The following is a 53,431-nucleotide window of genomic DNA, read 5'->3' on the forward strand; positions in this document are numbered from 1 at the left end:
AGACTATGGTGCTAAAGGGGCTTTAAGTGCTTCTTCATTGTCCTTGCCTCAAATGTTAACTTATGCCCTTCAGGACGAATATTTAGCCCAAGCACGGTATAATAATATTATTGGAAAATTTGGTAATGTACGAACGTTTGTACAAATCAGAGAAGCAGAAAAGAGACATATAAGTGCATTATTACCACTTTTCGAACGATATCAAGTACAATTCCCTAATGATATTTCTCAATCTTTTGTTTCAACTCCAGAAAATCTAAAGGCTGCATATGCAGCGGGTGTTCAAGGGGAAATAGATAATATATCTATGTACGAAAGATTTTTATCACTGAACATCCCTAATGATGTAAGAATTGTCTTTTCGCAACTACGTATTGCCTCTTTAAATCATTTAGCAGCATTTGAAAGAGGCCTCGCTAGAAATTAATTTTTATACTCACTTTATTGGGACGATTCATCGTCCCAATTTCCATTTACTATCGAGTAGTAAGGTGCCTGTGATATTATCCCCACATAGTAGACACGATTCGTCCGAGGGTGTTACCGTCAAATTTAGGAGTGATGAATCGTGAAAAAACAAAATCGTTATTCAAAAGAGTTTAAAGAAGAAATCGTCCAGTATTATGAAGAACATCCAGAGTTGGGTTACTTAAGTATAGCTCGAATTTTTGATCTCCCATCAGATGAAAGTGTGCGTCGTTGGGTGAAGCAGAAACAGGCACATGGAGATGAAGCGTTTAAACTCAAGCCAAGAAAGAAGGCAGCTACTTCACCAAGAAAGAAAATAAAGAAAAAGTCTTAACCAATTTCCGAGGAGTACTGGGAACATCCAAAGGAAGCGAATGAACGTATTGCTTTTTTAGAGGCAGAGAATGCATATTTAAAAAAGCTAATGGCCTTGCGGAAGTGGGAATCCAATTAACATCAAGCGATCACTATCAAATTATCGAAGATTTGTCTAATCATTTTCCTACCTGGGATTTATGTTATGTCTCACCAGTATCCCGCAGTGGTTTCTATAAGTGGCGACAACGTCAATATCAACCTTTAACAAAAAAACAACGTGAAGATGAAGAGCTTAAAACGCTTATTCTTGAGCTTCATCAGTACTTTCATCATACGTATGGCTATCCGCGTTTAACGCAGGAGATTAACACCCTTTATCATAAGCCAGTTAACCATAAACGTGTTTATCGTCTTCAGAAAGAGCTTGTATTCAAGCCCAAATTTATAAGCGTAAGAAAGCTCAGAAGCATGAAGGAAATAGTGCCGAGAATGTCTTAAATCGCGACTTTACAGCTGAAAAACCGTTTGAAAAATGGGTAACCGATATTACTTATTTACCAACAGGATTAACGCGTATGTATCTGTCTGTCATTTTGGATTTGTGTACGAATGAAGTCATCAGCTACCATATTAGTAATCAAAATGACAATGATCTTGTTATCCAAACACTGAATAAAGCCGTTGGAAAAGGTGATGTTAAAGGCACACTTCTTCATAGCGACCAGGGACATCAATATACGTCTAGGGATTATACTGCTTATTTAGAAAATGAAGAAATGATAAAGAGTATGTCTCGTCAGGCAAATTGTTGGGATAACGCACCCATTGAAAGTTTTTTTGGACATGTAAAAGAAGAAGCAGGAAGTTCGTGAGGTCATGGAAAACTATATCGAATTCTATAACTATGAACGAAGACAGAAAAAATTAAAAGGTCAAGCTTCTATGACTTATAAAGCCCAACTAGCAGCTTGACCCTTAGTTAATCTGTGTCTACTTGACAGGGGTACGCTCAGTACTGGGAGACAGTGCACCAATAATGAAAAATCCCCTTCCAAAAAGGCAGGGGATTAAACTGCTAATAAAGTTCCTTTTCTATTTTCACTAACCCTCGTTACAAATGGCAATTGCTTTACCTTTTCAATGTTTTCATCATTTAAAGTTATGAAGACAAGATTAACCATCTCATCAACATATGAAATCCTACCGTATTTTTCTAACAAATAAACTTTACCCAGTTCATTAACTTTTACCTTCATTTTCTTATTCATGTTATCTCCTCCAAGAATTTTTCTAGGTCGATTTTTCCATAACCTTGTTTTGTTCTTGGTACATTAATGAGTGGTTCGCAACTGCTTATTAAGTATTGTTTCACTTCTTTATTCTCTTTAAACATATTATATGTAGCACCTAAAAGTCCAGTTACAATTGGAGCTGCAAACGATGTGCCCTGAAAGTCGTGATTTACACCTAAGAAGGTTTCAACTCCATGACCTTGCGCAACTAAATCCGGCTTATTAGAATTAATATGTCCTTGTGAACTATAACATGCCACTGTCTTTCCCGTTTTATCCAGTGCACCAACAGAAATTGCATTCTCTGCACAAGCTGGACAATGTGTGTAACTTCCATTGTTACCCATTGCAGCAACTATAATATAACCCATTTTTTCCATAGCATTAATTTTGTCAGCTAGGTCACAATCTCCTTGGCATTTAGCATCCATGCCAAGTGATAAATTGATAACCTTTACATCAGATAATGTTGTGACCCAATCCAGTGCTCTAAATACATCCTCCTCATCAATATCATTATCTCTAATACAAACCTTTGCCGAATAAATTTTTGCCTTAGAAATTATATTTAGTATTTGTCCTATAACTATTGAACCATGTCCACATGTATCATAAGAATTGGGGTGATTTGTAAAATTCATCGCACATTCAACTTCACCCACACGTTCAATATCATATCCTGAATCAATTACTGCTATTTTAGTTCCTAACCCATAAAGCCCTTTATCTCTTAATGGTTTTAAGTTGAGTTCGGGCGTAGGTTTAACTTTGAGATGAACAGTTTTTTGATTTTTTGGTAAATCCAATAATCTTCCTATTCTTGTCTCCTTTATTGATTTAATAAAATCAAATTCATATAACTCATCTTTATCATTGGTTTCCACAATAATAAAGTCATTTAAAATAGCATCAAAATGTTTCACTTTTATATTATTACTTTGTAATATTTGTTGAATCCCCTTATTATATTCCTGATTCAAGCGAACATTAAATTTAGTCATATTTTTTCTCTCCTAATCGGTAGTTTGACTAGAAGCTGGCTTCTCGTTGTAAATTCAGTATTCTACACTTTAATTAAAAATCCTGCAATACTTAATTTTACTTAAGCACATATTGATTTGATTAATGAGTGAATTTCATAATTCTGAGCCTTTGCGGCTCAAAGGTTTCAAGGCATAAAAAATGGAGCACCTCCCCAAGTCTTGTATAATGGTAAGTAACCACACAAACCAAAAGACTGGAGGGACTCCCTATGTCTATTATACGACAAGAGAGCTTATTTAGCATTCAAGAATTATTTGAGGTGGAACCTACCCAAAAATATGAAGCCATCATTTCAACTATTGATTTGGATGCAATCTATCAAGATGTAGCGAAAAAATCTCGACTTGGTGCGCCTGAGGATCTTAATTACGCTGCTATGATTATCTCTATTTTTATTCGTTACATTGAACGAATCCCCACAATTAAAAATCTAGTAAAACACTTGGATGATAATCTCAATTTCAAATTAAATTACGGGTTTCTTGTTTCAGACAATCCCCCGTCTGAAGCTTCTTACTCTCGACTCATCACGAAATTAAGTGAATCAAATAGTTTAGAGAAATCCAAAGAAAAAGTTGTCATTCAAGCAATTGAAGAAGGATTCATCTTTGATGATACGATTGCCATTGATGCCACTCACTTTGAGGCTCGTGGCTCAAAGGCTTGGAAAGACATTTTCAAACGCCGTACAGCTGTCGGGGTAATTGGGGACAGTCCCCCACCATGGTAAAGTATTAAAGTAGAGAGCATATATTAAATGCTTTCTGCTTTTTTATAGCCCCCTTAACCATAGGTTCAGAATATCCTAAATGGTATTCTTCATCATCATACAAACATTAACCATCTACCGTTAATCACTTTTCCTATGCCATTAAGAAACTTTTAAGAGGTGCATATTAAACCCTTCTTCATACCGACTATTTACAAAATCACTATCAAGGGTTGCAAGGTATTTACATTAATTCGTTCTGATAAAGGTGCCTGTCCCCCCACTATAGTAAAGTTTTACCGCACTGAGGAACAGGCACCAATACAGGACGACTAGAGTAAATAGCAAAAAGCGTCAAGAAACATGTAAGTGTTCTTGACGCTTCTTTTATTTATGATAAGGCTCCCCCCGATTTATCCGAAATGCCCGATAAATCTGCTCCACCAAAATCAGCCGCATCATCTGGTGGGGAAAGGTCATTTTCGAGAAAGACAGCGCCAGGTCTGCACGCTGCATGACTTCATCACTTAATCCTAACGATCCCCCAATAATAAAGGCAATTTTGCTTTTGCCGTAGGTTGCGAGCTGGTCGAGTTGTTTGGCGAGCTGCTCTGAGGTGAGCATTTTTCCTTCGATTGCAAGGGCGATGACATATGTGTCTGGTGAGATTTTGTTTAGGATGCGTTCGCCTTCTTTTTGCTTCACTTGCTGCATTTCGGTTTCGCTTAATTGCTCTGGAGCTTTTTCGTCTGGTAGTTCGATTATGTCGACTTTAGCGTAGGGCTGAAGTCGCTTTGTAAATTCGTTAATTCCGTTTTTAAGATATTTTTCTTTTAGTTTACCCACAGTTAACAATGTGATGTTCAACTTTATCCCCCATTCATAAACAGGTTTTCCACAGATTTTATCCACATATCCACATATAAATGGAATTCTTCTGACTATTCACTCGATTCGACCATGTATTTTGCTTCATTTTCACAATACGCACATCGTTTGTCATCATTCTCTTCGAACTTGGCTTCTTCCAGCTGTGGCGCTGTTCCACTCTCATCTACGATATCATCTAGTGCTAAATCAACATGCTCTTTACAACAAAAAATCATACTATTCCTCCTATTTATTCACACCTGTGGATAAGTTGTGAATAAGCTGTTTTTGTTTTTTATCCCTTATGTAAATTGCCTTTTTCCACAGAAAAGAAACAGGGCTCTTTCACCCTGTTTCCATTCTCTTAATATGTTCCTTCTGATGCAAGCTTAATTTCTGCTGAATTCTTCTGGCCGTTACGATAATACGTGATTGTCATTGTATCACCAATTTCTTTGTTGTTGTAGAGATATTTCCGCAGCTGAATGACATTCTTTACTTCTTGTCCATCCAACTGTGTAATGACATCTAGTTCCTGTAAGCCTGCTTTTCCTGCTGGAGAGCCAGGTACGACGCCAACGACAAATACTCCGTGATTCACGTCTTTCGGTAATTTTAATGATTCTTGCCAGTGGTAGCTTGGAATTTCAGAAAGTGAACGCATGCTGATTCCCATAAATGGACGTTTCACTTCACCAAACTTCTCAAGATCCTCGATAATTGGTTGTACCGTACTCATCGGAATGGCAAAGCCAATTCCTTCAACTGATTGCTGAGCAATTTTCATTGAATTAATCCCAACAACCTGTCCATCCAGATTGACTAATGCCCCGCCACTGTTCCCGGGGTTAATGGCTGCATCTGTTTGTAACACTTCTGCTTGCCAGTCAATTTGACCATCTTTATTAATATCAATATCAATGGAACGTTCTGTGCCGCTGACGATCCCGCTTGTCACAGAGCCTGCAAATTGAAGACCAAGTGGATTTCCAATCGCAAGTACGCGTTCACCAGCTTGTAAGTTTTCAGAAGTACCAAATTCAGCAACCTTCTTCACATGCTTCGCATCGATTCGAAGAACAGCTAAATCAGTAAACATATCGCTACCGAGTAATTCAGCAGGAACACGCGAGCCATCACTTAAGCTAACCTCAAGCTTAGAAGCCCCTTCTACAACATGGTGATTCGTCACGACAAAGGCACTGCCATCTGTTTTCTTGTAAATAACCCCTGAGCCTGTGCCCGCTTCCGTTGCTCCTTGTTGCTGCCAGAATGTTGTTTCTTGAATATTTACGACGCCAACAACCGCATCGGAGGCCTTATCTACAGCTTGAGTTACTGCTGTTTCAACATCCACATTAATTGTTTTCGTTTCTCCTGGTTGTTGAACACCCGCTTCATCTTGCTCTTCTTGATTTTCACCAATTCCTGAGATGTCATAAGGGAGGATGTCCCATTGACTTAGAAAAGGCAGGGAAAAAACAATAATAAGCGCACCTATCACAGCTCCGATAATACCTGCAATAAACCCTTCTGATCTGTTACCTTTTTGTCTGCGAGGAGGTTCCTTGTAATCTTGATCGTAATAACCCATCGCTTCACCAATCCTTTCCATGACCGATAGCACTTGTTACTAAAGTACATAAAAAGCCTCTCTACCATGACTTTCCTCATGAAAATTGAGGGTAAACATGCCAATGTTCTTTTTATACAAACAACATTTCTGTTGGTTTTGTCGGGTCTGTATCGTACAACTCAAACTGTTCACCAGGACCAAAACCTCGTTGTTCTAATACTTGTGCTACTGACATACGGGCTAGATCTTTCATGTTATTATCTTTGCTTAAATGCGCTAAATAAATACGCTTTGTTTGATCGCCAATAATATCAGTTAAAGCAAGGGCTGCATCCTCATTCGAGACATGGCCAACATCGCTTAGAATTCGACGCTTTACATTCCACGGGTAACGTCCCATTCGAAGCATCCCTACATCATGATTGGATTCAAAGACAAGGGCATCAGAATTTTTTACCGTCCCTTTAATTCGCTCACTTACATATCCTAAGTCTGTTACTAGTGAAATTTTCTTTCCTTCATAATGAAAAACATAAAACATCGGTTCAGCAGCATCATGTGAAACACCGAAGGATTCAACATCTAGGTCACCGAATGAGCGAACAGTTTCCATATCAAAAATGAATTTTTGCTCGGTTGGAACGGCTCCAATATGCCCTTCCATTGCATTCCACGTCTTTTCATTGGCGTAGATCGGCAGGTTATACCGCCTAGCAAGAATGCCTAATCCCTTAATATGGTCACTATGCTCATGTGTGACCAAAATACCGTTCAATTCCTTTGGATTAATATCCACTCGCTTCATCAACTGCTCCATTTGCTTTCCGCTTAATCCGGCATCAACTAGTAATTTTTGATTTTCCGTACCAATATAGAACGCATTACCAGAGCTGCCGCTTGCTAATACGCTAAAATGTAAACTCATTATTTTCCACTCCACCTTCTACGAGCTCCATAATCTGTCCTTCGATCGCATTCACAAAATAATTCGTTTCTTCATTAATTTGTATGTGCCATGTAGGGGCAAAGAATTGCACATCGCCCGAGAGCGGAACGACCTTATAATAACCTAATTCGATATTGGACACATTACTTCCATACGTCAAATAATTTTTCCGATAGAGGCTTTCAAGAGCTCGAATTCCTTGTAAAATATCTTGGTTGTTTCCTTCATCATCAACCTCTTGAATGTTTTCTAAGTGGGCTTGCTCATACCCAATAATTTGATTCTTTTCATCAAGCTGAATTGACAGAAGTCCATTCTCATTATAATAAATCATCCGGTCATTGTAAGTCTGGAAAAGCAATAATTTATTGGTTTCTTTATTCCATTTCCAAACCTTATATTCTCTTCCATCATACACATAGCTTTCAAGAAACTCTTCTAATCTATCTTCCACATTATTTTCATGAAGAGGATATGGCTTATCTAATATCGAAACAATCGGTCCGTCATGAATAAGTGTAATGGTTTGATGCGTGAGCTTCTCTAATTCCTGCCTCGTAAATTTCTTCTTCTCTGCTCTAATAAATGGCTCTTCCACGGTTTCTTCAGGAATATCAGGGTAAGAAATATTTTCAGCCTGCAGCTGCTCTTCAATTTTCGTTTCCCTTATCCATGATAATTGACTGCTTGCATTCCGTTTATCGATAAATTGAAAAACAAGAAATAAATCAAGGATAAGAAATGTCAAAATGAAGATTGTTTTTATCTTATTCCAATCCATTTGCACTTCCCCCTTGATCCGTCAGATTAATCTTGTACCACTTTCCATTGTACTGTACATACCAAACTGGTTTGAATTGTACGACTGAAGCTTGATATCCGACAGGCACGAATTGATAGCCAAGCGTAGCTCGATTTAATTTTTCAGGACTGTATTTAGGGAATGTCTTTTTCAGTGCTTGAATGAGCTTATATCCCGATGGTACCGTTTCTTGTTCACTTTCCTTGTCTAGCTTGAAACGCAGGTTTAACAATGAGCGCGAGTACTCATAGATCTGCTCATCACGGAATGATTGTTGAATAGTAACGAGTTCCTGAGTGTTTTTTAAGTTAAAGACAGGTAAATTCCCGACAATTAAACGATACGTTACATCTTGATTACTTCCATCCCAATGATTTAGACGATAAAAGTCCGTCCAGCCTGAATGATCATTGATAAATTCAATCCCATTCAGAAGCATTTGCTTACTTTTTTCATTTGGAGCCTCTCCATCTGTTGGATTCACATAACGCATCAGCATATCATTATGAAAAACCTCCAGCGCTCTTGTGCCGTCTGTGAATGAACGTTCTCCTTGTCCTGATCCATATTGTTTTACAACAGTCGGATCGTTAAATAAAGCATTCTTAAAATCACCCGACTCTAATAATTGAGCTGAATAGGTCAATCTCGGGATGTTCACCTTTTCATCAGGAAGGTATAAATAACGAGTTGCATTAATTGGATAAACAAAGTACTCCAGGTTATTCGAAGCACGCTTTCGGGCAGCCTTCATACCTTGAGCAATATTTTGCTCAATTGTTGCCCGTACTACCTTCTGTTCATCCATCGAGATAAAATACATAGTGAATTTGTTCTTCCCTTGATCAGGCCACCTAATCAGAAGCCGGTCAACACTTTGTAAGGCAATTTGCTCTGATGTTTTAAATAACTTACTGAACACATAAGACGGAATAGAAGTGGGATAAATAACTTCAGTACTGCCATTTTGTCTTATAAAAGACGGGAGTCCTTTTTCCTTTACAGCAGCAGAAACATCCTCAATTGACTTTGCTTCCCACTTTGTTAGCTGCTGGTTAAATGCTTGAATATCTTCATTTTTGCGCATACCAAAATGCTTGTCATCTTCATGATAGACAACCAATTCAGGTTGAACAATTTCAGCAAGGCTTCGCTTATTGCCAATCGCAACTTCTTGTAAGTATGTATTGTCATTAATCGTTTCATATTGTGGCTGATACGTCCACAGCCCCCACGTAAGCATAAAGCTCAATGATACTAATAACGTCAATACAACTGCTTTTGCATGTTCTAAGTTCATGCCTTCCCAACCTCACTATGCTTTCCAAGCGGTAAAATAAATGATATGGTCGTTCCTTCTCCTTCAACGCTTTCCGCCCACACTTTTCCGTCATGCAGCTCAATTATTTCCTTGGCAATAGCCAAGCCTAATCCTGTTCCACCTAATTTCCGGGTGCGTGCTTTATCGACCCGGTAAAAACGTTCAAAGATCTTGGCAAGATTATTCTTTGGAATGCCCATTCCTTCATCACTAATCCGTACAGTCATTGACCGCTTCTGCTTTATTAATTCAAACCTTACTGTACCGCCTTCAGGTGAATACTTTAATGCATTGGAAATAATATTATCGAGCACCTGTGTCATCTTGTCTTGATCAATATAGACTTCTAAGCTTTCTTGAGGTAGATCCCGCTGAAAGCTAACGTTTTGAGCCTTTGTCATCTCGAATCGTTCAATCACTTGCTCGAACATCTCTGTGAAATCAATCATTTCGAAATCAAGCCGATAATCCTTACTATCTAGCTTTGAAAGCTGAAGCAATGCATTAACGAGCCTAATCATCCGCTCTGTTTCATTTTGGGTCACATTTAAAAAACGTGGTGCAATTCCTTCATCTCGCCACGCTCCATCTGTTAATGCTTCCAAATAACTCCGCATCGTTGTAAGCGGCGTTCGTAATTCATGCGAAACATTTGCAACAAATTCTTTTCGTTCTCTGTCAATCTTCTCTTGTTCCGTTACATCTTGAAGCACCGTAATAAAGCCATTTGGGCTCTCATCTTTTAAAATCAGCGAGAAATTCGCCTTCAAAATATACGATTTCATATTCTCACTGAAATCAAGCAGAACGGAATAATTATTATCCTGCAGTTGATCCATCACAATTTCTTGGTCCAACTCTAACACTTCATCGACTGGTTTCCCAATAATGGTGTCACGCGAAACGTCCAGCATCTCAATAGCCGGATCATTAACCAAAATAACGTTCCCTTTATGATCCGCCGCAATTACCCCGTCACTCATATGCTCCAGCACAGAAGTCAGCTTACGCCGTTCATCCTCTGTCGTTGCTTTCGCTTCTTGGAGCTTTTCTGTTAGATCATTGAACGTCAAGGCAAGCTGCCCAATTTCATCATCACTATAGACCCGAACATTTTGTGAGAAATCTCCTTTTGCCATCACTAATGCCTGCCTGCGCATATCTGAAATTGGTCTTGTGATAGCCCGGGCAAGCACTACACCTAAGACTGCCGTAATAACGAGGGCGATCCCGGTCCCGGCTGCAAAGATTTGGTTAATTTCACGCATTTGAGAATACACTTTTTCCATGGAAGCTTCGACATAGAGAACCCCGGCCACATCAGAAGAGGTCTTAATTGGAATAATTAAGACCCACATTCGATGACCATTCTTCGGATCCGCCAATACCTGCTTGGACTCTGTCCCTGACAGAAGCGTCTGCTTAACGCGGATCTCTGTTGTACGCTTGCCGATAATCCCTTGGTTATTAGGATTGGACGTACTAATCACTCTTCCTTTATTATCAATAACTTGGATCTCTGAAATATCATCCGAAGTGAAGTTACGCAGTTGTTGGTGAATACTCTCCTGCAAAACAGGAAGCTCATCCCCATTTACTTTTTTTAATTCCTGCTCCACGCTATAAGCAATCAATTGCACACGTCCATTCACAGAGTTCGTAAAGTTCGCAATGAGATGCTCTTCAAGCTTTTGTACAAAGTAGACCCCAATTATTTGCATAGCAACAAGAATTAAGAGGACATAAATTAATATAAACTTCGAATGAACCGACTTAAACAGACCAAACCGTTTCATCTTACGTCTCCGTGTCTGGCTTTTTCATATAATAACCAACACCTCTGCGAGTCACGATCCACATTGGATGACTCGGACGGTCTTCGATCTTTTCTCTTAAACGCCGTACCGTTACATCGACAGTACGCACGTCTCCAAAGTAATCATATCCCCAAACCGTTTGCAGTAAATGCTCACGTGTCATCACTTGTCCAATATGCTGAGCTAAATAATGCAGCAATTCAAATTCACGATGCGTTAATTCAATCGTTTCTCCTCGCTTCATTACAATATAAGCATCTGGATGAATGGTTAATGAGCCAATCACAATCTCACCATTCTCACCAACCGTTTTTTCAGCTTCCTGGTGGTGGCGTCTTAAGTTGGCTTTTACCCGGGCAATTAATTCACGCGTACTGAACGGCTTTGTGACATAGTCGTCCGCTCCAAGCTCTAAGCCTAATACTTTATCTATCTCTGAATCTTTCGCTGTTAACATAATAACAGGCATATCGTATTTTTTTCGAAGCTCTCGACATACTTCCATTCCATCTCGATGTGGAAGCATGATATCTAATAACACTAAGTCTGGTAGCCCTTCTTTTACTTTTTGCAGGGCCTCTTCTCCATCATAAGCGCACGTTACTTTGAAGCCTTCCTTCTCTAAATTAAACTGTAGAATATCTGCAATAGGTTGCTCATCATCTACAACTAAAATATGCTTCGCCACAGTTAGCTCGCTCCTTCACTTAATCCTACATTCTAAGTCTAGCATTAATTGTAACTATATTGTTATTTTTCCATCCTAATCTTACTTTATCATGATTAGAGAAAAAACGCATATACAACGAATAGATATGAACGATACACTTCCTATCTATTTTTATAAAATATGTTTTAAGTGAAAGCATGTCGGTTATTGTATAAATAGAGCAGAAAAGCCCCCGCTTACGAATAGTAAGCTGAGGGCTTTATTAGTAATCTTTAGAAATAGTTTTGAGGGTCGACGTTACTACCATTCTTCAATACTTCGAAATGAAGATGTACGCCAGTTGAGTCACCAGTAGTACCCATAACCCCAATCTTTGTTCCACGTGGAACGGTTTGACCTACTTGGACATTAATTTCAGATAAGTGGGCATATAATGTTTTTGTGCCGTTATTATGATTAACAACAACCTTGTTCCCATAGCCACCGTCACGTCCAGCAAACTCAACGACTCCATTATCGGCAGCCTTGATTGAGCGATTGCTCACACCTGCAATATCAATTCCTTTATGCTGACGGCCCCAACGATATCCCATTACACTTGTAATTGTACCGCCGTGTGTAGGCCATTCAAGCTCACCTGTACCGCGTGAAGGTACTACTTTTGTTCCTTTATATACGATCTTTTTGACAGGTTCTTTTAATGTTTTTTCTTCTAATATTTGTTTTGATACAACTTTTCCATTTTTCTTAACAAGCATATATGCTGTGCTCTTCGCACCTTTTTGTCCTGCTTGCTTAACTTTCGTATCGCCTCGATACATTTCGTCAGTCTCAACAACTTCAATCTCAAATGGGAGCTCTTGTTTACTTCGTCCTTTTTTCTCAATAATGACATCTACAAATGGCATATATTCTTGCACATTTAGTTGATCACCAATTTGAATAAGGCTATTTTCTTTTACTCCAGGATTTAACTCAAGCAATTTCTTTACACTAAGGTCATATTGACTTGCAATATTTCCTAACACTTCGCCCTCTTGAATTTCATGCTTCTTAGGCTCTAATGTTCCTTTGTTAAAAAGCTTAATTGCTTTTTTGACAGAAAGAATATCTTCTGGAACAGTTTTTCCCTCTTCGATTGAAACTTTTTTCGACAAACGAACGTCTATAATTTTAGAATCACCATCAGCAATTGGCTCATCTTTTGTTTCTTTATTCTTTTCAACTTTCGACAATATTTCCTGGGAAACATATTGTAGCTTTAAGCTTTCGATTAACTTTTCAGCCTCTTCTTTATCTTTTACATATGCAACAACTTCATCATCAATCTTTAGTGCTGTAGCTTCCGCTTGGACCGCAAGCTTTTCAGTTAAATTTTTTTCCACCTCATTATTATTATATTGAGGACGGAAGACTTTTTCCGGTATGTATTGCAGTTCTTCTCCTGCAGAAAGATTATATTTATCATAATTTTTTTCAGCGTCCGAAACTTTCTCTTCAATTACTTGCTGCACGATACCTTTATCATCCACAGTACCGATGCGCTCACCTTCTAGGTAAACATGATATACCGTTTCTAAATTGCTTTTTTGGTTATCAGCATATACTGAACTAATCGAAATTAGTAATGTCGAACAAGCAACCAATGTAGCACGACGAAACATTTTACCTAGTTCGCGGTGTTCACGAATATAAGGTGTTTTCTCTTCAGTTGTCGAAAAACGACCCTTCAATTTTTTATATAAGTGAAACACAGTTCTTCCTCCTAACCCTTTGCTCAAAACAATCATTTTTTATATAAGAGATTCAATTATTGTAAGGTTCTAATACACACCTTACTAATGTACCATAAACTAGCGAGCCGGCTCTACAAAAAAGTAATAATTGTAACATAAATGTTTAAAACTCGACAAAAATATCTTAATTTTATATATTTTAGAAAAAATGGATCTAGATCTTCCGCCCTGATAAATAAGACTTAGCTCCTCACCACTAAACATTCGAAAGCAATAAAAAAAACATGTCAGTAGTTGGACATGTTATGTTTAAAAAAATGGTGGCTCGGGACGGAATCGAACCGCCGACACGAGGATTTTCAGTCCTCTGCTCTACCGACTGAGCTACCGAGCCTTATTATCTAGTTGTAAAAAAAAATTAAATGGCGGTCCGGACGGGACTCGAACCCGCGACCTCCTGCGTGACAGGCAGGCATTCTAACCAACTGAACTACCGGACCATATTAAATTGGTTGCACGATTGCACTACCATCTTTCATTAGCTAGGAAGAATTTCGACGTAGTTAATGAAATTTAATTGGTTGCGGGGGCAGGATTTGAACCTACGACCTTTGGGTTATGAGCCCAACGAGCTACCAGACTGCTCCACCCCGCGATGATGATAAGATAAAAATTGGTGACCCGTACGGGATTCGAACCCGTGTTACCGCCGTGAAAGGGCGGTGTCTTAACCACTTGACCAACGGGCCATACATGGTGAGCCATGAAGGATTCGAACCTTCGACCCTCTGATTAAAAGTCAGATGCTCTACCAACTGAGCTAATGGCTCAAATCTATATGAAGCCATTTAACTGGCGACAAGAGTAATAATATCACACTTTTAAACTTTTATGCAATAGTTTTCTTTTGCTTTTTTCATTTTTTTCTTCTGTATAAAATCAATACCAAAAGAAAACGCCGCATACAAATTTGAATGCGGCGTCTCGTATTGATTAATGAGGTGCATAAACGCTACGAACCATATTAGTCTGCTTACGGTCTGGACCTACAGAGAAGATAGACAATGGAATACCTGTTAACTGTGATACACGCTCAATGTAATGACGTGCATTTACAGGTAGATCATCTAAGCTGCGAACACCTGTAATATCCTCTGTCCAACCTGGAAGCTCTTCATAAACTGGTTCACATTCTGCGAGTACTTTCAAGCTTGCAGGGAACTCTTCCATGACTTCACCTTTATACTTGTAAGCAACGCAAATTTTTAACGTTTCAATGCCCGTAAGAACATCAATTGAGTTAAGTGAAAGGTCTGTTAGCCCGCTCACACGGCGTGCATGACGCACAACAACGCTGTCAAACCAACCGACACGACGTGGACGTCCAGTTGTTGTTCCATACTCGCGGCCTACTTCACGAATTTTGTCACCGATCTCATTATTTAATTCAGTTGGGAACGGGCCATCACCTACACGTGTTGTGTATGCTTTTGATACACCAACAACGTGCTCAATCTTCGATGGGCCAACACCCGAACCAATTGTAACTCCCCCGGCAATTGGGTTTGAAGATGTTACAAATGGATACGTTCCTTGGTCAATATCAAGCATAACACCTTGTGCACCTTCGAAAAGCACACGGCGACCTTCATCAAGTGCATCATTTAAGACAACTGATGTGTCACATACGTATTTTGCAACTTGTTGACCATATTCATAATATTCATCTAGAATGTCTTCTAATTTGAAACCTTCAGCATCATACATTTTTTCTAGAAGACGATTCTTTTCTTTTAGATTATGTGCAAGTTTGTTTTCAAACTCTTCACGATCAAGAAGGTCTGCAATACGGATACCAACACGAGCTGCTTTATCCATATAAGCAGGTCCAATTCCTTTTTTCGTTGTACCAATCTTATTTGCACCTTTGCGCTCTTCTTCTACTTCATCTTGTTTCAAATGATAAGGTAGAATAACATGTGCACGGTTACTAATACGAAGATTATCTGTGCTAATACCACGGTCATGTAGATACTTTAACTCTTTTACAAGAGCCTTCGGATCAATTACCATTCCATTTCCAAGCACACAAACCTTATCATTGTAGAAAATACCTGATGGAATTAAGTGAAGCTTGTACGTTTCACCGTCAAAAGCAATTGTATGCCCTGCATTGTTACCACCTTGATAACGAGCTACAACCTCTGCATTCTCTGATAGATAGTCTGTGATTTTTCCTTTACCTTCATCGCCCCATTGTGTTCCCACAACTACTACTGATGACATACTATCCGCACCTCCGCTCTTCCTCTTTATAAGAGCACTGCCTCCCGACAAAGAGCAACACTCTAAATATATAATATAATTGAAAAAACTGTTTTATAAACCAAAGCTAGTGTATCAGTTGACTGTTATAAAGTCAATAAATCCCGAACATTTTCACACATTGTTACTATTACGTTCGTGAAAGGAGCTATGAAGCTGTTGGAGGCATGTTTTGTTCTTGATGCGTACGGTCTAAATTCACAAACTTATTATATTCTTTCAAAAAGGCGAGCTCTACCGTTCCGACGGGACCGTTACGCTGCTTAGCAATGATAATCTCAATAATATTCTGTGCTTCCGATTCTTTATCATAATAATCCTCACGGTATAAGAAAGCGACAATATCAGCGTCCTGTTCAATACTTCCCGACTCACGGATATCTGACATCATTGGGCGCTTATCCTGACGAGACTCTACACCACGAGAAAGCTGGGACAAAGCAATCACCGGAACTTCCATTTCACGGGCAAGTGCTTTCAAGCTACGGGAAATTTCCGATACTTCCTGTTGGCGGTTTTCTCCACCTCTTCCGCTTCCTTGAATCAATTGTAAATAGTCAATTAAGATCATTCCAATACCGTTCTCTTGCTTCAAACGGCGGCATTTTGCCCGGATATCACCAACACGAATACCTGGTGTATCATCAATATAAATCCCCGCATTCGCAAGGCTTCCCATCGCCATCGTCAGCTTCTCCCAATCTTTCTCATCCATCTTTCCTGTTCTTAAAGCCTGTGCATCAATATTCCCCTCAGCACACAGCATACGCATGACAAGCTGCTGAGCACCCATCTCGAGACTGAAAATCGCTACATTTTCATCTGTTTTCGTTGCGACGTTTTGAGCGATATTTAATGCAAAAGCTGTTTTCCCTACAGAAGGACGTGCTGCAACGATAATGAAGTCATTCCGTTGAAAGCCTGCAGTCATATGATCAAGGTCGACGAAACCCGTCGGGATGCCTGTAATATCTCCCTTACGATTATGAAGCATCTCAATATTATCGTAGGCATCGACTAAAATATCTTTTATTGACTGGAAAGCGCTCGTGTTCTTTCGTTGAGCTACTTCTAGAATATGTTTCTCTGCATCATTCAACAGTGCATCAATATCATCATCTCTTGCATAACTGTCACTCACGATATTTGTTGCTGTTCGTATTAATCGGCGCAAAGTTGATTTCTCTTCAACTATTTTCGCATAATATTCAATATTAGCAGCAGTCGGTACTGAATCTGCTAACTCACTTAAATAAGAAACACCTCCAGCCTCCTCAAGAATTTTACGATTCGACAATTCTGAGGTGACTGTTACTAAATCAACAGGTTCTCCCCGCTCGGCAATATCAAGCATGACTTCAAATATCTTCTGGTGGGCTACACGGTAGAAATCTTCTGGTATGAGCGATTCCGACGCGTTCGTCATTGCCGAAGGCTCCAAGAAGATAGCCCCTAAAACAGCTTGTTCTGCCTCTATATTTTGGGGAGGTGTCCGGTCTGCAAATAAATCTGACATAGCGTTTTTCCCTCCCTGTAACACCATCATAGGCACGAATGCCACTTTACTCAACAGTGAAAAAATTGGAACCTCTAAGCCTACATGCTTAAAACTACAAGAAACACCCCCGCTGTTCACTAACGGGAGTGTTTCAATCTCGTCCCAAAAAAGGTCCTATTTTTTATTCTTGTTCTGATACGTGCACTTTTAATGTAGCTGTTACATCCTGGTGAAGCTTAACTGGTACATTACGATATCCCATTGCGCGAATTGGTTCATCTAGCTCAATTTTACGCTTGTCAATTTTCACATTATGAGAAGCTTTTAATTCTTGCGCAATTTGTTTGCTTGTAATTGAGCCAAATAGACGGCCGCCTTCACCTGATTTTGCTTTCAGCTCAATTGTTAAGCTTTCTAGCTTTTCTTGTAGTTGCTTTGCTTCTTCAAGCTCCTCTTGAGCGTTTTTCTTTTCTTTCTTCTTTTGACCCTCAAGTGCACTTAAATTGCCTTTTGTCGCTTCAACAGCAATATTGTTTTTTAGCAAATAGTTACGAGCGTAACCATCTGAAACATTTTTTACTTCTCCTTTTTTCCCTTTACCTTTTACATCTTGTAAGAAGATTACTTTCATTCTTCTTCCCCTCCCTCTAAATATTCGTCTACAACTGCTTTAAGCTGTTCTTCTGCTTCATCAATTGTGACATTCTCTATTTGTGTAGCAGCATTCGTTAAGTGACCGCCGCCATTTAAACCTTCCATAATAACCTGGACATTGACATCGCCTAATGAACGAGCACTGATGCTTACTTTACCATCATCACGCTTCGAAATAACGAAGGAAGCAACAACACCTGTCATTGTCAGTAAGGTATCTGCAGCTTGGGCAATTAACACTTGCCCATATGTGGTTTCTGGATCGCCTTTTGAAATCGCAATTCCATCACGATAAATCGAAGCATTTTCGATTAACTTCGAACGCTTTACATATTGATCTAAGTCCTCTTTCAAGAACTTCTGAACAAGGACGGTGTCAGCGCCTTGAGCTCGAAGGTACGAAGCAGCATCAAAAGTACGCGAGCCCGTTCGTAGCGTAAAGCTTTTCGTATCGACAATAATGCCGGCAAGCAGCGATGTAGATTCTAAAATATCCAGCTTCAAGTGTTTCGGTTGATATTCTAGTAACTCTGTTACTAACTCTGCAGTTGAAGATGCATAAGGCTCCATATATACGAGTAAAGGATTTTCAATAAATTCTTCTCCTCGGCGATGATGGTCGATAACAACGACATGGTCAACTCTCGTTAACAGCCGCTCTTCAATCACCAATGAAGGCTTATGGGTATCAACAACAACAAGCAATGTACCGTCATTAACCTTTTCAATCGCTTCTTCAGGAGAAATAAACTTCTCCCAAAGCTCATCCTTCATTTTTATTTCACCGATTAAACGCTGTACACCTGTGTCTAGGTCGTTTTTGTTTACTACAATGTACCCGTTCTTTTCATTTGTCTCGGCTACTTTCAAAACACCGATTGACGCTCCGATCGCATCCATATCAGGCGACTTATGGCCCATTATAATAACATTCTCACTGGCGAGGACTAGCTCACGCAACGCATGGGAAATTACTCTTGCCCGTACGCGCGTCCTTTTTTCAACAGGGTTTGTCTTTCCGCCATAAAATTTCACTTTACCGTTTTCTTGCTTAATGGCAACTTGGTCACCACCGCGCCCAAGCGCTAGGTCTAAGCTTGATTGAGCTAAGGTTCCTAATTCAGGAAGTGAAGCTGAGCCCTTGCCAATACCTATACTTAATGTAAGAGGGATATTCTGCTTCGAAGTGAATTCGCGTACATGATCGAGAATATCGAATTTCGTACGCTCAAGCTGCTCTAGAATTTGTTGATTAAATACAGCTACAAAGCGTTCCGATGAGGTTCTTTTCAAGAAAATCCCATTATCGACAGACCACTTATTTAAAATGGATGTCACCTGGCTATTAATTCGACTCTTAAGTTGATCATCCATTCCCTGTGTCAATTCTTCATAGTTGTCCAAATAAACAATTCCGAGTATTGTTTGCTCTTCTTCATACAAACGTTCAATTTCAGCTTTTTCAGTAACATCGAAGAAATAAAGCAGCTTCTCTTCTCGCTTAATATGAACGCGGAAATTACGTTTGTTGATTTGCAATAGCTCAACATCCATATCCCCTTTTAGAAGAGGAATAATTGTTTCCGAAATATCATTCAGCGAATGACCAACAAGTGTATTTTCATGAAAGCAAGTACTTAAGTAAGGATTTGTCCATTCCACTTGATAATCATCATTATAGAGTACGATTCCGATCGGCATTTCCATTAATGCCTCTTCGCCAACCTTCTTCACTCGATATGATAATGTCGAAATGTATTTCTCCATCTCTTCTTGAAACTGCTGCTCGTACTTAAATGTAATATACGAAATTCCCGCTACAACTGCCAGCGCAGTTAAAGCAGCCTCCCATTTATGAAAACCTAAGTAAATAATCAGCAGGATTGTAAATAGTAAGAAAAGAAAAAATGGATAACTGAGCCACCGCTTTTTTAGAAAGTTTGGCATACTGTCAGCTCCTACACACAAAGTTGGTTCCTGTATGTTTCCCCAGCTACTCTAAGTTATTTTCGCTCTTGCAAACGTTGGCGCAAATCAAATCCTAAATCAATTATACCTAAGATTCGAATAAGATACAGTAGGAAAGGTACGATGAAAGCAAAGATTGTAACAACGATTGGTACAGCCTTCGAAAGCCCCTTCCATTTCGTAAAGAAGAAGATAAAAGATAAGCCCTGAACGGTCATAATGACCTCTAAAACAATAAACAGATTTAAAACTGCCAGCTCCCACATACCTTCTGAAACGCCTATATAGAAAATAAGCGAAACAATTAAATAATACCAAAGGAGCACCTTAGGGAAAAGCCACTCTGAAAAAGGTGGAAAAGAGGTTGCTTCAAAGCCTAACCGTTTCAAAATCTTTTTTGCTAACAGTTGCACAATGAAAGTTGAAATAACAGCTGTGAATACAAGCACACTTGGTACGATCTTTGGTAAAAAGCGAACCATTTCTTCAAATAACTTCGTTTGATTTGCAAGTTCTTCATCCGAAAATTGAAGCATACCCTCTGATTGTTGTACAGCTTCATCGAACCACTTTGTCGTTTCTTTCATAAAATCAAAATCAAGCACTGTTACGATGAAAATATAATTCAATAACAGCATAAATAAGAAAGAAAGCGTACCTCCGATTAAAACCTCTATCGCCGTTCTCTTTCTTCTCGTTAACTCACCAATTACTAAGCCGCATAACGTAAACGTAAGGACTGGTAACAGGAAGTAGATACTACCAATTATGAACGAAACGATAGCAGAACCCACTAGAAACAACGCACCTGGCTTTACGCCATAACGATATGTATATATAGTGAGCGGTAATGCCAAAAGATATAAAAACAACATACCCGCTATTGGAATGTATACTGCTAAGAAAGCAAGCACCATAGTTAAAGCGAGAAGAAGGGCCCCTTCAGTAATGATGCGTGTTTGTTTCAACGATGTCACCCCGCCGCCTAATCAATATGTAATACCATTTTATGGTTTATTAAAGCATTTTTCAAATGATAAAGAAAAAAGACAGCAAGAATGAATCTCGCTGCCCCTTTACCGCTCCAAATACTACTCAGTTACGTATGGTAGTAATGCTACTTGACGTGCACGTTTGATAGCACGTGTAAGTTTACGTTGATATTTTGAAGAAGTACCAGTCACACGACGTGGAAGAATCTTTCCGCGCTCTGAGATGAACTTTCTTAAAAGATCAACATCTTTATAATCGATGTGTGTAATGCCGTTTGCTGTGAAGTAACACACCTTACGACGTTTACGACCTCTGCGTCCTGCCATTGTTCATGACCTCCTTTATTGTTCATTTTCATTTACGTACCATTTAGAATGGTAAATCGTCATCTGAAATGTCGATTTTTTCTTCATTACCGCCGAATGGGTTATCATTCTGTGGCTTTGAATAGTTTGTATTATTTTGACGTTGTTGGTTCTGATCTTGACCGAATCCGCCGCCCATTGATCCATAATCTTGATCATAAGATGGTCCTGATGCTTGACTTCCTGTTGCTCCTTTTGGCTCTAAGAACTGAACACTTTCAGCAACAACTTCTGTAATGAATACTCGGCGACCTTCTTGGTTGTCAAAGCTACGCGTTTGAATACGTCCATCGACACCAGCAAGGCTACCTTTCTTCAAGAAGTTTGCAACGTTTTCCGCTTGACGTCTCCAAACAACACAGTTAATAAAGTCAGCATCTCTCTCACCTTGTTGATTTGTGAAGGTACGGTTTACTGCCAACGTAAAGTTTGCAACAGCAACTCCATTCGGTGTATACCGTAACTCCGGATCTTTTGTTAATCTGCCGACAAGTACGACGCGATTCAACATCAGAACCACTCCTTCGTATAAATTACAGTACAAATATTACGATAAACAAGAAGGTAAGCCGGATGCCTCCAGCTAACTTGCCCTCTCGTTTCTAAGTTCGATTATTCTTCTTCTTTGATAGTAATGTGACGGATGATGTCATCGCTGATCTTCGCTAAGCGATCGAACTCATTAACCGCTTCTGTCGTAGCTTTGAAGTTAACAACCACATAGATACCATCTTTGTAATCATTAATTTCATACGCTAGACGACGTTTACCCATCTCATCTACTTTTTCGATCTCCGCACCATTGTTTGTAAGGATGCCATGGAAACGTTCCATCAATTCTTTCTTTGCATCATCTTCAATGTTTGGACGAATAATGTACATGATTTCGTAATTGCGCATGTATTGTCACCTCCTTTTGGACTTACGGCTCCTATGGTAGGAGCAAGGAGCAATCTTTCATTACTCACAATTGAGTATTATAGCACAACAATCTATGAAAGACAAGCTCGTCCCTATACATTAAAGCGGAAATGAATAACATCGCCATCTTGAACGATATACTCTTTTCCTTCTAGGCGTACCTTCCCATTCTCACGTGCCACACCCATTGAACCTGCTGCTAATAAATCTTCATACGAAACGGTCTCTGCACGGATAAATCCGCGTTCGAAGTCTGTATGAATAATCCCTGCAGCTTGTGGTGCTTTCATTCCTTTACGGAACGTCCAAGCCCGAACTTCTTGTTCACCAGCTGTAAAGTATGTTGCTAGACCAAGTAATTGGTAAGCTGCTTTAATCAGTTGATCCAAGCCCGACTCTTCAATTCCCAAATCCTCTAAGAACAATTGCTTTTCTTCTTCATCAAGCTCAGCAATTTCGGATTCGATTTTTGCACAGACGACAATCACTTCTGCATTTTCATTTGCAGCATACTCACGTACTTTTTGTACATATTCATTATTTGATGGGTCGACAATCTCTTCTTCACTTACATTCGCTACATAAAGAACAGGTTTAATCGTTAATAGATGAAGACCCTTTACAATTTTCAATTGTTCTTTTGTGAACTCAACTGCACGAGCAGGCTGCTCTTCTTCAAATGCGTCTTTTAATTTCTTTAAGATTTCATGCTCGAACATCGCTTCTTTATCTTTTTGACGAGCCATCTTTTCAACTCTGCCAATACGTTTATCTACTGTTTCTAAATCAGCTAAAATTAATTCTAGATTAATTGTTTCAATGTCTGAAATCGGATCAACTTTACCAGAAACATGTGTAATATCATCATCTTTGAAGCAACGTACTACATGTGAGATCGCATCTACTTGACGAATATGCGAAAGGAATTTATTCCCAAGACCTTCACCTTTACTTGCGCCTTTTACAATCCCTGCGATATCAGTAAACTCAAATGCTGTTGGAATCGTTTTTTTCGGCTTTACAAGCTCAGTTAATTTATGCAAACGTTCATCCGGAACTTCAACAATACCTACATTCGGATCGATTGTACAAAATGGATAGTTCGCTGATTCAGCACCAGCTTGTGTAATTGCATTAAAAAGCGTTGATTTTCCTACGTTAGGAAGACCGACAATTCCTGCCGTCAATGCCATAACAAAGTCACTCCTCTTTTTTCCGATACTAATACATACTTTCACAATTATAGAAACAACAAATCAAAAGCGCAAGCGTTCCTGTGTGAAAGATGGGAAATTCACACGGCGCTTGCGCTGGTTTTTCATCATTTATTCACTCGTTTTTTCAATAACTTTTTTTAGCTTGCGGGTAAATTCTTTGCGCGGCATCATCACACTATGGTCGCAACCTTCACATTTAATGCGGATATCCATTCCTGTGCGGATGATTTTCCAGCGGTTGACCCCACATGGATGAGGCTTTTTCATTTCTACTATATCGTTTAATTCGAATGCTTTCTCAGACATTCTGCTTTCCCCTTTCAAATTATGCATTTTCTTTTACAGACATCTTTTCTTCGTCATCACTGCGATTATACATAACAAGGCGAGGGAACGGAATTTCAATTCCACGTTCATCTAGACGTAACTTAATTTCTTTCCGCAAGACTCTACCAATATGCCAATGTGCCATTGGCTTCACTTCAGAAATTACACGCATGATTACCTCTGAAGCTCCTAAGCTCTGAACACCAAGTAATTCAGGTGTACTCACCATATCTTCGTACTTTCCAGGCAGCTCCTTGAGCAGTTCTTCAAGCGCAGCCTCCGCTTCCACAATATTCCCTTCATAAGCAATGCTTACATCTACTACAGCAACACTATTATGTAAGGAAAAATTGGTCACTTCGTTAATATTTCCATTTGGCAAGATATTCATTTCGCCTGTCCAGCTTTTAATCTTAGTTGTACGCAAACCGATTTCTTCAACAAAACCTTCAAATTTCCCCACTCTTATAAAATCTCCTACCGAAAACTGATCTTCAAAGATTATAAAAAATCCTGAAATAATATCTCGAACCAAATTTTGCGCACCAAAACCTACTGCCAAACCGACAATCCCTGCTCCAGCGAGGATTGCTTTAATATCAATTGAAACAGCTTCTAGCGTCATTACAATTGCAATAAAATAAACACAATACGTTAAAACATTCGTTAACAACTTTAATAAGGTTGTTTTACGTCTCTGAGTAATTTGTACGGGTCCTCTTTCCCGCAGTTCAAACAATTTCTGAACGGTTTTCTTTCCAATTCGAATCAGAACGAATGCCACAAGCCAAATAAGCAATATTTCTAACACAGCTTTTCCGACTAGCTGCCATCGTTCTTCGTTCGTCAAATATCGAACGAACCATGTCCACATATTAGTTAAAGCATTCATGCTTCACGTTCCTTTCAACAAATAAACCCAATTTATTCTACCTTCTATCTTAACAATTTTTCGTTAAGATGAGTAGCGCTTTGAAAAAGGATACAACAAAATTGCCGCTAGCATATACAAATTTAACAATCCATATATCGGATACAAAACAGCAATCAAATTAGAAAATCCGAAAGTGGTAAGTGGCAGCATCACGACAACAAACAACAATGATAACAGCCAGACAGGAAGCCTTAATACCTTTCTAAACCTTGATACAAGCCCAAATATGCCAGAAGCTGCCGTTGTATAGATTGCAGCCCACAGTAGAACAGACATGAAGATCATCATCGAATAAGGAAATTGCTTCAATATAGCAAACAAAGGAATTTCATATAAAACAATTTCATTCGAAATTTGCAAAAGCGATTCGTTGTAAATATACGAAATAACACCTAATGCCGCTCCGCTTCCAACGCTCGCAATCCAAATCTCCCCAGGATGCTTTATTTCCTTCCCAATTGCCGCTAATACTGCGACAAGCGGCATAATGTTTAAAGCTGTAAACGTAAAAGCTGTCGGCCAATTCCTTTGTTTCTCCCAATCAAATACCCACGGTTGTCCATTTGATGAAATGAATAAGAGAAGGACAAACACAAGACCTGTAATGAGAAGTGGTAACAGCAGTGAATTAATCGATAACATTCCTTGGATATCCCAAAAGAATAATAGCACTAATAAAAACGCAATAATTGCAATGCCCGTCCAATATGGCACATAGAATACTTCAAGCGCTACTCCCCCGCCAGCAATCATAATAACGGTTGTAGAAAACAAATAAAATACAATCATCCAATCATATACGTACGTAAGCTTCTTACCTACTAACTTCTCGAGAACTGGAATATAATCCATCGTTTTCTGCTCATAGCTCATCTGCATAATTACATAACATGAAATTATAAATAGAATCGCAAACAGCAGAATAGCCAGTCCGCTTTCTTGACCAAAAAATTGCCAGATCTCTCTTCCAGACGCATAGCCTGCTCCGATCATTGTCCCCATGATTAGAAATAGCCATTTAAGTCCTCCCCGCCACATCGCCCTCACTCCTCTATGTTTATTCAGAAACATATGTATAGTTTTCTAAAAAATTCCGTATACTGTTACTACTATTAACAAGGAGTGAATCCTATGAATCTGAAGCCGAAAATTTTTGAACGTTCTCCGTTTGCATACCGGATTTCACATACAGATATGCAAGCCACCTCATGCTTAGCAGAGCAGCTTGTAAATCTACTCCCAAAAAATGGACGACCTATTGTCATTGTATGCATTGGAACAGACCGTTCAACAGGTGATTCGCTAGGACCGATTGCAGGAAGTAAATTCGCTTCATATTCATCAAAGAAACACTTCCACCTGTATGGCCATTTAGATGAACCCGTTCATGCACTAAATCTCGAAGAAACGATCCAAACGATTCATCAGAAACATACAAATCCTTTTATCATTGCAGTTGACGCAAGTCTTGGACGTGCAAAAAATATCGGCATTCTTAACCTGAAAGAGGGACCTGTAAAGCCAGGGGCAGCGATGAACAAACAGCTTCCAGAAGTTGGAGACATTCACATTACTGGCATTGTAAATGTGAGCGGGTTTATGGAGTTTTTTGTTCTTCAGAATACACGACTTAACCTTGTTATGGCCATGGCCGAAACAATTGGAGACAGCTTAGCTCTTGCGGAAAAACGCTATTCACGACAGAATCGTTTCCCAAGAATTAATCTTCGCGTGCATAATGAATCAACCCTATAAAGCACAAAAAGAGCTTAAAAGATATCTTTCAAGCTCTTTTTGCTTATTGAAATAAGGCGATAAAATCTGCCCAATAATATTGTCCTGTTACTAAAACCGCGGAAACAAATATAGCTGGAAGTAAGTTGGCTACACGAATTTTAAGGACATTTAATAGATTCAAACCAATTGCAAAAATGATAATTCCGCCAGTTGCGGTCATTTCGACGATAAATGCATCCATTAGTTCATTTGATACCCACCGGTTAATTTGAGTAGCAAATAACGCAATCGCACCTTGATATAACATGACAGGAATGGCAGAAAACAAAACACCAATTCCAAGCGTTGTCGTAAGAATTAAGCTTGTAAATCCATCTAATAATGATTTTGTATAGAGAACGCGATGATCACCCCGAAGCCCGCTATCAAGTGAACCAATAATAGCAAGTGCCCCGATGACAAAGATAAGTGTCGCTGTAACAAACCCTTTCGCTATACCACCTTCTTCTTTCGCGCCAAGCTTTCGTTCTAGCCACTGACCTAATGCATTTAACTTTTCTTCTAACTCCCACGTCTCACCAAGGATTGCACCAAATACAAGTGAAAAGATCACAATTAAAAACTGTTCACTCTTCAAACCCATTTGAATTCCCAGCAGCATAACTGAGAGGCCAATCACTTGCATCACTGTTACTTTTATTTTTTCTGGTATTTTCGTAAGTACACTCCCACCAAGAGTTCCAACAATAATTGCTAAACCATTCACAATTGTTCCTAATAGTACCATTTCCCACACCTATTTTTCGTTAGTCATATTTTTTATGCAAATGAAGACAAAAAATAAAAACCACCAAAATGATGGCCTCATCATAATTATCCTTCTGAATGAAGAATGGAAAGAATTCTTTCCAAATCATCTCTTGAGAAAAATTGAATTTCTATTTTCCCTTTATTTTTATTTTCTTTAATCTTTACCGATGTACCGAAACGTTCTCGTAGGTTTGTTTCTCGTTCTTTAATGAAGTAGTCTGTTTTCTGCTCTTTCTTCGATGTTTCACGTGAAACATTTTGGTTTAAACGCTGGACAAGCTCTTCTAATTTCCGAACGTTGAGCTGTTCTTTACGTACTTTTTCAACGAGAGGCAAGATTTTATTTTTTTGTTTTAAGCCTAGCAAAGCTCGGCCATGTCCCATTGTAATTTCACCATTTTCAATTAACTGCTTAACGGGAGCTGGCAGAGAAAGCACCCTTATGTAATTAGCAATATGAGGACGGCTTTTTCCAAGACGTTGTGCCAACTGCTCTTGTGTTAAACCTAGCTGCTCCATCAGCATTTGATAAGCGGTACCTTCCTCAATGGGAGATAAATCCTCTCGCTGCAGATTTTCCACAAGGGCAATTTCCATCATTTCATCTTCCGTTAACTCTCTCACAATCGCTGGAATAACTTCTAAATTAGCTGACTTAGCTGCACGGTAACGACGTTCACCAACTACAATTTCATAGCCTTTAATACTTTTCCGTACGACAATCGGTTGCAGAATACCATGCTGTTTAACTGATTCCGTCAGCTCTTCTAATGATTCTTCTTTGAATGTTTTCCTTGGTTGATAAGGATTCGGGCGGCATTCACTTAATTTAATCTCTTGAACTTTTTCATTTTCTTGCTCTTCAGTAGGAAATAATGCTTGAAACCCTTTTCCAAGCCCTTTAGCCATTAGCCATCACTTCCTTTGTAAATTCTAAATAGACTTCCGCTCCCCGAGAACGTGCATCATATAGAATAATAGGCTTTCCATGACTTGGTGCTTCTCCAAGGCGAACATTTCTCGGAATAATAGATTGATAGACTTTATCTTGGAAGTACTTCTTCACTTCATCAATGACTTGTAAGCCTAAGTTTGTTCGTGCATCAAGCATTGTTAAGAGTACCCCTTCAATCTCTAATTCTGTGTTCAAGTGTTTCTGTACAAGTCTTACGGTATTAAGTAGCTGACTAAGTCCTTCTAATGCATAGTATTCACATTGCACAGGAATGAGCACAGAATCGGAAGCTGTAAGGGCATTAATCGTTAATAACCCAAGTGAAGGAGGACAATCAATAATAATGTAATCATAACGACTTTGCAAAGGTTCAAGTGCCCGCTTCAAACGAATCTCTCTTGAAATTGTCGGTACGAGCTCAATCTCCGCCCCAGCCAATTGAATTGTCGATGGAATGATATCTAGCTGTTCAATAACGGTTGGCTTTAATACATCTTTCACGTCAACATCGTCCACTAACACACTATAAATACATTCATCTACTTCAGATTTCTCAACACCTAAACCACTTGTCGCATTGCCTTGGGGATCAATATCAATTAATAAAACACGTTTGCCATATTGAGCAAGACAAGCACTCAAATTAACAGACGTTGTCGTTTTCCCGACGCCCCCCTTTTGGTTAGCAACTGCAATCACTTTAGCCATGCTACCACCTACTTTCCCCAGTGCAAACTGAATCTCTTTAATACCTTTTATTCTATCATGAATTTTTTAACATTACTTAATTAAAATCTCTGAAACATCATAAAAATTTAGAAAAATGAAATATTAATCGTGCATTTGTCTTCTAATGTCGTAAAAATAGATAAAAAATAACCCATCACGCATGAATTGCAGATGGGCACGATATATTTACTTTTTTTTCGGAAGTCGAATCGTAATTTGGTAATAATCATCAAATTCCTCTTCTTCACTGTCTACTTTCATTCCACTATCAGCAACCATACCTAATGATTGGCGGATTGTATTCATTGCAATTCGCATATCTTTGCTAACTGCTTTTTGTCTTGGTTTACGCTTTTTCACTTTTCCTTCGAGCATTTTTACGACACGATCTTCTGTTTGCTTTACATTTAAACGTGATTGAATAACTTCTTTTAATAACTTTACTTGCAATTCCGCTTCTTTTAGCGGAATAAGCGCTCGTGCATGCCGTTCTGTAATCTTCTTTTCCATAATGGCATTCTGAACTTCATCAGGAAGCTTTAACAACCGAAGTTTATTTGCAATTGTGGATTGTCCCTTACCTAACTGTCTCGCTAACGCCTCTTGTGTCAAGCCATGTAATTCTAGCAGTTTGGCATATGCCGTGGCCTCTTCAATAGAAGATAACTCTTCGCGCTGCAAGTTTTCAATTAGTGCAACAGAAGCTGTTTCTGTGTCATCCATTTCTTTCACAAGTGCAGGGATCTTCTCCCAGCCTAGCTTCTGAACTGCACGCCAGCGTCTTTCACCAGCAATAATCTCATATTGTTCTTCTCCATATTGTCGCACAACAATTGGTTGAATCATCCCGTGAGCTTCGATCGTTTGAGATAACTCTTTAATCCTCGCATCCACAAAAATGGTACGTGGCTGGAAACGGTTTGGACTAATATTTTTAACGGGCAGTTCCATTACTTCATTCCGGCTTTCCAATTCTACCCCTTCATTCTCTTCTTCCTGTTTATCACCTAAACCAAATAACCGTGTGAACGGGTGTTTCACCTTCTACACCACCTTTAAAAAACTTCCTTACCTTATTCCTATTATCGACTCTATATGAAGCACCCTTTTGCCTAATGAACAAAAAAGTAGCGGGAGCGTTTTCAAATATCAATATATGTAAATATACGCTGTCAGCACATGTTTTCCTGCCATCAAGACAGCGCTAAATAGAATGTTTCACGTGAAACATTTTTAGGAAATGGGACTTTTACCAGGTGTTCCTGCTTTTCTTGGATACTTATTTGGCGTTTTTCTTGCTTTACGAATAATGGCAATATTACGTTCACTTTGTTCAAAGGGTAATTCTAATTTTTCAAGCTGCTCAATTTCCCCTCCTAGCACTTTAATAGCTGTTCTTCCATCTTCAAGTTCCTCAGCAAAGTTTGCACCTTTCATCGCGATGAAGACTCCACCCTTTTTCACAAGTGGTAGACATAACTCACTTAATACAGATGTTCGTGCCACAGCTCTAGAAAGGACCATATCATAACTTTCTCTTATTTCTTTTTTCTTACCAAATGTTTCTGCTCTGTCATGATAAAGAGCAAGATCTTCTAACTGAAGGGCTTCAGCTAGGTGGTTCAGAAACGTAATTCGTTTCTTAAGTGAATCTACAATGGTTAATTTAATATGAGGAAAACAAATTTTCAATGGAATACTCGGAAATCCTGCCCCAGCCCCAACATCACAAATTGACAAAGGCTTAGAGAAGTCATAATAAAAGCTTGCAGTCAATGAATCATAAAAATGCTTCAAATATACTTCTTCTTTCTCAGTAATTGCAGTTAGGTTCATCTTTTCGTTCCATTCCACAAGCACCTTGAAATATGTATCAAATTGACTTAATTGGGTTTCATTTAAAGTAATACCCTTTTGTTCCAAATGTTCCTTAAATTGCTGAATATTCATTTCACCGCTCCTTATTCAATAGGATAATGCAGAAAGACTCCCGCTTCAAGAAGCGGGAGTACCATCATCTATACCATTTTTGTTACTTTGCGATTTTTGCTATTCTTCCTTGTTCAAGATACACCAAAAGAATAGAAATATCAGCAGGGTTAACACCAGAAATTCGTGAAGCTTGTGCTACAGAAAGTGGACGAACTTCTTTTAACTTTTGTTTTGCTTCTGAAGCAATGCCAGTAATCGCATCATAATCAATATTATCAGGAATCTTCTTCTTCTCCATTTTTTTCAAACGTTCAACTTGTTGGAGAGATTTTTCAATATAACCTGCATATTTAATTTGAATTTCTACTTGTTCCTCAACCTCTGAAGGTAGTTCCTTATCAGCAGGAACGATGCGCTTTACATGTTCATACGTAATCTCAGGTCGTTTCAAGAAATCACTTGCACGGACGCCATCCTTTAACTTACTGCTTCCGACTTCTTCTAAAAGCTCAGGAACGCCTGCATCACTTGGTTTTATAATAATACCTTCAAGACGTTTTTTCTCCGCTTCAATTTCTGCTTTTTTCTCATTAAAAGCTTGATAACGCTCGTCCGTAATAAGGCCAAGTTCATGTCCTAAATTTGTTAGACGTAAATCAGCATTATCATGGCGAAGTAATAAGCGGTATTCAGCACGAGATGTAAGCAAGCGATATGGTTCATTCGTCCCTTTGGTTACGAGATCATCAATTAATACGCCAATATATGCTTGTGCTCGGTCAAGAATCACCGGCTCCTTCTCCTGAACATTTCTAGCCGCATTGATGCCTGCCATCAAACCTTGGCCTGCTGCTTCTTCATAACCGGAAGTACCGTTAATTTGCCCGGCTGTGAATAAGTTTTTAATTTTCTTCGTTTCAAGCGAAGGCCATAATTGTGTAGGTACAACCGCATCATACTCAATTGCATATCCTGCACGCATTAATTCTGCTCTTTCTAGTCCCGGGATCGTTGCAAGCATACGCTGTTGAACGTCCTCTGGGAGACTTGTAGATAGCCCTTGTACGTAAACTTCGTTTGTATTACGTCCTTCAGGCTCTAGGAAAATTTGATGACGCGGCTTATCGTTAAAACGAACAATTTTATCTTCAATGGATGGACAATAACGCGGACCTGTCCCTTTAATCATGCCAGAATACATCGGGGAACGATGAAGATTCTCGTCAATAATGGCATGTGTTTGTTCATTTGTATACGTTAACCAGCAAGGAATTTGCTCTAACATAAATTTCGTTGTTTCATATGAAAATGCACGTGGTTTTTCATCACCAGGCTGGATTTCTGTTTTGCTGTAATCAATTGTTTGCCCTTTTACCCTAGGCGGAGTACCTGTTTTGAAGCGGACAAGATCGAACCCTAGCTCTTCTAGGTGCTTTGATAAATTAACAGAAGCACGCTGGTTATTTGGTCCACTTTCGTAAGAAAGATCTCCTAGTATGACTTTCCCTCTTAAGAACGTACCCGTTGTAATAATAACGGATTTTGCTCGATATTCGCCGCCTGTTTCAGTTACGACTCCGCGGCATTCCCCATCTTCGACGATTAGCTTTTCAACCATTCCTTGTCGAAGGGTTAAATTTTCTTCATTTTCAAGCGTATTTTTCATTTCATGTTGATACATGAATTTATCAGCTTGTGCTCTTAGCGCACGAACTGCTGGCCCTTTACCAGTATTAAGCATTCTCATTTGAATATGTGTTTTATCGATATTGCGGCCCATCTCACCGCCAAGCGCATCAATTTCACGAACAACTATTCCTTTTGCCGGTCCACCAATAGACGGATTACATGGCATAAATGCAATCATATCTAAATTTAATGTGAAAACGAGTGTATTTGCACCCATTCTAGCAGAAGCAAGTGCTGCTTCTACGCCTGCATGCCCGGCACCGACAACAATAACATCATAACTGCTGTCTTGATAAGACATGATGACTTCCTCCTTCAATGTTATTTTCCAAGACAAAATTGAGAAAATAACTGATCAATTAAACTTTCATGCACCGAATCACCGATAATTTCACCAAGTATTTCCCATGTTCTTGTTAAATCTATTTGAACCATATCAACAGGCATACCGCCTTCGATCGCAGTTAATGCCTCTTCCATCGTTTTCTTCGCTTTTGTAAGCAACGCAATATGACGAGAGTTCGATACATATGTTAAATCTCCCGCTTCGATATTTCCAGCAAAGAACATCGTTGCAATCGCTTCTTCTAATTCATCGACACCTTTTTCTTCTAATAAAGATGTTGTTATCACAGAATGCTCGTTAGCAAGCTCACGGATCCGGTCGAGATCTATTCTTTTAGGCAAGTCTGTTTTATTCACAATAACGATCGTATCCATTCCTGCTGCGGCTTCAAATAACCGCTCATCTTCTTCTGTAAGTTCTTCATTATAATTTAATACCATCAAGATCAAATCGGCTTCTTTCAAGCGTTGTCTGGAACGCTCTACTCCAATTCTTTCGACGATATCTTCTGTTTCACGGATACCTGCTGTATCAACAAGACGAAGCGGTACACCACGCACGTTCACATACTCCTCAATGACGTCTCGTGTTGTCCCTGGTATTTCAGTTACAATCGCTTTGTTTTCATGAACAAGCGCATTCAAAAGTGAAGACTTCCCAACATTTGGCCGTCCGATTATAACCGTGGAAAGTCCTTCTCTTAAAATCTTCCCTTGCTTTGACGTTTCAAGCAACTTGGCAAGCTCACGATGTACTTCTTCTGATTTATCTTTTAATAACTGGTTGGTCATCTCTTCAACATCATCATACTCAGGATAATCAATATTCACTTCCACATGTGCTAACGTTTCTAAGAGGGTTTGCCGCAGACGTTGAATTAATTTCGACAAACGCCCTTCCATTTGGTTAAGTGCTACATTCATTGCCCGGTCTGTCTTAGCTCGAATTAAATCCATTACCGCTTCTGCTTGTGAAAGGTCAATTCGGCCATTTAAAAACGCACGCTTTGTAAATTCACCTGGTTCGGCAAGTCTTGCTCCCTCATTAAGCACAAGCTGCAAAACACGGTTAACTGATACAAGTCCGCCATGACAATTAATTTCGACAATATCTTCTCGAGTGAAGGTTTTCGGTCCTCTCATCACACTTACCATTACTTCTTCCGCTGTACCACCTGTTTCTGGGTCAATTAAATGACCATAATGGATCGTGTGCGTTTCAACTTCAGTTAATGGAACCTTTCCTTTAAAAAGCCTTGCTGCAATTTCTACAGCTTCTTCACCACTAATACGAACAATGGCAATAGCCCCTTCCCCCATCGGCGTCGAAATTGCTGCAATTGTATCTAATTCCATTGGCGTTCACCTCACTTCTATCACTTTTCTATCTATAAAATAAGTTCATTCAATTCAGATCTTGAATAGAGAATAATAATATCCCCTAAATTATTAGATTACCACAACCTTCGATCGGAAGAAAGATTATGTTTTGTGGATAACTATATTTTCATTTTTGCCAAAATTGCTGCACTCAAACCTTATCCACAGTGGATAACTGAAACTGTTTTTAGCCAAAGAATACAAAGGAATCATCTCATCCTGAACAATAGCTCTTTGAAAATAAAAAAACTCCCGACATTTGTCGGAAGCTGTTATTTGTTATTTCTTTTTGGCTTTATCACAATATGTCGTTTCGGTTCTTTCCCGGCTGACTCCGTAACGACTTTGTTATTATGATAAAGGGCAGTATGAATCACCTTTCGTTCAAAGGAAGGCATCGGTTCCAGCTCTACCTTCTGCTGGGTTCGAACCGCTTTTTCAGCAAGTCGTTTTGCCAAGCTTTCAAGCGTTTCACGCCGTCGTTCTCGATAATTCTCTGCATCAACTGTTACAGATATATACTTGTCTGAGCTGCGGTTCGCAACTAGTTGAGTTAAATATTGAAGGGAATTCAATGTTTGACCACGCTTACCAATCAACAATCCAATTTTCTCACCAGTGAGATTATATAGAACGTTGTTGCCGGTAGCGTTTACTTCTACAGTTGCAGAGACGCCCATTTTTGTTGTAACGTCTTTTAAAAACTTCGAAGCTTCATCGATTGGGTTATGCACGAGCGTGACACGAACAATCGCTTGTCGTGCACCAAATATTCCCAAAAAACCTTTTTTACCTTCTTCTATTACATGAATTTCAACAAATTCTTTCGTTGTTTCAAGTTGTTCTAATGCTGACGCGACTGCTTCATCAACCGTTTGACCTGTCGCGGTAACTTGCTTCACTTCTTTGTTCCTCCTGCAGCCTTATCCTTATTTGGGTTCGGCCCTTTGATGATAAGAGTTTGAACAACCATAAAGATGTTACCTACTACCCAGTAAAGTGACAATGCAGATGGGAAAGTTAATGCAAAGAAACCAATCATTATCGGCATCATCCAAAGCATCATTGCCATTTGTGGGTTTTGGCTTTCTGTTCCAGCCATAATTAATTTCTGTTGTAAGAATGTTGTAGCTGCAGCAACGATTGGTAAGATGTAGAATGGATCAGGATCGCCAAGGCTAAACCATAAAAAGGTATGCTCTTTAATCTCCTGTGTACGCATAATTGCGTGATAAAACGCAATTAGGATTGGCATTTGAATTAATAATGGAAAACAGCCAGCTAGAGGGTTTACACCATGTCGTTGGAATAACTCCATTGTCTCTTTTTGAAGCTTTTGCTGTGTTTTTTGATCTTTTGAGCTGTATTTTTCTCGAATTTCTTTCAATTCTGGTTGAATCGCTTGCATAGCTTTTGAATTTTGCGTTTGCTTCACCATCAATGGAAGCAGCACAAGACGTATCAAAATCGTAACAATTACAATTGAAAGGCCATAGCTTTCATTGAACATGTTGGCTACATACGTAATTAACCAGGACAGCGGATAAACGAAATATTGGTTCCAGATCCCTTCACTTTCAGGAGTAATGCTTTCATTGTAGTCCGTACAACCTGTTAAAAGCATTAATACTCCAGTGAAAACCGCTGCAAGTGCGATTCTCTTTTTCAACACTTCTTCCTCCTTATCACGCATCATTCCCTGTTATCTTCACAACACGAATTTGCAGATTATGTATTTTTAACAACATTATTGTTGCACTTTTTATTTATTCTGGTACTTCAATCAATTTGATTTCGGTTTATTCAATACTTTTGCTCGCTTCATCACATGAATTAAGCTTTTCTTTGTTTGGGAAAAATCAAGGTCTGCAGCCTGGTTCCTCGCAATAATGACATAATCATTTTGATCGTGTACATCCTCTTTCAGCTCTAGGAAAGCCTGACGAACATAGCGCTTAATTCTATTTCGTACGACTGCATTCCCAACCTTTTTGCTTACAGATAACCCAATGCGGAAATGCTCAAGATCTCCGCGCTTGAGTACATAAATAACAAATTGGCGGTTGGCCGTTGATTTTCCTTTTTTAAATACCTTTTGAAACTCTTTATTTTTTTTAATTCGATAATCTTTTTTCATTTCATCACTCCTATTAAGAAAAGAAAGGAGCACCTAGAAAAAAGACCACTGACGACGCAGTGGCCTATGCAGACAATACTTTTCTTCCTTTACGACGACGACGAGCAAGAACTTTACGGCCGTTCTTAGTGCTCATACGACTACGGAAACCATGTACTTTTTTACGCTTACGTGTGTTTGGTTGAAATGTACGTTTCATTTATTTACACCTCCCTGAGGAATAACTTCATACGACAGTCTTATTAATTATAGTTAATCAATAAAACAAATGTCAATGCTCTAAAAAGAAGCACACGTTTCTTACTTTACTATAAAACGTCTTAACTTGGCAAGTTTCCTCTAGTTTATGACGCCTAGCTCTTTTTTTCAACTTCTCATTTTTATTTTTCCCAGCTGTTCTTTCTAGAAAAAGCAGCAAGAATGTTGGAGCTTTTCATCCTGAACAATTCTTATGCATCTGCTTTCAAATTATAGCTGTGGATAATTCATTAATCCAAAAATAAACTATCCATAGTGTTAATCATCATTTGTGCACAAAATATAGGTCTGTGGATATCCTTTGTCCACAAGTGGTTGTGTTTGTGGATAAATTCTAATAAATCATTGCAACGCTAGGTTGAATTTGATATGATATTTGTGTTTTCACTCTTTAAACGTATGTGGACAGAAAATAATTATCCACAGATTGTGTGTAAGTTGTTAATAACTTATTCACTGGTGTTTATATCGAGTTATCCACTTCTGTTGATATTGTGCATGATTCACTTTTCTACTATATTATATACTTTTCACATCATTTGTGGATTTAAATATTTATACATCCACATGAATGTGAAATTCCAAGGTGTACAAACGTTGTACACCTGCCTCTATCTTTACTATTTCCTTATGAAAAAGTAGTTACTGAATGTTATAAGCTATTGATAAGGTTGTTCATTCCATCTGCTAAAAGGAGGGATCCGCGGGATGGAAAATATCGCAGAGTTATGGGAACGGACTCTGAAAGAAATAGAAAAAAAGATTAGTAAGCCAAGCTTCGAAACATGGCTTAAATCAACGAAAGCACACTCACTAAAAGAGGATGTGCTCGTTATTACAGCTCCAAATGAATTTGCCCGTGATTGGCTTGAATCCCGCTATGCAGATTTAATTTCAGAAACTGTTCATGAAGTAACTGGAGCAGAACTTGAAGTTAAATTTATTATTCCGCAGAATACGGAAGAAGAAAGCATGGATTTAGAGCAAGAAAAAAAGAAAGCGCCGAAGAAAACTTCCAATGAAGAATCATCTCATAGTATGTTGAATGAAAAGTATACATTCGACACATTTGTCATCGGCTCTGGGAACCGATTTGCTCATGCTGCATCATTGGCTGTTGCTGAAGCGCCAGCTAAAGCCTATAATCCATTATTCATTTACGGGGGAGTTGGATTAGGGAAAACTCATCTTATGCACGCCATCGGTCATTATGTATTGGAACATAATCCACAAGCGAAAGTGGTCTATTTATCATCAGAGAAGTTTACGAATGAGTTTATTAACTCAATTCGCGATAACAAAGCGGTTAATTTCCGCAATAAATATCGAAATGTGGATGTGCTATTAATCGATGATATTCAGTTTCTAGCTGGAAAAGAACAAACACAAGAAGAGTTTTTCCATACCTTTAATGCTTTGCATGAAGAAAGCAAGCAAATCGTCATTTCTAGTGACCGGCCTCCAAAAGAGATTCCAACACTGGAAGACCGTTTACGTTCACGATTTGAATGGGGTCTAATTACTGATATTACACCGCCTGATTTGGAAACAAGGATTGCAATCTTGAGGAAAAAAGCGAAGGCTGAAAAACTGAATATTTCCAATGAGGTCATGATTTATATTGCTAATCAAATTGATACAAATATTCGTGAGCTTGAAGGAGCCTTAATCCGTGTCGTTGCTTATTCCTCACTCATCAATAAAGATATCAATGCAGACCTTGCAGCAGAAGCACTCAAGGACATTATTCCAAGTTCGAAGCCGAAGATTATTACGATTCAAAGTATCCAACAAACAGTCGGGGAATATTACTCAATTAAACTCGAAGATTTCAAAGCAAAAAAACGTACAAAAACAGTCGCCTTCCCGAGACAAATCGCTATGTATCTATCAAGAGAGCTTACTGATTATTCATTACCAAAAATCGGCGAAGAATTCGGAGGCAGGGATCACACAACAGTAATCCATGCACATGAAAAAATCTCAAACTTGTTAAAAGCAGATACACAACTCCAACAGCAAATTCAGGAAGTAAAAGAACGCCTTAAAGCTTAGGTGTTTCTTTTCCTTTATTTTGTGCTGTCTAATGATGCTGTTTTTTTGTTTTTCTTTCGAAATAACTTAGAATGTTCGACAATTGCTCTTGTGAATAAATTTAATAACTATATGTTACTTACAAACAGTCTATCCACATGTGGGTAGACTTTATTTTCTTGCGTTTCATGTAGTTATCCACATGTTAACAGCCACTATTACTACTACTACGTCTTTTATTTTTAATAAAATATAATTTAAAATATAGAGTGGTTAGTTCTGTCGATTAGGAGGAATTACTGATGAAATTTGTCATTCAACGCGATCAATTGGCACAAGCTGTTCAAGATGTTATGAAGGCTGTGTCTTCAAGAACAACAATCCCGATTTTAACTGGGATAAAAATTGAAGTATCTCATGAAGGAATAACTTTAACAGGTAGTAACTCTGACATCTCAATTGAAACGTATATTCCAAAAGAAGATGAAGAGAAGGAATATGCCACGATCTATGAAACGGGAAGTATTGTGCTTCAAGCAAAGTTTTTTAATGAAATCGTAAAGAAGCTTCCAGAAGAAAATGTTGAAATAGAAGTAGGAGAACAATATAGTACAAAAATAAATTCTGGAAATACTCATTTTCACTTAAACGGATTAGATCCTGAGGAATATCCTCGTTTACCAGAAATCAATGAGGAGCACGCATTCCAACTGCCTGCTGATTTGTTAAAGCATATGGTGAGACAAACTGTATTTGCGGTGTCCACCTCAGAAACACGCCCAATCTTGACAGGTGTAAACTGGCGCATTGAAAATACACAGCTGACATGTGTGGCGACAGACAGTCATCGCTTAGCACTTCGGAGCACCCCGATTGAAATGCAGGATTCTTTACCTGAGGAATTAGCGAATGTCGTTATTCCTGGTAAGAGCTTAAATGAACTTAGCAAGATCATTGATGACAATGATGAGCCGATCGATATTGTTGTGACTGAAAATCAAATTCTCTTTAAAACAAAATACCTTTTATTCTTCTCTCGTCTGTTAGATGGGAATTATCCGGATACATCACGCTTAATTCCAAATGACAGCAAAACAGAAGTCATCGTAAACGTAAAAGAATTTCTTCAGTCAATTGACCGGGCATCTCTGCTAGCTCGTGAAGGAAAAAATAATGTCGTTAAACTATCTACACTTTCAGATGGCCGTTTAGAAATTAGCTCGAATACACCAGAAATCGGAAAAGTAACTGAACATGTTTATACACAGAGTATTGAAGGTGATGAGTTAAAGATCTCGTTTAGTGCGAAGTATATGATGGATGCACTAAAAGCAATTGACGGAACAGAAATTCTAGTCAGCTTTACCGGGGCGATGCGTCCTTTTCTAATTCGTTCACCACAGGATGATACAATTTTGCAGTTGATTTTGCCTGTGCGAACGTATTAACAAACCGTACATTGCTAAGAGCTAAATCACCAGCTGTCAAACATTGCTGTAAGTAGTGTTTGACAGCTTTTCTTTTCTCGAGGCTATAAATTTTGTACAATAGAGGAATGGACTATAAAGAAACGGAAAAGGTTTGACTGAAAAGAAAGCAGGTGTTTGTACATGGAAGAAGTAATGATCGAGACTGAATATATCCCGCTTGGACAATTTTTAAAGCTCGCAGGTGTCATCGACACAGGTGGGATGGCGAAGTGGTTTTTGAGTGAATATGATATTTTTGTTAATGGAGAACAAGACCAGCGGAGAGGGCGGAAGCTTCGTGCAGGAGATGAAATCGAAATTCCAGAAGTGGGGAACTTCCGTGTCGTTTCTGAGTAAGGAGTGTGGCTCCTTTGCATATTAAAGAACTTACATTACGAAATTACCGAAATTATGAACATTGTCACGTTGAGTTTGCTGATAAAGTAAATGTTATCCTCGGGGAAAATGCTCAAGGAAAAACAAACTTGATGGAGGCTATCTATGTGTTAGCCATCGCAAAGTCCCATCGTACAGCAAAAGACAAAGAGCTCATATTTTGGGATAAAGAATATGCTAAAATAGAAGGTAGGGCCGAAAAGCGAAACGGACCTGTTTCGATGCAGCTCGTTATTTCGACCAAAGGGAAAAAAGCGAAAGTAAATGCTTTAGAGCAGAAGAAGCTAAGCAGTTATATTGGAACAATTAACATCGTGATGTTTGCGCCGGAAGATTTGAACCTTGTCAAAGGGAGTCCACAAATACGTCGGCGTTTTATTGATATTGAAATTGGACAAGTGATGCCCGTCTATATGCATCATCTATCTAATTATCAAAAGATTCTTCAACAACGAAATCATTTATTAAAACGAATGCAAAAGCACGAAAAGATTGATCCTTCCCTTTTGGAAATTATGACCGAACAATTAGTACAAGTTGCGGCAGAAGTGTCTAGGCGGAGGTTTATCTTCTTATCGATGCTTCAAAAGTGGGCTGAACCGATCCATCACGGTATTAGCAGAGGTCTTGAAAAGCTAGAAATTGAATATAGACCAAGTGTTGAGGTATCACATGAGATGGATTTGTCGAAAATGATAGAAGCGTATCATGAAAAGTTTGCTAAAATAAAAGATAGAGAAATCGATCGAGGTATTACGTTAGCTGGACCTCACCGTGATGATATGGCTTTTTACGTAAATGGTCGTGATGTTCAAGTATACGGTTCACAAGGTCAGCAGCGGACAACGGCTTTATCTTTGAAGTTAGCGGAGATTGAATTGATTAAGCAAGAAGCAGGAGAGTATCCGATTTTATTATTAGACGATGTGTTATCTGAATTAGATGATTTTCGGCAGTCACATCTCCTTAATACAATTCAAGGCAAAGTACAGACATTTGTGACGACGACAAGCGTTGATGGCATTGACCATCAAACTCTCAATGAAGCGGACACCTTTGAAGTTCGTAATGGGCAAATTTCTAAAGTGAAATGAGGTGAGAGGGTGTTCATTCATCTAGGTGAAGAAATCGTTATACGTTCTGAGGACGTTATCGCCATTATTGATGGGCAACTGATCGAGTCTTCAACGATTATGTCAGAGTTTATTAGAGGTCAAGAAAGAGAGAAAGGGATTACAGAAGTATCAGCAGGCGCTGCAAAGTCAATTGTTGTTACGAAGGATCGTGTGTACTTTTCCCCGCTATCTTCTGTAACACTGAAACGACGGTCACAAATGATTTCCGATCTTGAGCCTTTCAACGAATAAATTCACAAAGAAATTTAAGCAGTCAAGCTGCTTAAGAGAGTGTAGGTGATACAAGTGGCAATGGAACAAAACAGACCTGAACAACAAGCCTATGATGAAAACCAAATACAGGTATTAGAAGGGCTTGAAGCGGTAAGAAAACGGCCTGGTATGTATATTGGTTCAACAGGCTCTAGAGGCCTTCACCATCTTGTTTGGGAAATCGTCGACAATAGTATTGATGAGGCACTTGCGGGTTATTGTGATGAAATTAAAGTTTTCATTGAAGAAGATAACAGTATTACCGTAATGGACGATGGCAGAGGTATTCCTGTAGGTATTCATGAGAAGATGGGACGTCCTGCAGTTGAGGTTATTATGACCGTGCTACACGCTGGCGGTAAATTCGGCGGCGGCGGTTATAAAGTATCCGGAGGTCTTCATGGGGTTGGTGCTTCTGTTGTTAATGCACTTTCGTCGGAATTGGAAGTTACTGTGCATCGTGATGGTAATATTTATTACCAGAAATTTAACCGAGGCATACCAGCTGCAGATTTAGAGATCATCGGAACAACAGAACAAACAGGAACGAAGGTTCATTTTAAGCCTGATCATGAAATCTTCACAGAAACAAAGGTTTATGATTTCGATACACTTGCGAGCCGTACTCGTGAGTTGGCCTTCTTAAACCGTGGTTTAAAGATTTCGATTTCAGATAAACGTCCAGAAGGAAAGAGGAAAGATTATTATTATGAGGGTGGCATCAAATCTTACGTAGAACATTTAAACCGTTCACGTCAAGTGCTTCATGATGAACCAATCTTTATTTCCAATGAGCGGGATAATATTTCTGTTGAAGTTGCGATTCAATATAATGACAGCTTCACTAGTAATATTTATTCTTTCGCAAATAATATTCACACATATGAAGGCGGAACCCACGAATCTGGTTTTAAAACTGCCTTAACGCGTGTTATTAATGATTATGCGCGTAAACATAACCTCTTCAAGGATACAGACCCGAATTTAACTGGGGACGATGTGCGTGAAGGGTTAACAGCAATTGTGTCAATTAAACACCCTGATCCGCAATTTGAAGGTCAAACAAAAACGAAACTGGGCAACAGTGAAGTGCGAACGGTGACAGATGCTATTTTCACAGAGGCATTTGAAACCTTTTTACTTGAAAACCCTGCTCCTGCAAAAAAAATTGTTGAAAAAGGCTTAACAGCTTCACGTGCTCGAATGGCTGCGAAGAAAGCTCGTGAATTAACAAGAAGAAAGGGAGCGCTTGAAGTCTCCAATCTTCCAGGTAAGTTGGCAGACTGTTCATCACGGGATGCGAAAATTAGTGAACTATATGTGGTTGAGGGGGATTCAGCAGGTGGTTCAGCCAAACAAGGTCGTGACCGCCACTTCCAAGCTATTCTTCCACTTCGTGGTAAGATTATTAATGTTGAAAAAGCTAGGCTGGATAAAATTCTTTCCAACAATGAAATTCGTATGATTATTACAGCGCTTGGTACTGGAATTGGAGAAGATTTTGATATCGAAAAAGTCCGTTATCATAAAATCGTTATTATGACAGATGCTGACGTTGATGGTGCGCATATTCGAACGCTGCTGTTAACTTTTATCTACCGATATATGCGTCCTTTAATTGAGAAAGGGTATATCTATATTGCTCAGCCGCCACTTTATAAAATTCAGCAAGGTAAAAATGTTTATTATGCCTATAATGAACGTGAAAAAGACGCACGATATGCTGAGCTTCCTGCTACACCGAAGCCGTCATTACAGCGTTACAAAGGTTTAGGTGAAATGAATCCAGAACAGCTGTGGGAAACAACGATGAACCCAGAATCACGTACACTGTTACAAGTGAATCTTCAGGATGCAATGGATGCCGATGAAATTTTTGAGATTTTGATGGGTGACAAAGTTGAGCCGCGTAGACATTTCATCCAAGAGAATGCAGATTACGTTAAGAATCTTGATATCTAAAGTAAAGAAAGCGGCAAGAGATTTGTCAGCACTTGCCGGATAAGGGGGTACCCTCATGTCGGAAGAGCAACGTTCACAAGTTAAAGAAGTGAATATTAGTCAGGAAATGCGGACATCCTTTATGGATTATGCAATGAGTGTTATCGTTTCTCGTGCACTCCCAGATGTCCGTGACGGTCTTAAACCCGTGCACCGACGCATCTTATATGCAATGAATGACCTTGGTATGACTTCTGAGAAAGCTTATAAGAAGTCAGCACGTATCGTTGGAGAAGTAATTGGTAAATACCATCCACATGGTGATTCTGCTGTCTATGACACAATGGTACGCATGGCGCAAGATTTTAACTATCGCTATATGCTTGTTGATGGTCACGGGAACTTTGGTTCAATTGATGGTGATGCAGCGGCAGCGATGCGTTATACAGAAGCGCGGATGTCCAAGATTTCAATGGAACTCGTGCGCGATATTCAGAAAGATACGATCGACTATCAGGAGAACTATGATGGTCATGAAAAAGAGCCTGTTGTTTTACCTGCTCGTTTCCCGAATTTATTAGTCAATGGTTCGGCTGGGATTGCGGTTGGGATGGCAACGAATATTCCACCACATCAATTAGGTGAAGTCATTGACGGTATTCTAGCAATCACAAAAGAGCCTGAGTTGTCTATTCAAGAATTGATGGAATACATACCTGGACCTGATTTCCCTACAGCAGGGCAAATTTTAGGTCGAAGTGGTATTCGAAAGGCGTATGAGACTGGTAAAGGCTCGATTACAATCCGCGCAAAGACAGAGATTGAGCAAATGTCAAACGGTAAAGAGCGAATCCTAGTATCAGAGCTTCCTTATCAAGTAAACAAAGCGAAGCTAATCGAAAAGATTGCAGAGCTTGTTCGGGATAAGAAAATCGATGGTATTACAGATTTGCGTGATGAATCGGATCGAAATGGAATGCGTATTGTAATTGAGCTTCGAAAAGATGCAAATGCCAATGTACTTCTTAATAACCTTTATAAGCAGACAACGTTGCAGACAAGCTTTGGTATTAACTTACTTGCACTTGTAGGTGGGCGTCCGAAGGTATTGAACCTTAAGCAATGTCTTGAATATTACTTAGAGCATCAACGTGTGGTTATTCGTCGCCGGACAGCTTTTGATTTGCGAAAAGCAGAGGCAAGAGCTCATATTCTAGAAGGTCTGCGAATTGCCCTTGATCATTTAGATGAGGTTATTAATTTAATTCGCAGCTCGCAAACAACCGATATTGCTCGTAATGGGTTAATGGAGAAATTCGGGTTAAGTGAAAAGCAAGCACAGGCAATTCTAGATATGCGTTTACAGCGTTTAACAGGGTTAGAACGTGAGAAGATTGAAGAAGAATATAAGAATTTAGTGGATTTAATAGCAGAATTGAAGGCTATTTTAGCTGATGATGAAAAAGTACTGGATATCATCCGTGAAGAGTTGCTTGAACTAAAAGAGCGCTTTAACGATGAACGCCGTACTGAAATTTTAGTAAGTGGAATTGATGCAATTGAAGATGAAGATTTAATTCCTCGTCAAAATATCGTGATTACACTTACACATCATGGCTATATTAAGCGACTGCCGATGTCTACGTACCGTAGTCAAAAGCGTGGAGGCCGTGGTGTTCAAGGAATGGGTACGAACGAAGATGATTTCGTTGAGCAGTTGCTGACGACTTCTACTCATGATACCGTGCTATTCTTTACGAATAAAGGGAAGGTATATCGTCTGAAGGGTTATGAAATACCTGAATACAGCCGGACAGCGAAAGGAATCCCGATCATTAACCTGCTAGAAATCGATAAAGATGAGTGGGTAAAAGCAGTCATTCCGATTCAGGAGTTTGCGGAAGATTGGTTCCTGTTGTTCGCTACAAAAGACGGCATTGTCAAACGCTCACCACTTTCTTCATATGCTAATATCCGCAAAGGTGGATTAATAGCTGTGAATTTAAGAGAAGATGATGAACTCATCTCTGTTCGGTTAACAGATGGTGAAAAAGATATTATCATGGGAACCCAGCACGGAATGATGATTCGCTTCCAAGAAACAGATGTCCGTTCAATGGGACGTACAGCTACAGGCGTAAAAGGGATAAACTTAAGTGGTGGCGACCAAGTTGTCGGAATGGAAATCCTTGAAGAAGATGTAGATGTTCTCGTTGTAACAACAAAAGGTTATGGAAAACGGACACCTGCAAGTGAATATCGTCTTCAAACGCGTGGCGGAAAAGGTCTTATTACATGTAACCTGACAGAGAAGAATGGCCAAGTCTCTACAGTGAAGGCTGTTACATCTGATGATGATATTATGATTATTACCGAAAGTGGAGTACTTATTCGTATGTCTGTTAATGACATTTCTTCAATGGGAAGAAACACACAAGGTGTAAGGCTAATACGCCTTGGAGAAGAAGAAAGCGTCTCAACAGTAGCAAAAGTTAAAGAAGATGAAGCAACAGAGGAAGAAATCGAAGAGATAGAGGAATCCGCAGAGAGCCTTGGAGAAGGCGATGAACAAGAATAAGGAGTGTGCCACAACGGCACTCCTTTTCTTTTTGTGTTTGTATTAGCTAAAAAAAGAAAATGCAATGCAGTTAAAAGTGGAAAAGAATTAATGTATTCAAGTCTCTTTTTCATCTCAGTGTCTTGTGCTCTGAAACTTTCTGAAAAACTTTCATTTATCTATTGCAATAAAAATATATCCATGGTACATTATTAATTGTCGCTTTTAGAGACGCAATACTTACTGAAAAATAATGTCGAAAAAAAAGTATTGACGAAAGGCAGACAGCATGATATATTAATTAAGTCGCCAACAAAAAAGGCGATTAAAATGCTCTTTGAAAACTGGACAAAATGAACATGCTTAACGAGCAAGTTTCAAATTTTTTTCGAACTTCCATTTGGAAGCTTATCGGAGAGTTTGATCCTGGCTCAGGACGAACGCTGGCGGCGTGCCTAATACATGCAAGTCGAGCGGATGAAGGGGAGCTTGCTCCCTGGATTCAGCGGCGGACGGGTGAGTAACACGTGGGCAACCTGCCTGTAAGACTGGGATAACTCCGGGAAACCGGGGCTAATACCGGATAATCAAGTGAACCGCATGGTTCGCTTGTAAAAGACGGTTCTGCTGTCACTTACAGATGGGCCCGCGGCGCATTAGTTAGTTGGTGGGGTAACGGCCTACCAAGACGACGATGCGTAGCCGACCTGAGAGGGTGATCGGCCACACTGGGACTGAGACACGGCCCAGACTCCTACGGGAGGCAGCAGTAGGGAATCATCCGCAATGGACGAAAGTCTGACGGTGCAACGCCGCGTGAACGATGAAGGCCTTCGGGTCGTAAAGTTCTGTTGTTAGGGAAGAACAAGTGCCGGAGTAACTGCCGGCACCTTGACGGTACCTAACCAGAAAGCCACGGCTAACTACGTGCCAGCAGCCGCGGTAATACGTAGGTGGCAAGCGTTGTCCGGAATTATTGGGCGTAAAGCGCGCGCAGGCGGTTTCTTAAGTCTGATGTGAAAGCCCGTGGCTCAACCACGGAGGGTCATTGGAAACTGGGGAACTTGAGTGCAGAAGAGGAGAGTGGAATTCCACGTGTAGCGGTGAAATGCGTAGATATGTGGAGGAACACCAGTGGCGAAGGCGACTCTCTGGTCTGTAACTGACGCTGAGGCGCGAAAGCGTGGGGAGCAAACAGGATTAGATACCCTGGTAGTCCACGCCGTAAACGATGAGTGCTAAGTGTTAGGGGGTTTCCGCCCCTTAGTGCTGAAGTTAACGCATTAAGCACTCCGCCTGGGGAGTACGACCGCAAGGTTGAAACTCAAAGGAATTGACGGGGCCCGCACAAGCGGTGGAGCATGTGGTTTAATTCGAAGCAACGCGAAGAACCTTACCAGGTCTTGACATCCTCTGACCACCCTGGAGACAGGGCTTCCCCTTCGGGGGCAGAGTGACAGGTGGTGCATGGTTGTCGTCAGCTCGTGTCGTGAGATGTTGGGTTAAGTCCCGCAACGAGCGCAACCCTTGTCCTTAGTTGCCAGCATTCAGTTGGGCACTCTAAGGAGACTGCCGGTGACAAACCGGAGGAAGGTGGGGATGACGTCAAATCATCATGCCCCTTATGACCTGGGCTACACACGTGCTACAATGGATGGTACAAAGGGAAGCAAGACCGCGAGGTGGAGCCAATCCCATAAAGCCATTCTCAGTTCGGATTGCAGGCTGCAACTCGCCTGCATGAAGCCGGAATCGCTAGTAATCGCGGATCAGCATGCCGCGGTGAATACGTTCCCGGGCCTTGTACACACCGCCCGTCACACCACGAGAGTTTGTAACACCCGAAGTCGGTGGGGTAACCTTTGGAGCCAGCCGCCGAAGGTGGGACAAATGATTGGGGTGAAGTCGTAACAAGGTAGCCGTATCGGAAGGTGCGGCTGGATCACCTCCTTTCTAAGGATTTTATATGCACCAACGGTGCAAAACGATTAAGCATGTTTCATTTTGTTCAGTTTTGAGAGAGCATTCTCTCAATCAATGTTTGTTCCTTGAAAACTAGATAACCGAAACAGAAGTAAAGATTCCTTTTTAAATTAAACCGATTTAAAGGGTATGTGCAAATGCGTTTTATGTATGATGCTCATCAATGGTTAAGTTAGAAAGGGCGCACGGTGGATGCCTTGGCACTAGGAGCCGATGAAGGACGAGACTAACATCGATATGCTTCGGCGAGCTGTAAGTAAGCGTTGACCCGGAGATTTCCGAATGGGGAAACCCACTGTCCGTAATGGGGCAGTATCATCATCTGAATCCATAGGGTGATGAAGGCAGACCCGGGGAACTGAAACATCTAAGTACCCGGAGGAAGAGAAAGCAAACGCGATTTCCCGAGTAGCGGCGAGCGAAACGGAAACAGCCCAAACCAAGAGGCTTGCCTCTTGGGGTTGTAGGACGTTCCACATGGAGTTACAAAGGAACAGGATAAGTGAAGCGGCCTGGAAAGGCCGGCCACAGAAGGTAACAGCCCTGTAGCTGAAATCCTGTTCTCTCCGGAGCGGATCCTGAGTACGGCGGAACACGTGAAATTCCGTCGGAAGCAGGGAGGACCATCTCCCAAGGCTAAATACTCCCTAGTGACCGATAGTGAACCAGTACCGTGAGGGAAAGGTGAAAAGCACCCCTGACGGGGAGTGAAAAAGATCCTGAAACCGTGTGCCTACAAGTAGTCGGAGCCCATTAACGGGTGACGGCGTGCCTTTTGTAGAATGAACCGGCGAGTTACGATCTCGTGCAAGGTTAAGTCGGAAAGACGGAGCCGCAGCGAAAGCGAGTCTGAACAGGGCGATATAGTACGTGGTCGTAGACCCGAAACCGAGTGATCTACCCATGTCCAGGGTGAAGTTCAGGTAACACTGAATGGAGGCCCGAACCCACGCACGTTGAAAAGTGCGGGGATGAGTGTGGGTAGGGGTGAAATGCCAATCGAACTCGGAGATAGCTGGTTCTCCCCGAAATAGCTTTAGGGCTAGCCTCAAGGGAAGAGTCTTGGAGGTAGAGCACTGATTGGATGAGGGGCCCCCAACGGGTTACCGAGTTCAGTCAAACTCCGAATGCCAATGACTTATCCTTGGGAGTCAGACTGCGAGTGATAAGGTCCGTAGTCGAGAGGGAAACAGCCCAGACCACCAGCTAAGGTCCCTAAGTATACGTTAAGTGGAAAAGGATGTGGAGTTGCCCAGACAACCAGGATGTTGGCTTAGAAGCAGCCACCATTTAAAGAGTGCGTAATAGCTCACTGGTCGAGTGACTCTGCGCCGAAAATATACCGGGGCTAAACGTATCACCGAAGCTGTGGATGTTCCGCATGGAACATGGTAGGGGAGCGTTCTAAGCGCTTTGAAGCCAGACCGTAAGGACTGGTGGAGTACTTAGAAGTGAGAATGCCGGTATGAGTAGCGAAAAGACAAGTGAGAATCTTGTCCATCGAAAGCCTAAGGTTTCCTGAGGAAGGCTCGTCCGCTCAGGGTTAGTCGGGACCTAAGCCGAGGCCGAAAGGCGTAGGCGATGGCCAACAGGTTGAAATTCCTGTACCACCTCCTCACCATTTGAGCAATGGGGGGACGCAGGAAGGTAGGGTGAGCACGCCACTGGATGTGCGTGTCCAAGCCGTTAGGCTGACAACGAGGCAAATCCCGTTGTCATAAGGCTGAGCGGTGATGGCGAGGGAAATTTTAGTACCGAAGTCCCTGATCCTACACTGCCAAGAAAAGCCTCTAGCGAGGTGAGAGGTGCCCGTACCGCAAACCGACACAGGTAGGCGAGGAGAGAATCCTAAGATGAGCGGGAAAACTCTGGTTAAGGAACTCGGCAAAATGACCCCGTAACTTCGGGAGAAGGGGTGCTCTTTGGGGTTTATAGCCCCGAAGAGCCGCAGTGAATAGGCCCAAGCGACTGTTTAGCAAAAACACAGGTCTCTGCGAAGCCGCAAGGCGAAGTATAGGGGCTGACACCTGCCCGGTGCTGGAAGGTTAAGAGGAGGGGTTATCCTCACGGAGAAGCTCTGAATCGAAGCCCCAGTAAACGGCGGCCGTAACTATAACGGTCCTAAGGTAGCGAAATTCCTTGTCGGGTAAGTTCCGACCCGCACGAAAGGTGCAACGACTTGGGCACTGTCTCAACCAGAGACCCGGTGAAATTATACTATGCGTGAAGATGCGCATTACCCGCGACAGGACGGAAAGACCCGTGGAGCTTTACTGCAGCCTGATATTGAATTTTGGTACAGCTTGTACAGGATAGGCAGGAGCCTTGGAAGCGTGAGCGCCAGCTTACGTGGAGGCGCTGGTGGGATACTGCCCTTGCTGTATTGAAATTCTAACCCTGAGCCGTTATCCGGCTCGGAGACAGTGTCAGGTAGGCAGTTTGACTGGGGCGGTCGCCTCCCAAAAGGTAACGGAGGCGCCCAAAGGTTCCCTCAGAATGGTTGGAAATCATTCGCAGAGTGTAAAGGCACAAGGGAGCTTGACTGCGAGACCTACAAGTCGAGCAGGGACGAAAGTCGGGCTTAGTGATCCGGTGGTTCCGCATGGAAGGGCCATCGCTCAACGGATAAAAGCTACCCCGGGGATAACAGGCTTATCTCCCCCAAGAGTCCACATCGACGGGGAGGTTTGGCACCTCGATGTCGGCTCATCGCATCCTGGGGCTGTAGTCGGTCCCAAGGGTTGGGCTGTTCGCCCATTAAAGCGGTACGCGAGCTGGGTTCAGAACGTCGTGAGACAGTTCGGTCCCTATCCGTCGTGGGCGCAGGAAATTTGAGAGGAGCTGTCCTTAGTACGAGAGGACCGGGATGGACACACCGCTGGTGTACCAGTTGTTCCGCCAGGAGCATCGCTGGGTAGCTACGTGTGGACGGGATAAGTGCTGAAAGCATCTAAGCATGAAGCCCCCCTCAAGATGAGATTTCCCATAGCGTCAAGCTAGTAAGATCCCTCAGAGATGATGAGGTAGATAGGTTCGGGGTGGAAGCGTGGCGACACGTGCAGCTGACGAATACTAATCGATCGAGGACTTAACCAATTTAATTGGAAATGCAAGACAACCAGCGTGCATCACACATGCACTGCACACTTCTGTTTCACGTGTTATCTAGTTTTGAAGGAATAAATATTTTCTTCACACAAACTATTGCATTTCTTTATGGAATGTGTATAATAATTCTTGTCCCTTAGAAAAGGAACAAGAAACATAGTCTGGTGGCAATAGCGAAGAGGTCACACCCGTTCCCATACCGAACACGGAAGTTAAGCTCTTCAGCGCCGATGGTAGTTGGGGTTCTTCCCCTGTGAGAGTAGGACGCCGCCAGGCGATACATATTTGGAGGATTAGCTCAGCTGGGAGAGCACCTGCCTTACAAGCAGGGGGTCGGCAGTTCGATCCTGTCATCCTCCACCATATATTTGGTCCGGTAGTTCAGTTGGTTAGAATGCCTGCCTGTCACGCAGGAGGTCGCGGGTTCGAGTCCCGTCCGGACCGCCATGTTAGCCGGTCTAGCTCAATTGGTAGAGCAACTGACTTGTAATCAGTAGGTTGGGGGTTCAAGTCCTCTGGCCGGCACCATTTGAAGAGCCATTAGCTCAGTTGGTAGAGCATCTGACTTTTAATCAGAGGGTCGAAGGTTCGAATCCTTCATGGCTCACCATTTTTGCGGGTGTGGTGGAACTGGCAGACACGCTAGACTTAGGATCTAGTGCCTTACGGCGTGGGGGTTCGACTCCCTCCACCCGCACCATTAAAAAAATCTTTGACATAGAACAGTAACATCCTGTTATTGGAATTGAAATTAGTACATATTGTACACATGCGGAAGTAGTTCAGTGGTAGAACACCACCTTGCCAAGGTGGGGGTCGCGGGTTCGAATCCCGTCTTCCGCTCCAAAGTTGCCGGGGTGGTGGAATTGGCAGACACACAGGACTTAAAATCCTGCGGTAGGTGACTACCGTGCCGGTTCGAGTCCGGCCCTCGGCACCAGTAGTTCGGACAATTTAAGCGCCCGTAGCTCAATTGGATAGAGCGTCTGACTACGGATCAGAAGGTTAGGGGTTCGACTCCTCTCGGGCGCGCCAATAATTAGTCCGGGAAGTAGCTCAGCTTGGTAGAGCACATGGTTTGGGACCATGGGGTCGCAGGTTCGAATCCTGTCTTCCCGATTGTTAAATATGGGGCCTTAGCTCAGCTGGGAGAGCGCCTGCCTTGCACGCAGGAGGTCAGCGGTTCGATCCCGCTAGGCTCCACCATATAAAAGATTAAAATGCTCTTTGAAAACTGGACAAAATGAACATGCTTAACGAGCAAGTTTCAAATTTTTTCGAACTTCCATTTGGAAGCTTATCGGAGAGTTTGATCCTGGCTCAGGACGAACGCTGGCGGCGTGCCTAATACATGCAAGTCGAGCGGATGAAGGGGAGCTTGCTCCCTGGATTCAGCGGCGGACGGGTGAGTAACACGTGGGCAACCTGCCTGTAAGACTGGGATAACTCCGGGAAACCGGGGCTAATACCGGATAATCAAGTGAACCGCATGGTTCGCTTGTAAAAGACGGTTTTGCTGTCACTTACAGATGGGCCCGCGGCGCATTAGTTAGTTGGTGGGGTAACGGCCTACCAAGACGACGATGCGTAGCCGACCTGAGAGGGTGATCGGCCACACTGGGACTGAGACACGGCCCAGACTCCTACGGGAGGCAGCAGTAGGGAATCATCCGCAATGGACGAAAGTCTGACGGTGCAACGCCGCGTGAACGATGAAGGCCTTCGGGTCGTAAAGTTCTGTTGTTAGGGAAGAACAAGTGCCGGAGTAACTGCCGGCACCTTGACGGTACCTAACCAGAAAGCCACGGCTAA

At 40.7% G+C, this 53,431-nt stretch carries 46 protein-coding genes, 15 tRNA genes, 4 rRNA genes and 1 pseudogene (2 of these 66 running past the window's edge); 27 read left to right on the top strand and 39 right to left on the bottom strand.

What is annotated here, in order from left to right:
• From LC040_16445 to LC040_16460, 4 genes are all read left to right on the top strand, one after another.
• On the top strand, positions 1 to 427 hold the 3' portion of the coding sequence (locus tag LC040_16445; GenBank protein ID WLR50828.1) for a DUF2202 domain-containing protein. Its footprint begins 77 nt before the window's first position; 427 of the gene's 504 nt are visible here — the last part of the coding sequence; its start codon lies off the left edge, out of view; the stop codon is at positions 425 to 427.
• Between the two features lie 141 nt (positions 428 to 568).
• Positions 569 to 802, top strand: coding sequence for a transposase (locus LC040_16450; GenBank protein WLR50829.1), 234 nt, complete (start codon positions 569 to 571; stop codon positions 800 to 802).
• Positions 803 to 906: 104 nt separating this feature from the next.
• On the top strand, positions 907 to 1,284 hold the full coding sequence (locus tag LC040_16455; GenBank protein WLR50830.1) for an IS3 family transposase: 378 nt from the start codon (positions 907 to 909) through the stop codon (positions 1,282 to 1,284).
• Positions 1,227 to 1,658 carry an IS3 family transposase gene (locus LC040_16460; protein WLR53320.1) on the top strand — a complete coding sequence of 144 codons (432 nt, stop codon included), beginning with the start codon at positions 1,227 to 1,229 and terminating at the stop codon, positions 1,656 to 1,658. Before LC040_16455 ends, LC040_16460 begins: the two co-directional genes overlap by 58 nt.
• 195 nt (positions 1,659 to 1,853) lie before the next feature.
• Here LC040_16460 and LC040_16465 read toward each other — a convergent pair whose 3' ends face one another.
• Together LC040_16465 and LC040_16470 are read right to left on the bottom strand one after the other, a co-directional pair.
• On the bottom strand, positions 1,854 to 2,054 hold the full coding sequence (locus tag LC040_16465; protein WLR50831.1) for a DUF2129 domain-containing protein: 201 nt from the start codon (positions 2,052 to 2,054) through the stop codon (positions 1,854 to 1,856).
• The gene (locus LC040_16470) at positions 2,051 to 3,079 is read right to left on the bottom strand and encodes a S8/S53 family peptidase (protein WLR50832.1); all 1,029 of its coding nucleotides are present in this window, start codon (positions 3,077 to 3,079) and stop codon (positions 2,051 to 2,053) included. Before LC040_16470 ends, LC040_16465 begins: the two co-directional genes overlap by 4 nt.
• Positions 3,080 to 3,330: 251 nt before the next feature.
• Here LC040_16470 and LC040_16475 point away from each other — a divergent pair.
• A pseudogene (locus LC040_16475) lies at positions 3,331 to 3,774 on the top strand (transposase).
• A gap of 444 nt (positions 3,775 to 4,218) precedes the next feature.
• Here the strand turns inward: LC040_16475 and rlmH are convergent.
• The 26 genes from rlmH to LC040_16605 all read right to left on the bottom strand — a co-directional run bounded on the left by rlmH (position 4,219) and on the right by LC040_16605 (position 25,809).
• Positions 4,219 to 4,698: a 23S rRNA (pseudouridine(1915)-N(3))-methyltransferase RlmH gene (gene rlmH / locus LC040_16480; protein WLR50833.1), complete on the bottom strand. Its 480-nt coding sequence runs from the start codon at positions 4,696 to 4,698 to the stop codon at positions 4,219 to 4,221.
• A gap of 74 nt (positions 4,699 to 4,772) precedes the next feature.
• Positions 4,773 to 4,937, bottom strand: a complete 165-nt coding sequence (locus tag LC040_16485; GenBank protein ID WLR50834.1) for a CxxH/CxxC protein — start codon at positions 4,935 to 4,937, stop codon at positions 4,773 to 4,775.
• 128 nt (positions 4,938 to 5,065) lie between these two features.
• Positions 5,066 to 6,295 (bottom strand): S1C family serine protease, encoded by a 1,230-nt coding sequence (locus LC040_16490; protein ID WLR53321.1) that lies wholly within the window; start codon positions 6,293 to 6,295, stop codon positions 5,066 to 5,068.
• A 112-nt stretch (positions 6,296 to 6,407) separates the two neighbouring features.
• Positions 6,408 to 7,202 carry an MBL fold metallo-hydrolase gene (locus LC040_16495; protein ID WLR50835.1) on the bottom strand — a complete coding sequence of 265 codons (795 nt, stop codon included), beginning with the start codon at positions 7,200 to 7,202 and terminating at the stop codon, positions 6,408 to 6,410.
• Positions 7,186 to 8,004 carry a two-component system regulatory protein YycI gene (gene yycI, locus LC040_16500; protein WLR50836.1) on the bottom strand — a complete coding sequence of 273 codons (819 nt, stop codon included), beginning with the start codon at positions 8,002 to 8,004 and terminating at the stop codon, positions 7,186 to 7,188. Before yycI ends, LC040_16495 begins: the two co-directional genes overlap by 17 nt.
• Complete coding sequence (gene yycH / locus LC040_16505; protein ID WLR50837.1) at positions 7,991 to 9,325, bottom strand: two-component system activity regulator YycH; 1,335 nt, start codon at positions 9,323 to 9,325, stop codon at positions 7,991 to 7,993. The genes yycI and yycH overlap by 14 nt, the downstream gene beginning before the upstream one ends.
• Positions 9,322 to 11,142: a cell wall metabolism sensor histidine kinase WalK gene (gene walK, locus LC040_16510; protein ID WLR50838.1), complete on the bottom strand. Its 1,821-nt coding sequence runs from the start codon at positions 11,140 to 11,142 to the stop codon at positions 9,322 to 9,324. The genes yycH and walK overlap by 4 nt, the downstream gene beginning before the upstream one ends.
• Position 11,143: 1 nt before the next feature.
• Positions 11,144 to 11,851, bottom strand: a complete 708-nt coding sequence (gene yycF, locus LC040_16515) for a response regulator YycF (protein WLR50839.1) — start codon at positions 11,849 to 11,851, stop codon at positions 11,144 to 11,146.
• Between the two features lie 254 nt (positions 11,852 to 12,105).
• The gene (locus LC040_16520) at positions 12,106 to 13,587 is read right to left on the bottom strand and encodes a peptidoglycan DD-metalloendopeptidase family protein (protein WLR50840.1); all 1,482 of its coding nucleotides are present in this window, start codon (positions 13,585 to 13,587) and stop codon (positions 12,106 to 12,108) included.
• A gap of 300 nt (positions 13,588 to 13,887) precedes the next feature.
• Positions 13,888 to 13,963 (bottom strand) — tRNA-Phe (locus LC040_16525).
• A gap of 29 nt (positions 13,964 to 13,992) precedes the next feature.
• Positions 13,993 to 14,069, bottom strand: a tRNA-Asp gene (locus tag LC040_16530).
• Positions 14,070 to 14,147: 78 nt separating this feature from the next.
• Positions 14,148 to 14,224: transfer RNA gene (locus LC040_16535), tRNA-Met, on the bottom strand.
• A gap of 19 nt (positions 14,225 to 14,243) precedes the next feature.
• A tRNA-Glu gene (locus tag LC040_16540) sits at positions 14,244 to 14,318 on the bottom strand.
• A gap of 5 nt (positions 14,319 to 14,323) precedes the next feature.
• Positions 14,324 to 14,399 (bottom strand) — tRNA-Lys (locus tag LC040_16545).
• 163 nt (positions 14,400 to 14,562) lie between these two features.
• Entirely contained in the window at positions 14,563 to 15,855 is a 1,293-nt protein-coding gene (locus LC040_16550; protein ID WLR50841.1) for an adenylosuccinate synthase, read from the bottom strand.
• 187 nt (positions 15,856 to 16,042) lie between these two features.
• Positions 16,043 to 17,410 carry a replicative DNA helicase gene (gene dnaB / locus LC040_16555; GenBank protein WLR50842.1) on the bottom strand — a complete coding sequence of 456 codons (1,368 nt, stop codon included), beginning with the start codon at positions 17,408 to 17,410 and terminating at the stop codon, positions 16,043 to 16,045.
• A 163-nt stretch (positions 17,411 to 17,573) separates the two neighbouring features.
• On the bottom strand, positions 17,574 to 18,023 hold the full coding sequence (rplI, locus tag LC040_16560; protein WLR50843.1) for a 50S ribosomal protein L9: 450 nt from the start codon (positions 18,021 to 18,023) through the stop codon (positions 17,574 to 17,576).
• Positions 18,020 to 19,993, bottom strand: coding sequence for a DHH family phosphoesterase (locus tag LC040_16565; GenBank protein ID WLR50844.1), 1,974 nt, complete (start codon positions 19,991 to 19,993; stop codon positions 18,020 to 18,022). The genes rplI and LC040_16565 overlap by 4 nt, the downstream gene beginning before the upstream one ends.
• A 56-nt stretch (positions 19,994 to 20,049) precedes the next feature.
• Positions 20,050 to 20,982 (bottom strand): YybS family protein, encoded by a 933-nt coding sequence (locus LC040_16570; GenBank protein ID WLR50845.1) that lies wholly within the window; start codon positions 20,980 to 20,982, stop codon positions 20,050 to 20,052.
• A gap of 123 nt (positions 20,983 to 21,105) precedes the next feature.
• Positions 21,106 to 21,333 carry a 30S ribosomal protein S18 gene (gene rpsR / locus LC040_16575; protein WLR50846.1) on the bottom strand — a complete coding sequence of 76 codons (228 nt, stop codon included), beginning with the start codon at positions 21,331 to 21,333 and terminating at the stop codon, positions 21,106 to 21,108.
• Between the two features lie 43 nt (positions 21,334 to 21,376).
• Complete coding sequence (gene ssb / locus LC040_16580; GenBank protein WLR50847.1) at positions 21,377 to 21,883, bottom strand: single-stranded DNA-binding protein; 507 nt, start codon at positions 21,881 to 21,883, stop codon at positions 21,377 to 21,379.
• Between the two features lie 101 nt (positions 21,884 to 21,984).
• A complete protein-coding gene (rpsF, locus tag LC040_16585) occupies positions 21,985 to 22,272 on the bottom strand; it encodes a 30S ribosomal protein S6 (GenBank protein ID WLR50848.1) in 288 nt (95 codons plus the stop codon).
• 113 nt (positions 22,273 to 22,385) lie between these two features.
• The gene (gene ychF / locus LC040_16590; protein WLR50849.1) at positions 22,386 to 23,486 is read right to left on the bottom strand and encodes a redox-regulated ATPase YchF; all 1,101 of its coding nucleotides are present in this window, start codon (positions 23,484 to 23,486) and stop codon (positions 22,386 to 22,388) included.
• Between the two features lie 132 nt (positions 23,487 to 23,618).
• Complete coding sequence (locus LC040_16595; protein WLR50850.1) at positions 23,619 to 23,816, bottom strand: DUF951 domain-containing protein; 198 nt, start codon at positions 23,814 to 23,816, stop codon at positions 23,619 to 23,621.
• Positions 23,817 to 23,835: 19 nt separating this feature from the next.
• The gene (locus LC040_16600) at positions 23,836 to 24,729 is read right to left on the bottom strand and encodes a mechanosensitive ion channel family protein (GenBank protein ID WLR50851.1); all 894 of its coding nucleotides are present in this window, start codon (positions 24,727 to 24,729) and stop codon (positions 23,836 to 23,838) included.
• Between the two features lie 63 nt (positions 24,730 to 24,792).
• On the bottom strand, positions 24,793 to 25,809 hold the full coding sequence (locus LC040_16605; protein ID WLR50852.1) for a hypothetical protein: 1,017 nt from the start codon (positions 25,807 to 25,809) through the stop codon (positions 24,793 to 24,795).
• A 93-nt stretch (positions 25,810 to 25,902) separates the two neighbouring features.
• On the opposite strand from LC040_16605, the gene yyaC reads away from it, so the two are divergent.
• Positions 25,903 to 26,526 carry a spore protease YyaC gene (gene yyaC, locus LC040_16610; protein ID WLR50853.1) on the top strand — a complete coding sequence of 208 codons (624 nt, stop codon included), beginning with the start codon at positions 25,903 to 25,905 and terminating at the stop codon, positions 26,524 to 26,526.
• 43 nt (positions 26,527 to 26,569) lie between these two features.
• On the opposite strand, the gene LC040_16615 is transcribed toward yyaC, so the two are convergent.
• From LC040_16615 to rpmH, 11 genes are all read right to left on the bottom strand, one after another.
• A complete protein-coding gene (locus LC040_16615; protein WLR50854.1) occupies positions 26,570 to 27,295 on the bottom strand; it encodes a DUF554 domain-containing protein in 726 nt (241 codons plus the stop codon).
• 86 nt (positions 27,296 to 27,381) lie between these two features.
• On the bottom strand, positions 27,382 to 28,227 hold the full coding sequence (locus LC040_16620) for a ParB/RepB/Spo0J family partition protein (protein WLR50855.1): 846 nt from the start codon (positions 28,225 to 28,227) through the stop codon (positions 27,382 to 27,384).
• Positions 28,220 to 28,981: an AAA family ATPase gene (locus tag LC040_16625; protein WLR50856.1), complete on the bottom strand. Its 762-nt coding sequence runs from the start codon at positions 28,979 to 28,981 to the stop codon at positions 28,220 to 28,222. Before LC040_16625 ends, LC040_16620 begins: the two co-directional genes overlap by 8 nt.
• Positions 28,982 to 29,188: 207 nt before the next feature.
• Positions 29,189 to 30,043: a nucleoid occlusion protein gene (gene noc / locus LC040_16630; protein ID WLR50857.1), complete on the bottom strand. Its 855-nt coding sequence runs from the start codon at positions 30,041 to 30,043 to the stop codon at positions 29,189 to 29,191.
• Between the two features lie 192 nt (positions 30,044 to 30,235).
• Entirely contained in the window at positions 30,236 to 30,952 is a 717-nt protein-coding gene (gene rsmG / locus LC040_16635) for a 16S rRNA (guanine(527)-N(7))-methyltransferase RsmG (protein ID WLR50858.1), read from the bottom strand.
• Positions 30,953 to 31,034: 82 nt separating this feature from the next.
• Entirely contained in the window at positions 31,035 to 32,924 is a 1,890-nt protein-coding gene (gene mnmG, locus LC040_16640) for a tRNA uridine-5-carboxymethylaminomethyl(34) synthesis enzyme MnmG (protein ID WLR50859.1), read from the bottom strand.
• Positions 32,925 to 32,944: 20 nt separating this feature from the next.
• Complete coding sequence (gene mnmE / locus LC040_16645; GenBank protein ID WLR50860.1) at positions 32,945 to 34,324, bottom strand: tRNA uridine-5-carboxymethylaminomethyl(34) synthesis GTPase MnmE; 1,380 nt, start codon at positions 34,322 to 34,324, stop codon at positions 32,945 to 32,947.
• A 296-nt stretch (positions 34,325 to 34,620) separates the two neighbouring features.
• Positions 34,621 to 35,250 carry an RNA-binding cell elongation regulator Jag/EloR gene (gene jag / locus LC040_16650; GenBank protein WLR50861.1) on the bottom strand — a complete coding sequence of 210 codons (630 nt, stop codon included), beginning with the start codon at positions 35,248 to 35,250 and terminating at the stop codon, positions 34,621 to 34,623.
• Positions 35,247 to 36,017 (bottom strand): YidC family membrane integrase SpoIIIJ, encoded by a 771-nt coding sequence (spoIIIJ, locus tag LC040_16655; GenBank protein ID WLR50862.1) that lies wholly within the window; start codon positions 36,015 to 36,017, stop codon positions 35,247 to 35,249. The genes jag and spoIIIJ overlap by 4 nt, the downstream gene beginning before the upstream one ends.
• 114 nt (positions 36,018 to 36,131) lie before the next feature.
• Positions 36,132 to 36,485, bottom strand: a complete 354-nt coding sequence (gene rnpA, locus LC040_16660; protein ID WLR50863.1) for a ribonuclease P protein component — start codon at positions 36,483 to 36,485, stop codon at positions 36,132 to 36,134.
• A gap of 64 nt (positions 36,486 to 36,549) precedes the next feature.
• Complete coding sequence (gene rpmH / locus LC040_16665; protein ID WLR50864.1) at positions 36,550 to 36,684, bottom strand: 50S ribosomal protein L34; 135 nt, start codon at positions 36,682 to 36,684, stop codon at positions 36,550 to 36,552.
• Positions 36,685 to 37,451: 767 nt separating this feature from the next.
• Between rpmH and dnaA the strand changes: the two genes are divergently transcribed.
• The 21 genes from dnaA to LC040_16770 form a co-directional block, all read left to right on the top strand.
• A complete protein-coding gene (dnaA, locus tag LC040_16670; protein ID WLR50865.1) occupies positions 37,452 to 38,798 on the top strand; it encodes a chromosomal replication initiator protein DnaA in 1,347 nt (448 codons plus the stop codon).
• Between the two features lie 281 nt (positions 38,799 to 39,079).
• Positions 39,080 to 40,225 carry a DNA polymerase III subunit beta gene (gene dnaN, locus LC040_16675; protein WLR50866.1) on the top strand — a complete coding sequence of 382 codons (1,146 nt, stop codon included), beginning with the start codon at positions 39,080 to 39,082 and terminating at the stop codon, positions 40,223 to 40,225.
• Between the two features lie 162 nt (positions 40,226 to 40,387).
• A complete protein-coding gene (yaaA, locus tag LC040_16680; protein WLR50867.1) occupies positions 40,388 to 40,603 on the top strand; it encodes a S4 domain-containing protein YaaA in 216 nt (71 codons plus the stop codon).
• Positions 40,604 to 40,617: 14 nt separating this feature from the next.
• A complete protein-coding gene (recF, locus tag LC040_16685; GenBank protein WLR50868.1) occupies positions 40,618 to 41,736 on the top strand; it encodes a DNA replication/repair protein RecF in 1,119 nt (372 codons plus the stop codon).
• A gap of 9 nt (positions 41,737 to 41,745) precedes the next feature.
• Positions 41,746 to 42,009: a DUF370 domain-containing protein gene (locus tag LC040_16690; GenBank protein ID WLR50869.1), complete on the top strand. Its 264-nt coding sequence runs from the start codon at positions 41,746 to 41,748 to the stop codon at positions 42,007 to 42,009.
• Positions 42,010 to 42,069: 60 nt separating this feature from the next.
• Positions 42,070 to 43,992 carry a DNA topoisomerase (ATP-hydrolyzing) subunit B gene (gene gyrB, locus LC040_16695; GenBank protein WLR53322.1) on the top strand — a complete coding sequence of 641 codons (1,923 nt, stop codon included), beginning with the start codon at positions 42,070 to 42,072 and terminating at the stop codon, positions 43,990 to 43,992.
• Between the two features lie 55 nt (positions 43,993 to 44,047).
• Positions 44,048 to 46,549, top strand: coding sequence for a DNA gyrase subunit A (gyrA, locus tag LC040_16700; protein WLR50870.1), 2,502 nt, complete (start codon positions 44,048 to 44,050; stop codon positions 46,547 to 46,549).
• 387 nt (positions 46,550 to 46,936) lie between these two features.
• A 16S ribosomal RNA gene (locus LC040_16705) occupies positions 46,937 to 48,481 on the top strand.
• Positions 48,482 to 48,676: 195 nt separating this feature from the next.
• Positions 48,677 to 51,607 (top strand): 23S ribosomal RNA (locus LC040_16710).
• A 172-nt stretch (positions 51,608 to 51,779) separates the two neighbouring features.
• Positions 51,780 to 51,895 (top strand): 5S ribosomal RNA (gene rrf, locus LC040_16715).
• An 11-nt stretch (positions 51,896 to 51,906) separates the two neighbouring features.
• A tRNA-Val gene (locus tag LC040_16720) sits at positions 51,907 to 51,982 on the top strand.
• Positions 51,983 to 51,989: 7 nt separating this feature from the next.
• Positions 51,990 to 52,066 (top strand) — tRNA-Asp (locus LC040_16725).
• 5 nt (positions 52,067 to 52,071) lie between these two features.
• Positions 52,072 to 52,147 (top strand) — tRNA-Thr (locus LC040_16730).
• 6 nt (positions 52,148 to 52,153) lie between these two features.
• Positions 52,154 to 52,229: transfer RNA gene (locus LC040_16735), tRNA-Lys, on the top strand.
• A gap of 5 nt (positions 52,230 to 52,234) precedes the next feature.
• Positions 52,235 to 52,319, top strand: a tRNA-Leu gene (locus LC040_16740).
• Positions 52,320 to 52,390: 71 nt separating this feature from the next.
• Positions 52,391 to 52,465, top strand: a tRNA-Gly gene (locus LC040_16745).
• 5 nt (positions 52,466 to 52,470) lie between these two features.
• A tRNA-Leu gene (locus tag LC040_16750) sits at positions 52,471 to 52,559 on the top strand.
• 18 nt (positions 52,560 to 52,577) lie between these two features.
• A tRNA-Arg gene (locus LC040_16755) sits at positions 52,578 to 52,654 on the top strand.
• Between the two features lie 10 nt (positions 52,655 to 52,664).
• Positions 52,665 to 52,738: transfer RNA gene (locus tag LC040_16760), tRNA-Pro, on the top strand.
• An 11-nt stretch (positions 52,739 to 52,749) separates the two neighbouring features.
• Positions 52,750 to 52,825: transfer RNA gene (locus LC040_16765), tRNA-Ala, on the top strand.
• Positions 52,826 to 52,916: 91 nt separating this feature from the next.
• Positions 52,917 to 53,431: ribosomal RNA gene (locus LC040_16770) — 16S ribosomal RNA — on the top strand; it runs 1,031 nt beyond the window's last position.
• Together the 16S, 23S and 5S rRNA genes with 10 tRNA genes alongside form the textbook arrangement of a ribosomal RNA operon.

The organism is Bacillus tianshenii (genome assembly GCA_020524525.2).
GTDB lineage: Bacteria > Bacillota > Bacilli > Bacillales > Bacillaceae_N > Bacillus_AV.

Bases quoted from the DNA above. Each gene is read 5' to 3' on its own strand.
- LC040_16465 (WLR50831.1), bottom strand. From the start codon at position 2,054: ATGAATAAGAAAATGAAGGTAAAAGTTAATGAACTGGGTAAAGTTTAT.
- LC040_16470 (WLR50832.1), bottom strand. From the start codon at position 3,079: ATGACTAAATTTAATGTTCGCTTGAATCAGGAATATAATAAGGGGATT.
- LC040_16485 (WLR50834.1), bottom strand. From the start codon at position 4,937: ATGATTTTTTGTTGTAAAGAGCATGTTGATTTAGCACTAGATGATATC.
- LC040_16490 (WLR53321.1), bottom strand. From the start codon at position 6,295: ATGGGTTATTACGATCAAGATTACAAGGAACCTCCTCGCAGACAAAAA.
- LC040_16495 (WLR50835.1), bottom strand. From the start codon at position 7,202: ATGAGTTTACATTTTAGCGTATTAGCAAGCGGCAGCTCTGGTAATGCG.
- yycI (WLR50836.1), bottom strand. From the start codon at position 8,004: ATGGATTGGAATAAGATAAAAACAATCTTCATTTTGACATTTCTTATC.
- yycH (WLR50837.1), bottom strand. From the start codon at position 9,325: ATGAACTTAGAACATGCAAAAGCAGTTGTATTGACGTTATTAGTATCA.
- walK (WLR50838.1), bottom strand. From the start codon at position 11,142: ATGAAACGGTTTGGTCTGTTTAAGTCGGTTCATTCGAAGTTTATATTA.
- LC040_16550 (WLR50841.1), bottom strand. From the start codon at position 15,855: ATGTCATCAGTAGTAGTTGTGGGAACACAATGGGGCGATGAAGGTAAA.
- dnaB (WLR50842.1), bottom strand. From the start codon at position 17,410: ATGTCAGATTTATTTGCAGACCGGACACCTCCCCAAAATATAGAGGCA.
- rplI (WLR50843.1), bottom strand. From the start codon at position 18,023: ATGAAAGTAATCTTCTTACAAGATGTAAAAGGTAAAGGGAAAAAAGGA.
- LC040_16565 (WLR50844.1), bottom strand. From the start codon at position 19,993: ATGCCAAACTTTCTAAAAAAGCGGTGGCTCAGTTATCCATTTTTTCTT.
- rpsR (WLR50846.1), bottom strand. From the start codon at position 21,333: ATGGCAGGACGCAGAGGTCGTAAACGTCGTAAGGTGTGTTACTTCACA.
- ssb (WLR50847.1), bottom strand. From the start codon at position 21,883: ATGTTGAATCGCGTCGTACTTGTCGGCAGATTAACAAAAGATCCGGAG.
- rpsF (WLR50848.1), bottom strand. From the start codon at position 22,272: ATGCGCAATTACGAAATCATGTACATTATTCGTCCAAACATTGAAGAT.
- ychF (WLR50849.1), bottom strand. From the start codon at position 23,486: ATGGCATTGACGGCAGGAATTGTCGGTCTTCCTAACGTAGGAAAATCA.
- LC040_16595 (WLR50850.1), bottom strand. From the start codon at position 23,816: ATGTCTGAGAAAGCATTCGAATTAAACGATATAGTAGAAATGAAAAAG.
- LC040_16600 (WLR50851.1), bottom strand. From the start codon at position 24,729: ATGAATGCTTTAACTAATATGTGGACATGGTTCGTTCGATATTTGACG.
- LC040_16605 (WLR50852.1), bottom strand. From the start codon at position 25,809: ATGTGGCGGGGAGGACTTAAATGGCTATTTCTAATCATGGGGACAATG.
- yyaC (WLR50853.1), top strand. From the start codon at position 25,903: ATGAATCTGAAGCCGAAAATTTTTGAACGTTCTCCGTTTGCATACCGG.
- LC040_16615 (WLR50854.1), bottom strand. From the start codon at position 27,295: ATGGTACTATTAGGAACAATTGTGAATGGTTTAGCAATTATTGTTGGA.
- LC040_16620 (WLR50855.1), bottom strand. From the start codon at position 28,227: ATGGCTAAAGGGCTTGGAAAAGGGTTTCAAGCATTATTTCCTACTGAA.
- LC040_16625 (WLR50856.1), bottom strand. From the start codon at position 28,981: ATGGCTAAAGTGATTGCAGTTGCTAACCAAAAGGGGGGCGTCGGGAAA.
- rsmG (WLR50858.1), bottom strand. From the start codon at position 30,952: ATGAATATTCAGCAATTTAAGGAACATTTGGAACAAAAGGGTATTACT.
- mnmG (WLR50859.1), bottom strand. From the start codon at position 32,924: ATGTCTTATCAAGACAGCAGTTATGATGTTATTGTTGTCGGTGCCGGG.
- mnmE (WLR50860.1), bottom strand. From the start codon at position 34,324: ATGGAATTAGATACAATTGCAGCAATTTCGACGCCGATGGGGGAAGGG.
- rnpA (WLR50863.1), bottom strand. From the start codon at position 36,485: ATGAAAAAAGATTATCGAATTAAAAAAAATAAAGAGTTTCAAAAGGTA.
- rpmH (WLR50864.1), bottom strand. From the start codon at position 36,684: ATGAAACGTACATTTCAACCAAACACACGTAAGCGTAAAAAAGTACAT.
- dnaA (WLR50865.1), top strand. From the start codon at position 37,452: ATGGAAAATATCGCAGAGTTATGGGAACGGACTCTGAAAGAAATAGAA.
- dnaN (WLR50866.1), top strand. From the start codon at position 39,080: ATGAAATTTGTCATTCAACGCGATCAATTGGCACAAGCTGTTCAAGAT.
- yaaA (WLR50867.1), top strand. From the start codon at position 40,388: ATGGAAGAAGTAATGATCGAGACTGAATATATCCCGCTTGGACAATTT.
- gyrB (WLR53322.1), top strand. From the start codon at position 42,070: ATGGAACAAAACAGACCTGAACAACAAGCCTATGATGAAAACCAAATA.
- gyrA (WLR50870.1), top strand. From the start codon at position 44,048: ATGTCGGAAGAGCAACGTTCACAAGTTAAAGAAGTGAATATTAGTCAG.